The 55,682-nt window shown below is 63.6% G+C and carries 58 protein-coding genes (2 of these 58 cut by a window edge); 32 read left to right on the top strand and 26 right to left on the bottom strand.

What is annotated here, in order from left to right:
• Positions 1-34: the 5' end (the start) of a DNA primase DnaG gene (dnaG, locus tag AV059_RS11905; protein WP_058994660.1), read on the bottom strand. The gene continues 1,304 nt to the left of window position 1, outside the view; the window shows 34 of its 1,338 coding nt (coding positions 1-34); it begins with the start codon at positions 32-34; its stop codon lies beyond the left edge, outside the window.
• 180 nt (positions 35-214) lie between these two features.
• Complete coding sequence (locus tag AV059_RS11900; RefSeq protein WP_058994658.1) at positions 215-925, bottom strand: sugar phosphate isomerase/epimerase; 711 nt, start codon at positions 923-925, stop codon at positions 215-217.
• Positions 926-976: 51 nt separating this feature from the next.
• Here AV059_RS11900 and AV059_RS11895 point away from each other — a divergent pair, with 51 nt between their 5' ends.
• The 7 genes from AV059_RS11895 (at position 977) to AV059_RS22415 (ending at position 7,857) form a co-directional block, all read left to right on the top strand.
• Positions 977-1,321, top strand: coding sequence for a tRNA-binding protein (locus AV059_RS11895; RefSeq protein WP_058994655.1), 345 nt, complete (start codon positions 977-979; stop codon positions 1,319-1,321).
• 103 nt (positions 1,322-1,424) lie between these two features.
• A complete protein-coding gene (locus AV059_RS11890) occupies positions 1,425-1,634 on the top strand; it encodes a DUF3311 domain-containing protein (protein ID WP_058994653.1) in 210 nt (69 codons plus the stop codon).
• Between the two features lies 1 nt (position 1,635).
• Positions 1,636-3,162, top strand: coding sequence for a sodium:solute symporter (locus tag AV059_RS11885; protein ID WP_058994651.1), 1,527 nt, complete (start codon positions 1,636-1,638; stop codon positions 3,160-3,162).
• 102 nt (positions 3,163-3,264) lie between these two features.
• Positions 3,265-3,696, top strand: coding sequence for a DUF2892 domain-containing protein (locus AV059_RS11880; RefSeq protein WP_004957731.1), 432 nt, complete (start codon positions 3,265-3,267; stop codon positions 3,694-3,696).
• Between the two features lie 69 nt (positions 3,697-3,765).
• Positions 3,766-4,683, top strand: a complete 918-nt coding sequence (locus AV059_RS11875; protein ID WP_004957733.1) for a DUF6293 family protein — start codon at positions 3,766-3,768, stop codon at positions 4,681-4,683.
• A 231-nt stretch (positions 4,684-4,914) separates the two neighbouring features.
• Positions 4,915-7,587 (top strand): valine--tRNA ligase, encoded by a 2,673-nt coding sequence (locus AV059_RS11870; RefSeq protein WP_058994649.1) that lies wholly within the window; start codon positions 4,915-4,917, stop codon positions 7,585-7,587.
• A gap of 93 nt (positions 7,588-7,680) precedes the next feature.
• Positions 7,681-7,857: a hypothetical protein gene (locus tag AV059_RS22415; RefSeq protein ID WP_195156653.1), complete on the top strand. Its 177-nt coding sequence runs from the start codon at positions 7,681-7,683 to the stop codon at positions 7,855-7,857.
• 36 nt (positions 7,858-7,893) lie between these two features.
• On the opposite strand, the gene AV059_RS11865 is transcribed toward AV059_RS22415, so the two are convergent.
• Positions 7,894-8,661, bottom strand: coding sequence for a DUF1405 domain-containing protein (locus AV059_RS11865; protein WP_058994647.1), 768 nt, complete (start codon positions 8,659-8,661; stop codon positions 7,894-7,896).
• Between the two features lie 166 nt (positions 8,662-8,827).
• Here AV059_RS11865 and pdxS point away from each other — a divergent pair, with 166 nt between their 5' ends.
• Both pdxS and AV059_RS11855 read left to right on the top strand, forming a co-directional pair.
• A complete protein-coding gene (pdxS, locus tag AV059_RS11860) occupies positions 8,828-9,736 on the top strand; it encodes a pyridoxal 5'-phosphate synthase lyase subunit PdxS (protein WP_058994645.1) in 909 nt (302 codons plus the stop codon).
• Positions 9,737-9,830: 94 nt separating this feature from the next.
• Positions 9,831-11,054: a mechanosensitive ion channel family protein gene (locus AV059_RS11855; RefSeq protein WP_058994643.1), complete on the top strand. Its 1,224-nt coding sequence runs from the start codon at positions 9,831-9,833 to the stop codon at positions 11,052-11,054.
• 1 nt (position 11,055) lies between these two features.
• Here AV059_RS11855 and AV059_RS11850 read toward each other — a convergent pair whose 3' ends face one another.
• Positions 11,056-11,364: a hypothetical protein gene (locus AV059_RS11850; RefSeq protein ID WP_058994641.1), complete on the bottom strand. Its 309-nt coding sequence runs from the start codon at positions 11,362-11,364 to the stop codon at positions 11,056-11,058.
• Between the two features lie 213 nt (positions 11,365-11,577).
• Between AV059_RS11850 and AV059_RS11845 the strand changes: the two genes are divergently transcribed.
• Positions 11,578-12,159 carry a DUF2150 family protein gene (locus AV059_RS11845; RefSeq protein ID WP_058994639.1) on the top strand — a complete coding sequence of 194 codons (582 nt, stop codon included), beginning with the start codon at positions 11,578-11,580 and terminating at the stop codon, positions 12,157-12,159.
• Between the two features lie 46 nt (positions 12,160-12,205).
• Positions 12,206-14,218: a hypothetical protein gene (locus AV059_RS11840; protein WP_058994637.1), complete on the top strand. Its 2,013-nt coding sequence runs from the start codon at positions 12,206-12,208 to the stop codon at positions 14,216-14,218.
• 19 nt (positions 14,219-14,237) lie between these two features.
• Here the strand turns inward: AV059_RS11840 and AV059_RS11835 are convergent, their stop codons facing one another.
• Positions 14,238-14,987, bottom strand: coding sequence for a hypothetical protein (locus AV059_RS11835; RefSeq protein WP_058994635.1), 750 nt, complete (start codon positions 14,985-14,987; stop codon positions 14,238-14,240).
• A 181-nt stretch (positions 14,988-15,168) separates the two neighbouring features.
• Here AV059_RS11835 and AV059_RS11830 point away from each other — a divergent pair, with 181 nt between their 5' ends.
• The 3 genes from AV059_RS11830 to AV059_RS11820 all read left to right on the top strand — a co-directional run bounded on the left by AV059_RS11830 (position 15,169) and on the right by AV059_RS11820 (position 18,134).
• Positions 15,169-15,855 (top strand): hypothetical protein, encoded by a 687-nt coding sequence (locus AV059_RS11830; RefSeq protein ID WP_058994633.1) that lies wholly within the window; start codon positions 15,169-15,171, stop codon positions 15,853-15,855.
• 98 nt (positions 15,856-15,953) lie between these two features.
• Positions 15,954-17,291, top strand: coding sequence for a hydroxymethylglutaryl-CoA synthase (hmgB, locus tag AV059_RS11825; protein ID WP_058994631.1), 1,338 nt, complete (start codon positions 15,954-15,956; stop codon positions 17,289-17,291).
• A 321-nt stretch (positions 17,292-17,612) separates the two neighbouring features.
• Complete coding sequence (locus tag AV059_RS11820) at positions 17,613-18,134, top strand: GrpB family protein (RefSeq protein WP_058994628.1); 522 nt, start codon at positions 17,613-17,615, stop codon at positions 18,132-18,134.
• Between the two features lie 121 nt (positions 18,135-18,255).
• On the opposite strand, the gene AV059_RS11815 is transcribed toward AV059_RS11820, so the two are convergent.
• Together AV059_RS11815 and AV059_RS11810 are read right to left on the bottom strand one after the other, a co-directional pair.
• Entirely contained in the window at positions 18,256-18,963 is a 708-nt protein-coding gene (locus AV059_RS11815; protein WP_058994626.1) for a helix-turn-helix domain-containing protein, read from the bottom strand.
• A gap of 52 nt (positions 18,964-19,015) precedes the next feature.
• Positions 19,016-19,564 carry a type IV pilin gene (locus AV059_RS11810; RefSeq protein WP_079990760.1) on the bottom strand — a complete coding sequence of 183 codons (549 nt, stop codon included), beginning with the start codon at positions 19,562-19,564 and terminating at the stop codon, positions 19,016-19,018.
• Between the two features lie 98 nt (positions 19,565-19,662).
• Here AV059_RS11810 and AV059_RS11805 point away from each other — a divergent pair, with 98 nt between their 5' ends.
• Positions 19,663-21,189 carry a replication factor C large subunit gene (locus AV059_RS11805; RefSeq protein ID WP_058994624.1) on the top strand — a complete coding sequence of 509 codons (1,527 nt, stop codon included), beginning with the start codon at positions 19,663-19,665 and terminating at the stop codon, positions 21,187-21,189.
• Here the strand turns inward: AV059_RS11805 and AV059_RS11800 are convergent, their stop codons facing one another.
• The 5 genes from AV059_RS11800 to AV059_RS11780 all read right to left on the bottom strand — a co-directional run bounded on the left by AV059_RS11800 (position 21,190) and on the right by AV059_RS11780 (position 24,960).
• Entirely contained in the window at positions 21,190-22,170 is a 981-nt protein-coding gene (locus AV059_RS11800; protein ID WP_058994623.1) for an amino acid ABC transporter permease, read from the bottom strand. It abuts the gene before it with no gap.
• A gap of 3 nt (positions 22,171-22,173) precedes the next feature.
• Entirely contained in the window at positions 22,174-22,926 is a 753-nt protein-coding gene (locus tag AV059_RS11795; protein ID WP_058994621.1) for an amino acid ABC transporter ATP-binding protein, read from the bottom strand.
• A complete protein-coding gene (locus tag AV059_RS11790) occupies positions 22,923-23,603 on the bottom strand; it encodes an amino acid ABC transporter permease (RefSeq protein ID WP_058994619.1) in 681 nt (226 codons plus the stop codon). Before AV059_RS11790 ends, AV059_RS11795 begins: the two co-directional genes overlap by 4 nt.
• A 3-nt stretch (positions 23,604-23,606) precedes the next feature.
• Positions 23,607-24,407, bottom strand: a complete 801-nt coding sequence (locus tag AV059_RS11785; protein WP_058994616.1) for a basic amino acid ABC transporter substrate-binding protein — start codon at positions 24,405-24,407, stop codon at positions 23,607-23,609.
• 64 nt (positions 24,408-24,471) lie between these two features.
• The gene (locus tag AV059_RS11780) at positions 24,472-24,960 is read right to left on the bottom strand and encodes a COX15/CtaA family protein (RefSeq protein ID WP_058994614.1); all 489 of its coding nucleotides are present in this window, start codon (positions 24,958-24,960) and stop codon (positions 24,472-24,474) included.
• Positions 24,961-25,088: 128 nt separating this feature from the next.
• Between AV059_RS11780 and AV059_RS11775 the strand changes: the two genes are divergently transcribed.
• Together AV059_RS11775 and AV059_RS11770 are read left to right on the top strand one after the other, a co-directional pair.
• Complete coding sequence (locus AV059_RS11775) at positions 25,089-27,002, top strand: methyl-accepting chemotaxis protein (protein WP_058997586.1); 1,914 nt, start codon at positions 25,089-25,091, stop codon at positions 27,000-27,002.
• A 171-nt stretch (positions 27,003-27,173) separates the two neighbouring features.
• The gene (locus tag AV059_RS11770; RefSeq protein WP_058994612.1) at positions 27,174-29,426 is read left to right on the top strand and encodes an NADP-dependent malic enzyme; all 2,253 of its coding nucleotides are present in this window, start codon (positions 27,174-27,176) and stop codon (positions 29,424-29,426) included.
• Between the two features lie 108 nt (positions 29,427-29,534).
• Here AV059_RS11770 and AV059_RS11765 read toward each other — a convergent pair whose 3' ends face one another.
• The 4 genes from AV059_RS11765 to truD form a co-directional block, all read right to left on the bottom strand.
• The gene (locus AV059_RS11765; protein ID WP_058994610.1) at positions 29,535-29,795 is read right to left on the bottom strand and encodes a hypothetical protein; all 261 of its coding nucleotides are present in this window, start codon (positions 29,793-29,795) and stop codon (positions 29,535-29,537) included.
• Positions 29,796-30,128: 333 nt separating this feature from the next.
• Complete coding sequence (locus AV059_RS11760) at positions 30,129-30,791, bottom strand: hypothetical protein (protein WP_058994608.1); 663 nt, start codon at positions 30,789-30,791, stop codon at positions 30,129-30,131.
• A 410-nt stretch (positions 30,792-31,201) separates the two neighbouring features.
• Positions 31,202-31,897, bottom strand: a complete 696-nt coding sequence (locus AV059_RS11755) for a phosphoribosyltransferase (RefSeq protein WP_058994607.1) — start codon at positions 31,895-31,897, stop codon at positions 31,202-31,204.
• Between the two features lie 70 nt (positions 31,898-31,967).
• A complete protein-coding gene (gene truD / locus AV059_RS11750; RefSeq protein ID WP_058994604.1) occupies positions 31,968-33,350 on the bottom strand; it encodes a tRNA pseudouridine(13) synthase TruD in 1,383 nt (460 codons plus the stop codon).
• A gap of 146 nt (positions 33,351-33,496) precedes the next feature.
• On the opposite strand from truD, the gene AV059_RS22975 reads away from it, so the two are divergent.
• Complete coding sequence (locus tag AV059_RS22975; RefSeq protein WP_255356131.1) at positions 33,497-33,625, top strand: hypothetical protein; 129 nt, start codon at positions 33,497-33,499, stop codon at positions 33,623-33,625.
• 14 nt (positions 33,626-33,639) lie between these two features.
• Here the strand turns inward: AV059_RS22975 and AV059_RS11745 are convergent, their stop codons facing one another.
• Both AV059_RS11745 and AV059_RS11740 read right to left on the bottom strand, forming a co-directional pair.
• Positions 33,640-34,989 (bottom strand): MFS transporter, encoded by a 1,350-nt coding sequence (locus AV059_RS11745; protein WP_058994602.1) that lies wholly within the window; start codon positions 34,987-34,989, stop codon positions 33,640-33,642.
• A gap of 83 nt (positions 34,990-35,072) precedes the next feature.
• Positions 35,073-36,476, bottom strand: a complete 1,404-nt coding sequence (locus tag AV059_RS11740; RefSeq protein WP_058994600.1) for a short-chain fatty acid transporter — start codon at positions 36,474-36,476, stop codon at positions 35,073-35,075.
• Between the two features lie 159 nt (positions 36,477-36,635).
• Between AV059_RS11740 and AV059_RS11735 the strand changes: the two genes are divergently transcribed.
• Positions 36,636-37,607 (top strand): C-terminal binding protein, encoded by a 972-nt coding sequence (locus AV059_RS11735; RefSeq protein WP_058994599.1) that lies wholly within the window; start codon positions 36,636-36,638, stop codon positions 37,605-37,607.
• Between the two features lie 22 nt (positions 37,608-37,629).
• On the opposite strand, the gene AV059_RS11730 is transcribed toward AV059_RS11735, so the two are convergent.
• The gene (locus tag AV059_RS11730; RefSeq protein WP_058994597.1) at positions 37,630-38,553 is read right to left on the bottom strand and encodes a thiamine-phosphate synthase family protein; all 924 of its coding nucleotides are present in this window, start codon (positions 38,551-38,553) and stop codon (positions 37,630-37,632) included.
• Positions 38,554-38,756: 203 nt separating this feature from the next.
• Here AV059_RS11730 and tenA point away from each other — a divergent pair, with 203 nt between their 5' ends.
• From tenA to AV059_RS11710, 5 genes are all read left to right on the top strand, one after another.
• The gene (tenA, locus tag AV059_RS11725) at positions 38,757-39,416 is read left to right on the top strand and encodes a thiaminase II (RefSeq protein WP_058994595.1); all 660 of its coding nucleotides are present in this window, start codon (positions 38,757-38,759) and stop codon (positions 39,414-39,416) included.
• On the top strand, positions 39,413-40,177 hold the full coding sequence (locus AV059_RS11720) for a TenA family protein (protein ID WP_058994593.1): 765 nt from the start codon (positions 39,413-39,415) through the stop codon (positions 40,175-40,177). The genes tenA and AV059_RS11720 overlap by 4 nt, the downstream gene beginning before the upstream one ends.
• The gene (locus AV059_RS11715) at positions 40,178-41,686 is read left to right on the top strand and encodes a sodium:proline symporter (protein ID WP_058994591.1); all 1,509 of its coding nucleotides are present in this window, start codon (positions 40,178-40,180) and stop codon (positions 41,684-41,686) included. It abuts the gene before it with no gap.
• Positions 41,683-41,811, top strand: a complete 129-nt coding sequence (locus tag AV059_RS22970; RefSeq protein ID WP_255356130.1) for a hypothetical protein — start codon at positions 41,683-41,685, stop codon at positions 41,809-41,811. The genes AV059_RS11715 and AV059_RS22970 overlap by 4 nt, the downstream gene beginning before the upstream one ends.
• A gap of 82 nt (positions 41,812-41,893) precedes the next feature.
• The gene (locus AV059_RS11710) at positions 41,894-42,289 is read left to right on the top strand and encodes a universal stress protein (RefSeq protein ID WP_058994589.1); all 396 of its coding nucleotides are present in this window, start codon (positions 41,894-41,896) and stop codon (positions 42,287-42,289) included.
• 57 nt (positions 42,290-42,346) lie between these two features.
• On the opposite strand, the gene psmB is transcribed toward AV059_RS11710, so the two are convergent.
• From psmB to pth2, 3 genes are all read right to left on the bottom strand, one after another.
• Positions 42,347-43,039, bottom strand: coding sequence for an archaeal proteasome endopeptidase complex subunit beta (gene psmB, locus AV059_RS11705; RefSeq protein ID WP_058994587.1), 693 nt, complete (start codon positions 43,037-43,039; stop codon positions 42,347-42,349).
• Positions 43,039-43,773, bottom strand: a complete 735-nt coding sequence (gene psmA, locus AV059_RS11700) for an archaeal proteasome endopeptidase complex subunit alpha (protein WP_058994585.1) — start codon at positions 43,771-43,773, stop codon at positions 43,039-43,041. Before psmA ends, psmB begins: the two co-directional genes overlap by 1 nt.
• Before the next feature lie 69 nt (positions 43,774-43,842).
• Positions 43,843-44,181, bottom strand: a complete 339-nt coding sequence (gene pth2 / locus AV059_RS11695) for a peptidyl-tRNA hydrolase Pth2 (RefSeq protein ID WP_004591375.1) — start codon at positions 44,179-44,181, stop codon at positions 43,843-43,845.
• Between the two features lie 77 nt (positions 44,182-44,258).
• Between pth2 and AV059_RS11690 the strand changes: the two genes are divergently transcribed.
• From AV059_RS11690 to AV059_RS11675, 4 genes are all read left to right on the top strand, one after another.
• Positions 44,259-45,002, top strand: a complete 744-nt coding sequence (locus AV059_RS11690; RefSeq protein ID WP_058994583.1) for a YIP1 family protein — start codon at positions 44,259-44,261, stop codon at positions 45,000-45,002.
• A gap of 113 nt (positions 45,003-45,115) precedes the next feature.
• Positions 45,116-45,703, top strand: coding sequence for a dCTP deaminase (gene dcd, locus AV059_RS11685; RefSeq protein WP_058994581.1), 588 nt, complete (start codon positions 45,116-45,118; stop codon positions 45,701-45,703).
• A gap of 64 nt (positions 45,704-45,767) precedes the next feature.
• A complete protein-coding gene (locus AV059_RS11680) occupies positions 45,768-46,664 on the top strand; it encodes a thiamine-phosphate synthase family protein (RefSeq protein WP_058994578.1) in 897 nt (298 codons plus the stop codon).
• Positions 46,661-47,311 carry a class I SAM-dependent methyltransferase gene (locus AV059_RS11675; protein WP_058994576.1) on the top strand — a complete coding sequence of 217 codons (651 nt, stop codon included), beginning with the start codon at positions 46,661-46,663 and terminating at the stop codon, positions 47,309-47,311. The genes AV059_RS11680 and AV059_RS11675 overlap by 4 nt, the downstream gene beginning before the upstream one ends.
• A gap of 18 nt (positions 47,312-47,329) precedes the next feature.
• Here the strand turns inward: AV059_RS11675 and AV059_RS11670 are convergent, their stop codons facing one another.
• From AV059_RS11670 to AV059_RS11660, 3 genes are all read right to left on the bottom strand, one after another.
• Positions 47,330-48,091 (bottom strand): DUF7001 family protein, encoded by a 762-nt coding sequence (locus AV059_RS11670; RefSeq protein WP_058994574.1) that lies wholly within the window; start codon positions 48,089-48,091, stop codon positions 47,330-47,332.
• A 188-nt stretch (positions 48,092-48,279) separates the two neighbouring features.
• Complete coding sequence (locus tag AV059_RS11665) at positions 48,280-48,768, bottom strand: HTH domain-containing protein (RefSeq protein WP_058994573.1); 489 nt, start codon at positions 48,766-48,768, stop codon at positions 48,280-48,282.
• A 131-nt stretch (positions 48,769-48,899) separates the two neighbouring features.
• Complete coding sequence (locus AV059_RS11660; RefSeq protein WP_058994571.1) at positions 48,900-49,832, bottom strand: sulfide-dependent adenosine diphosphate thiazole synthase; 933 nt, start codon at positions 49,830-49,832, stop codon at positions 48,900-48,902.
• Between the two features lie 153 nt (positions 49,833-49,985).
• On the opposite strand from AV059_RS11660, the gene AV059_RS11655 reads away from it, so the two are divergent.
• Entirely contained in the window at positions 49,986-51,407 is a 1,422-nt protein-coding gene (locus tag AV059_RS11655) for a YjiH family protein (protein ID WP_058994569.1), read from the top strand.
• Here AV059_RS11655 and AV059_RS11650 read toward each other — a convergent pair.
• Positions 51,402-52,046 carry a helix-turn-helix domain-containing protein gene (locus tag AV059_RS11650; RefSeq protein ID WP_058994568.1) on the bottom strand — a complete coding sequence of 215 codons (645 nt, stop codon included), beginning with the start codon at positions 52,044-52,046 and terminating at the stop codon, positions 51,402-51,404. The two genes, AV059_RS11655 and AV059_RS11650, sit on opposite strands and share 6 nt — an antisense overlap.
• A gap of 81 nt (positions 52,047-52,127) precedes the next feature.
• Between AV059_RS11650 and hutU the strand changes: the two genes are divergently transcribed.
• The 3 genes in view from hutU to hutI are tightly spaced (each overlapping or abutting the next) and all read left to right on the top strand, a layout consistent with a single transcriptional unit that may run on beyond the window.
• Positions 52,128-53,876, top strand: coding sequence for a urocanate hydratase (gene hutU, locus AV059_RS11645; RefSeq protein ID WP_058994566.1), 1,749 nt, complete (start codon positions 52,128-52,130; stop codon positions 53,874-53,876).
• A complete protein-coding gene (hutG, locus tag AV059_RS11640) occupies positions 53,873-54,796 on the top strand; it encodes a formimidoylglutamase (RefSeq protein ID WP_058994564.1) in 924 nt (307 codons plus the stop codon). Before hutU ends, hutG begins: the two co-directional genes overlap by 4 nt.
• On the top strand, positions 54,793-55,682 hold the 5' portion of the coding sequence (gene hutI, locus AV059_RS11635) for an imidazolonepropionase (protein WP_058994562.1). Its footprint extends 373 nt past the window's final position; only the first 890 of its 1,263 coding nucleotides appear in the window; its start codon is at positions 54,793-54,795; the stop codon falls past the right edge of the window. Before hutG ends, hutI begins: the two co-directional genes overlap by 4 nt.

Below are 55,682 nucleotides of genomic sequence, written 5' to 3'. Positions count from 1 at the left end.
CGGCATGTATCAGATATTTCGCCGTATCTTGCATGATTGTCCTGTTTTCCAGCCCGTCAACCGGTGTTCCGACGGACTGCTGTCACTATACTGATGTTGGGTAGTACAGCGGAATAACCTTGCGCACGCGAGTCGATGGCGAAAACCCTTCCACAGGTACGCGACGACCCGACACCGCTTCTGTGGACCACTCTATTCCCGAGAGGTCGGCTACTCACTTCAGTAGCGGAGTCATGCCGTCGATACCGACCTGAATGGCGTCAACCGGGTCCTCGGGGTTGTCGTGCTCGAAGACCAGCCACTCAGTCCCCGCCTCGCGGGCCGCATCGACCACCGCTTTGAGCGGAACGACACCATCACCGAGGGCGGTCGGCTCCCCGTCCGCGGTCATGTCTTTGAGGTGGACGACTGGAACGCGCCCGTCGAGTCGCCGAATCAGTGCGACGGGGTCCTGTCCCGCCGCGTGCGCCCAGCCGGCGTCGAATTCGAATCCAATCGTCGTCTGGTCGACGAGCGCGTCGAAGGCGGTACCGTCGCCGAGCGGGACGAACTCGTGGTCGTGGTTGTGGTACAGTAGCGGTCGGTCAAAGTCCGCCGCAAGCATTTCGAGTAGCGTCGCCGTCGACTCGACTGCGCTCTCACTTGCGAAGTGGTCGTCATCGAGATACGGGAGAACCAGAGACGGCGCGTCGAGTGTCCGGGCCTGATTACCAACGGTGCGAGGGTCGGACTGCAAGTCTTCCAGTTGGACGTGGACGCCGGCAATGCCGAGCCCCGCTTCGTCAAGCACGCGCCGGGACGCGCCCGGATCGCCGATGCCAGCGAACTCCACACCGTCGTAACCGGCAGCCGCGATACGGTCGAGTACGTCCGATAGCGGTTCCCGGAGCTCGCGGAGAGTCCAGAGCTGGATCGCTGTCTGCATACCGTTGCTGCGAGCGCTGTGATAAAATAACTGGACGGACTACCGAGGCGCATGGGATTCACTGAAACCAAGATCGATCCCGCACGGTTCCTCGAAGACGTAGAGATGCGTATTGGTGAAATCGTCGACGTCGAGCCGTTCCCCGAAGCCCGTAAAGACGTGTACAAGCTCGACGTGGCGTTTGGCGACGAAACGCGCCAGTCCGCCGCAGGGCTGACAGACGTGTACGACCCCGAGGACCTCCTCGGTTCACAGGTCGTCGCCGTCGTCAACCTCGGGACGGTCTCTATCGCCGGCTTCGAGAGCGAGTGTCTGGTCACCGGCGTCGACAGCGAGGACGGCGTCGTCCACCTGACGCCCGAACGGGAGGTCGAGCCGGGGACGCGGGTGTATTGAAGATGATTCTGTGACGTGGGCGTATTGAAGGAGATTGTTCTTCAACAAGAGATAGTGAAGGTTCGTTACCCATTAGTACCGCCAGCGGCTAGACTGTCGTAATATGAGTACGGTCAGGGCCGCTGGGTGGACAGTCGTCGCGCTCGTGTTGATGGCGTTGGCAGTGCCGTGGTTCCTCTGGGACACCAGCACGATCGCGGCCGGACTGCCCGTCTGGCTGTGGTGGCACGTTGGGTGGATGGCGCTTGCGAGCGTCGTCTTCGCCATCTTCGCGCGCACCGATTGGGGCCTCGGCGTCGAGGAGGTGAACTGACGTGGCCGATACTGCGCTCCAGTTGGGTATCGTCGGCGCGTACATGGTCGTCGCGCTCGCGGTGGGCGCGGTCGCCTACCGGCTCACCGAGCGCACCGCCGAGGACTACTACCTCGCAAGCCGGACGCTCGGCACGGTCGTGCTGTTGTTTACCACCTTTGCGACGCTGCTGTCGGCGTTTACCTTCTTCGGCGGCCCGAACCTCGCGTTCAGCGCCGGCCCCGAATGGATTCTCGTGATGGGACTAATGGATGGCATCATCTTCGCCGTCCTCTGGTACGTGCTGGGATACAAGCAGTGGCTGGTCGGCAAGCGCCACGGCTACGTGACGCTGGGCGAGATGCTTGGCGACCGGTTCGGGTCGACGGCGCTCCGCGTTGTCGTCGCCGCTGTGAGCCTCGTCTGGCTGTTCCCGTACGTGATGCTCCAGCAGAAGGGGGCCGGGCAAGCCATCGTCGGTCTCACGAACGGCGCGGTCCCGTTCTGGGTCGGAGCCGGCGGCATCACGCTGTTCATGATTCTCTACGTCGCGCTCTCGGGAATGCGCGGCGTCGCCTGGACCGACACGCTCCAGGGGCTGTTCATGCTCTCGCTGATCTGGGTCGCTGTCGCCTGGGTCCTCTCCGCCGTCGGCGGTGCGGGCGAGGCGACGGCCCTGCTGGCGTCCGAAGAGCCCGCGTTCGTCGGTCTCGGCGGCGGCCTCTACACGCCGCAGTACATCATCTCCACCGCGGTCAGCATCGCCTTCGGCGTGACGATGTTCCCGCAAATCAATCAGCGCTTCTTCGCCGCCGGCTCGAAGAAGGTGCTCAAGCGCACGTTCGCGCTCTGGCCGGTGCTGGTCCTCCTCCTGTTCGTCCCGGCGTTCATGCTGGGGGCCTGGGCGGCTGGACTCGGCATCACTGTCCCAGAGGGTGGCAACGTCATCCCGGCGCTGCTGGGCGAGTACACGCCGACGTGGTTCACCGCACTGGTCATCGCCGGCGCGATGGCCGCGATGATGTCCTCCAGCGACTCGATGCTACTGTCAGGCTCGTCGTACCTCACGCGAGACCTCTACCGGCCACTGACCGGCCGCGGCGACGCCAGCAACGAAGAGACCGACCGCCGCGAGGCGTTCGTCGCCCGCATCGGCGTCGTCATCTTTGCCACCCTCTCGTTCATTGCGAGCCTCTACACGCCGGGGACGCTGGTCCAGATCGGCGACACAGCCTTCAGCGGCTTCGCACAGCTTACTGTTCCCGTCGCACTCGCGCTGTACTGGCAGGGAACGACGCGCTCGGGGATGTACGCCGGCGTGGTCGGGAGTCAGGTGTTCTACGGCCTGCACGTCTTCCCCGTGCTTGCGACGGTTGGGGGACTGCTCGGTCTCGACGTTGCCCTGCCGACGGCGTACTTCGGCTGGACGCCGGGCATCGTGGGCATCTTGGTCGGTCTCGTGTTGACGGTCACCATCTCGCTGGTGACTGCCCCCGCGGCGACCGAGGACCGCACCGCATACGCCGTCTCCGGCGTCGAAAGCGACTGAGACCCGGTCGGTCCGGTGCTGACCGTTCACCGTGACAACCACCGGACGGCGGCCACCGTCGGACATGTAAACCTACAAAAGCATCCAGACCAATGTGCAGGTATGGACTCCGATAAGAACGTCGGCGGTCGAGACCGCCTGATCCGAGCGGTGCTGGCAGTCGTCCTGACAATCGTCTCCCTGCGCTGGCTTCGCAGTGGGAAGCGCAAGCGCGGCCTGCTCGCCGGAATCGGCGCGCTCGGCCTGGGCTTCAACGCCTCGACGGGCTACTGTGGCTTCAACGACACGCTCGACATCGATACGACGAGTGGGAGCGACGACGACGTGTTTGCACCGAGTGGCGCAGACGACGAGCCGGCAGCCGACGAGTCGACGGACGTGAGCGTGGACTTTACGTCCGCTGACGACACCGAAACCGCGAACGGCCACGCCAGCGGCGAGCTGACCTGCGCCGTCTGCGAGGACCCTATCGTTCCCGGGGAGCGCCGTGGGCCGAACGATGAAGGCGCTATCGTCCACGAGACCTGCGAGTAACGCGCCGGCATAAACGCTCAGCAGCCCGAGTCTGGTTCTTTTTATAATCACCGTCCCAGTCTTTCACATATGCAGACCCACATCGTCCCGGTCGGGTTCGACTACGACCGGCTCATCGCGCCGCTGGTGCGCGAGCAACTCGACGTTGACCGCGTCATCCTGCTTGAGGGGGCGGTCGGCAGCGAGGCCAACGTCGAGTACTCGCGCAACCTCGCTGAGAAGCTGGAAAAGGACTATCAGAATCTGCTCGGGGCCGAAACCGAGCGGTTCGTCGTCGCCGACGTGTACGACTACGACGAGGCCTTCGAGCAGGCCTTCGAACTCATCAACGCGGAACTCGACGCGGGCAGCGAGGTGTGGGTCAACGTCTCCGCGATGCCCCGGACTGTCTCCTTTGCCTTTGCGACCGCGGCCCACTCGATTATGGTCGAGCGCGAGGGTGACCGGGACCGCATCCACACCTACTACACGGTCCCTGAGAAGTATCTGGAGACGGAACTCGCCGAAGAACTGCGCAAGCAGATCGACATGCTGGAGGATATGCGCACGGGCGAAGAAGTCGACGAGCGCATCGACGACCGACTGGAAACCGCGCGGGACCTGCTATCGGAGTTCGACGAGCGGGGGACGACCATCGGCGCGAAGGAGATCGACGGCTCCCACGTGGTCGAGCTTCCCGTCGCCTCCTTCTCGAACGTCAAGCCCTTCGAGGAGGTCATCCTCTTTACGCTGGGCGAACACGGCGAGTTCGAGTCCGTCTCCGAGCTAGCACAGCAGTTGGCCCGGGACCTCGGTGAGGAGTACACCGACTCCTTCCGCTCGAAGGTCATCTACAACGTCGACCGGCTCGGCCCCGGTGGAAAAGGGTACATCGAGCAGGAAGAACACGGGAAGTCCTACCGAACAACGCTCTCGCGCATCGGACAGCTGTGGGTCCGCGCCCACTCCGCCGAGGACCGTGAGCACCGCGAGTCCGACCTGCCGTAAAGAGTGGCGGTGTCCAGAAGCTGCTGGAACGCCAGCGAAAACCGAAGTCATTAATCCTGCCGTTGGCGGAGTATTGTACAGATGGTGCGTCGACTCTCCCGAACGCTGGTTCTCGCGCCCGTCGGTGTAGGGGCCCCCACGCCCCACATCACCGCTCCAAATCGACGCACGCACCGCTGATAACCACGCTGCAGCCAGATGCTACCCGGGTGTTACACCCACCGTTTGAATATGAGTGACACACAGGACCCACCGCAGGACGAATCGACCGCAGACAAATCAGAGAACGCCCTCGACGGGGAGTACGACCCCCGCGAGGTAGAGCCAGAGTGGCAGGACCAGTGGGTCGCCGACGAGACCTACGCCTACGACGAGGACGCCGACACTCGCTTTACCATCGACACGCCGCCGCCGACGGTGTCGGGGAACCTCCACATGGGCCACCTCTACCAGTTCACGCTGCAGGACTTCGTCGCCCGCTTCCACCGGATGCGCGACGACACCGTCTACTTCCCCTTCGGCTACGACGACAACGGTATCGCCTCGGAGCGACTCACCGAGCGCGAACTCGACATTCGACATCAGGATTACCCGCGCCGGGAGTTCCAAGAGAAGTGCCGCGACGTGTGTACGCAGTTCGAGGATGAGTTCACGCAGGACGTGCAGTCGCTTGCGATATCCATCGACTGGGACAACACCTACAAGACCATCGCGCCGGATGTTCAGCGGGTCTCGCAGCTATCCTTCCTCGACCTCTACGAACAGGGTCGGGAGTACCGTCAGCGCGCGCCGACCATCTGGTGTCCGGACTGTGAAACGGCCATCTCACAGGTCGAACAGGAGGACAAAGACAAGTCGACGCTGTTCAACGACATCGCCTTCGACCTCGTCGAGACGGGCGAGGGACCGGCCGACGAGGACGCGAGCTTCACCATTTCGACGACCCGCCCCGAGCTACTGCCGGCGTGTGTCGCCGTCTTCGTCCATCCCGACGACGACGAGAACCAGCACCTCGTCGGTGGCAGTGCGCGAGTGCCCCTTTTCGAGCAGGAGGTTCCCGTCATCGCCGACGAGCGTGTCGACATGGAGACCGGCAGCGGCATCGTCATGTGCTGTACGTTCGGCGACCAGAACGACATCGAGTGGTATCAGGCTCACGACCTGCCGCTCCGGCTCGCCATCGACGAGTCCGCGACGATGACGGATGTGGCCGGCGAGTACGAGGGAATGCACACCACCGAGGCCCGCGATGCCATCATCGAAGACCTACGCGAGGAGGGCTCGCTGCTTGAGAGTCGCGACCACGACCACACTGTGCAGGTCCACGAGCGCTGTGAAGAGGAAGTCGAGTACCTCGTCACCGAGCAGTGGTACATCGAGCTGCTCGATAAGAAAGAGGAGTACATCGAGGCCGGCCGCCAGATGGAGTGGTACCCCGAGAAGATGGCTACCCGCTACGAGCACTGGATCGAAGGGCTCGAATGGGACTGGTGTATCTCCCGCCAGCGCGATTCGGGCATCCCGATTCCGGTGTGGTACTGCGACGACTGCGGCGAGCCTGTGATGGCCGAGCGCGAGCAGCTCCCGGTCGACCCGCTGTCGGACGGCCCGCCGGTCGAGAGCTGCCCCGAGTGTGGCCACGACTCGCTGACGCCCGAGGAAGACGTCTTCGACACGTGGGCGACCTCGTCGCTAACCCCGCTCGTGAATGCTGGCTGGGACTGGGACGCCGACAGCGAGTCGTTCACCATGGAACTGCCGGAGCTGTACCCCTTCGACCTGCGCCCGCAGGGTCACGACATCATCTCATTCTGGCTGTTCCACACCGTCGTCAAGTGCTACGAGCACACCGGCGAGGTGCCATTCGAGAACGTGATGATAAACGGGATGGTGCTGGACGAGAACCGCGAGGCGATGTCCAAGTCCAAGGGCAACGTCATCCCGCCAAGCGAGGTGCTTGAAGAGTTCCCGGTCGACGCCACCCGCTACTGGGCCGCCGGCACCTCCATCGGCGACGACTTCCCGTACAAGGAGGGCGACCTCGAAGCTGGTGAGCGACTCCTCCAGAAGCTCTGGAACGCCTCGCGGCTGGTCGACCAGCTCACGCCTGCGAGTCAGCCAGACGAGCCAGACGACTTCGCCGCAGTCGACGAGTGGCTGCTGGCCGAACTGGACGCAACCGTCGAGTCAGTCACGACGAAGTTCGAGGACTATGAGTTCTCGAAGGCCCGGAACGAACTCCGGTCCTTTTTCTGGAACACGTTCTGTGACGACTACCTCGAAATCGCCAAGCAGCGGCTTTCGGATGGGGAAGATACGTCGACCGAGTTCACGCTCCTGCAGGCTCATCGGACCTTCCTGCAGCTGTTCGCACCGTTCCTCCCGCACATCACGGAGGAACTGTGGGAGCGGTGCTACGAGGACGATAGCTCAATCCACACGACGGACTGGCCGACTTCGGGCGGCTACGAGGCCGACCTCGAAGCAGGCGAGACGGCGATGGAGGTCGTCTCCGCGCTCCGGCGGTACAAGACCGAGAACGGGCTGCCGCTGAACGCCGACCTCGACCACGTCGAGGTGTTCGGCCACATCGCCGGCTTCGAGGACGCCGTCGCCGAGGCGATGCACGTGGCCCAGCTGGACACCTACGACGAGGCCCCGGATATCACGACCGAGGTCAGCGGCATCGACCTCGACTACTCGCTCGTCGGCCCCGAGTTCGGAAGCGAAGTCGGCGCTATCGACGCCGCTATCGAGGACGGCGACTACGAGATCGACGGCGACACGCTGCAGGTCGCCGGTGTCGAACTTGACGACGAGATGTTCGCTGTCGAGGAGTCCCGGACCTACTCCGGCGAGGGCGAGATGACCGAAACCGAAAGCGCCGTCGTCGTGGTTCGGTAGGCTCGCTGCGTTTTTTCTGTCACAGACTCACTGCGTTCGCACCCATCGCCGGGACCAGTAGCATCAAGACCTGCGGGTCCGGTCATTTGAACCATGCGAACAGAGGAGCGGATTCGGGACCGCATCGAGGCGCTGCAGGACGAGTACGACAAGCACGACCCGCCGTCGACCGAGCTAGAAGACGAGGCCGAGGTCGCCATCCTGCGCGCTATCGAGGAACTGGAGTGGGTCCTCGACGAGCGCGAGGCAGAGGACGGGTTTACGACCTGAAACGCTACCGGAACCGCCATCGGAGGACAGCGCCGGTCACGCCTGCCGTTTTACCTTCTCTACGCGCGTCGCCAGTGCGAGAAACGTCGCCAGGAGCGTCAACACGACCGCCCAGCCCGCCGCGAGGTCGTGGGCGAGCACCGTGTGGTCAAACCCGCCCGTGACCAGCGGCTCAGCCCGGAGCCAGGTGTGGTGGGGGCCGTCCAGAATCGGGACGAAGTAATCGACCACGTCGTTGAAGCCGTACCAGAACACCGCGACGGCGACGGACATGACCGAGAAGCTCGCGTAGCGGTGGATGAGAAATGCCTCGGTGGCCATCGCCAGATGGCTCAGAATCAGGAACCAGTAGAGCCACAGCGGAATGCCACCGGGACCGTTGAGAGCGAGCTGAACGTATGGCGTCCACAGGCCGAGCTTGATGCAGCCGAAGAAGCCGAGCATGTGGAGCCACTGCGTGTCCCAGTCGAGCCGCCAGGCAACCAGTGAGAGCCCGATGAACATCGTTGCCACGGGCGAGTCCGGAATCAGCGGGTAGGCAGCCAGCGGAGCCGCACCGAGCTGGCCCTCCACGAGCGGCGGCGCTGTGTTCAGCGGCCGGCCGGCGTAGTACCAGAAGCCGAACAGCGTCCCGACCAGATTGACGAGCGCGATGGGCCAGGCGAGTCTGAGCCCGACGTTCTCCAGCCACGCTGGTAGCGGCGCGACGTACCGCGGGAGTCCCTCGGTATCGGGGAGCCGCCGGCTGAACACCCGCGCGACAGCCGCGTCGATGCGCCCGCCGACACCCTCGTCCGGAGCCATGTCGATGCAGTGGGGAGACGCGATGAAAACGGTAGTGGTCTCAGCCCCGTCCCCGAAAGAATATTGTGGTCACTGGCCAGATATTGGGTCCTCTGCGGGTGGGTCAAACGGCGTTCTGTCCCGCGAAAGGACACGCGTTAAGTAAATCCAGTCCTAAGTCTGGGTAATGACTGAAGAGACCGACCTCGAGGACCTCCGTCGCGGGACTGACCTCGTCAAGCGCGGCTTCGCGAAGATGCAGAAGGGCGGCGTCATCATGGACGTCGTCAACCGTGAGCAAGCCCGAATCGCCGAGGACGCCGGCGCGGTTGCCGTGATGCACCTAGAGTCGGTCCCGGCCGACATCCGCAAGCGGGGCGGTGTCGCCCGAATGGCTGACCCCAGCAAGCTCGAAGAGATCATCGAGGAAGTGTCGATTCCGGTGATGGGCAAGGCCCGCATCGGCCACACTGCCGAGGCCCAGATTCTGGAAGCCGCTGGCGCGGATATGGTCGACGAGTCAGAAGTGCTGACGCAGGCCGACGACCGCTACCACATCGACAAGCGCGAGTTCACTGCACCGTTCGTCTGCGGAGCCCGGAACCTCGCCGAGGCGCTGCGCCGCATCGACGAGGGCGCGGCAATGATTCGCACGAAGGGCGAGGCAGGCACTGGTGATGTGAATCAGGCTGTCACGCACCAGCGGAACATCCAACGCTCCATCGGGATGCTCGAAGGGATGGCCTACGAGGAGCGCGACGAGTGGGCCCGCGAACACGGTGCGCCCCGCCGGCTCGTCCACGAGACGGCGGACCGCGGCCGGCTGCCGGTCGTCAACTTCGCGGCCGGCGGCATCGCGACGCCCGCCGACGCCGCACTGATGATGCAACACGGCTGTGACGGCATCTTCGTCGGTTCTGGTATCTTCGGCGCGGAGAACCCCCAGGCGATGGGCGAGTCCGTCGTCGCGGCGGTCAACAACTACGACGATCCCGAACAGCTCAAGGAGATCGCAAAGAACCCCGGCAAGGGGATGAAAGGCCAGGCGAACGCGGACCTAGACGAAGAAGAGCAGCTGCAGGGTCGCGGCGTCTAACGGGAACCGCGACCAGTCGCTTTTTGTTTCGGTATCAGACACCGTACAGACCGCCGCACAAAGACGAAGACACAAGTTCCTACGGCGGCGATAGGTGGCTGTGCAGGGGACGGCAACGCCCACGCCAGCGGCCAACGATACCGGTGAAGGCCTTCTGGAACTCTTTACCGTGTTACAGCGGTCGCTGGACCAGTTGGTCGCGGCGCAGGGTCGACTCGTCGCGACGCTCATCCTCTTGATCGTCCTGCTTGTCAGTGTCGTCGTCGTTCCAGCAGTCCTCTCCCGACTCCGGGCCGTCGCCGCTGACCGGACCGGCGACTGGGTGCAGGTCATGGCCGACTACACGCCGACGACCATCCGCGGCGTGTTTCTCCGGATCGCCCAGTTCTCGATGGTCGTTCTCGTCGTCGTCTCGTTCCTCATCGTCTGGGGCGTTCTCGATATCGTCCAGACGGTTGGGCCGTACCTCGACGGGAGCGATCAGTCAGTACTGGCGACGATACAGACGATCGTTCTCGTCATGCTGGCCTTTGTCCTGTCCGACCAGATGCAGCGGTGGATCGGCCGGTTCAGTCAGGCTGTTACCGGCTTCACCGAACACCAGGAGGAGATCCTCCTCCGATTGGGGCAGGTCACCGTCTTCGTCACTATCGGTGCGACGGTCTTCGCCGTCTGGGGCATCGATCTCAGTGGCTTGCTCGTCGGGGCTGGGTTCCTCGGTATTGTTGTCGGTCTGGCCGCCAGACAGACGCTCGGTTCGCTCATCGCCGGCTTCGTCCTGATGTTTTCCCGCCCGTTCACCATCGGCGACTGGGTGCTCGTCGGCGACCAGGAAGGGATCGTGACCGATATCACCATCTTCAACACACGGCTGGAGAACTTCGACGGCGAGTTCGTTATCATTCCGAACGACCGCGTGAGCGACCGCGCGGTGACGAACCGCAGTCGCAAGGGGCTGTTGCGCCTCACGGTCGACATTGGTGTGGACTACGACACTGACGTTGACCGGGCGATGGACCTCGCCCGCGAGGCGATGGCCGACATCGAACACGTCGTCGATTCACCGACGCCGGACGTCGTTCCGAAGGACTTCGGGGACTCCGCTGTGGTGATGGAACTCCGGTTCTGGATCGATCACCCGACACCGCCGCGGAAGTGGCGCGCCATCTCGGCAGTCGTCCGGGGTGTGAAAGCTACCTTCGACGAGGAAGACATCTCCATCCCGTTCCCACAGCGGACCCTCTCGAACCGCGTGGACGCGGCGGACGAGGAGGCGCTGGAAGGCGGCGTGGAGATGCGTCCGGACGGCGACGGCTGACCTACAGATCGAGACCGTCGAGAAGGAGCCCCAGTCCGAGAACCCAGCATCCCAGTGCGGTCCCGAGCGTGCTGACGTAGAACAGCCAGGACAGCCCCTGCTCTGTTGTCAGTGGCCCGCTCATCGCGGCGGTCGCAGCATCGCTCGCGGCCGAGAGCGACCCGGCAGTGAGGGCCAACCCGGCGAATGCGCCGACGGCGACCGGCAGCGCCGCAGCTATCAGCACCAGACCGACACGTTCGGCCAGCGCGGCGACTGCGGCCGGGTCGAGGGATCGGCCACGAGTCGGGACCGGCTGCAGCTGTGACATGGTGTTACATAGCACACCCTGCGGTGATAAAAGTACGTTTCTCGAAGGCGACCGTGACACATATCCGGAGTACATAGCCGATCCGATAATCCCACATAACATGTCCCACAGGCTCTGAATCCGTATTTTACTGTTCGCTCTGGATGGTAGACACGCCGCGGCGGAGCGGCCGCCGGTCGAAACTACTATCCCCAACGGGACGAACGGAGTGATATGAGCACTCCGCCGGGGGAGTATTACACCGAAGAACGCTGGCAGAACTGGCTAGACCGTATCGAGGAAGAAGAAGTCGACCCTGAAGACGAGGATTCGGCACGGCTTCTGTTGAACCTTCAGGACGACGCCGCGATCGCGGTCGCGAAGATTCTCACCGATTACGAGGACGGGCCGCTCGACGAAGAGGCGACCATCGACGAGCTTACCGGCGTCCGAGAGATCGTTCTCGACGACATCGACATCGACGACGAGGAGACCGTGATGCTGATCGACGGCGTCCAGACCTCGCTTTTGTGCGTGTTCTACGCGGCCGAGGAGTTCGTTGCTGAAGGTCCCGCGGACGACGCGACCATCACCGACTACATCGAGGCCGCCGCGGACGCGGAAGCGGAGGAGGACCTCGATGCGGCGCTGGGCTACTGTGTGCAAGCCGGTACGCAGATCATCGGCGGGTCGGAGCTCCCGATGGAGGTCGCTGAGAACCTCGAATACGGGCTCGTCTCCGAGTGGGTCAACGGACTTGACAGTCTTCAGACCGCAATGAGCGACCCGGAAGTCGTCGAAGAAGACGAGAGTTGATAATTCGGCAGTCAGGTTTTTATCGCCGTCTCCGCAACTCATCGCCATGACTTTCACGGGCGATGAGCGCGCGCAGTCAGTACAGGTCGGAGCTGTACTGCTGTTCGGCGTGCTTATCATCGCCTTCTCCTCGTATCAGGCGTTTGCCGTCCCGGAGCAAAACCAGGAGGTGGAGTTCAATCATAATCAGGAGGTCCAGACGCAGTTGCAGGACCTGCGAAACGCCATCGTCTCCGTGCCGGGACAGCCGAGCCAGCAAGCCGTCTCGGTCCAGCTGGGGACGCGATACCCGAGTCGGCTGGTGGCGACGAATCCCGGGCCGCCGTCGGGGTTGCTGTACACAGATGGGACCAGCAACGAGTCCCAAAACCTCACGATTCGCAACGCCGAGGCACGCACCCCTGAGACGGCAGATTACTGGGACGGAACCACACCGCGGCACTACAACACGGGGGCCATCGCCTACAAGCCGGAGTACAACGTCTACGGAGAGGCCCCGGAAACGGTCTACGAGCACTCGGTCGTCTACAACCAGTTCCGCGAGGGGAACATCACGCTCTCGGAACAGGCGATGGTCGACGGGCGCGACATCACGCTCGTCGCACTCAACGGGTCGATGAGCCGCTCGGCAAGTGATTCGGTTACGGTCGACGTAGAGCCAAAGTCCCAGTCCTCCCGAACGGTCCGTGTAACAAATACGACGGCGACAGCAAACGTCTCAGTGTCGTTTCTCTCACGACTTCCGGCATCGGAGTGGAGAGTGCTTCTCGACGACGAAATCGACCCGAATCCAGGCAACAAAGGCAATGAACAGTACGTCGCGAGTGTCACTGGAGCCGAGGGACCGGGCTCGCTCTATAACGTCACTCTCGTTTTCGAACGAGGCTCCACGTATCGCCTGAAAATGGCGAAAGCGGGCGTCGGATCGGGCGACACCGACGAAAGTGACGCGTACCTCACGACAGTCGGCAGTGAAGATGTTACTGTCGCGAAGGGCGACGACGAAGAGATTGTACTGGAAGCCCGGGACGCGTACAACAATCCTGTAAGCGATATCGAAATTAACGGCTCAGTCGATGGAAGCAACGCTGGGTCCCTTACCACGGACACACAATCGTCCGACAGCGACGGTCGCGTCAGGTTCGTCTACGAGGCAGGCCAGTCGATGGCAACTGGAACATACACCGTCCAGTTCAGCTTAGATGAGGTCAACGGTTCGTTCGATGGCGAGACGCCTGAAGATGTCACGGTGCAGGTGACGGTGACGGAGGCAAATCAAGGATCCGGGGGCGAGTCCGGCAACACAGGTCTCATCTACAACGAGGACGCTATTGCCCTCAACAGCAATGGGAACACTGATGGGGGCGTTGATGGGGGCGTCCAGTTTAGTGTCACCAATGAATTAGGCGAGGAGATCACAATAACGACGGTGGCAATCGACCCGGTTAACGACGATATAATCCGACTCAGTGACACCTTTAGCAACGACCGTGACCCAGCACCACAAGAGAACGAAGTATATATTCAGGCAGACACTAACGGATATACCGACTTCGGTGGCGGAACAGATGTCCCACGGACTGTTGATGTCGACAGTGATGGCAGCCTGAACGGTCCAAACCCAGTACTGTCCGATACGTCAACGGCGACATTCCACCTGTTCGAGTTCATTCAGGATACCTTCTTTGGCTCTTCCGAGATAGATATGACCGGAGAGAGCGTCACGATAACCGTCACCTACGAGCTATCGAGTGGCGGTACCGATTCGAAGATGTTCACGGTCACCCCCGGCGGCGCGAACACGAACGCGCAACCGAACGCGGACTTCACGATAACCTCCAACGGGGGAGAATCGAACGGGAAATGGGATTTCGATGCCAGCCAGTCCAGTCCGCAGGGAGACATCGCAGCCTACGAGTGGGACCTCGACGGCGACGGTATCTTCGACGATGCGAACGGCCAGATATTAGAGAAGAGAAGTGTGTCGTCTGGCACGAAAGTAGCGCTCCGTGTCGTCGACGCAGAAGGGAACGCCGACACGGTCCGTAAAGTGGTGTAACAGTCTTTGTCGATAGATCTCAGCAGAGATTTACGGTAATGTAGACGACACCGTCGGCAGTCGCCGCGCCGACGCCGATGTGGTTCGCGTTCGCCACGTACAACGTGTCACGGGGGCCGGAGAGGTCGAACCAGTGGTCTGCGACAGTATCGGCGACCCGCGTCGCGTTCGCGCCGTTGGGGTCGACGCTCGTGACCAGTTCGAGGTCGGTCACCGGGCGGATGTACGCGTTCCCTTCGTGGCGGAGGCGGCACTGCTCGGACAGTCCGGCGGCCGCGTACCGGTCTGTCGTGTCTGACCCGTTCGCAATCGGGGAGGCCAATCCCTGTGCAGCCATTCGCTCACTGTGGTTGCCGGCCATGGCTGACAGCGTCTGGCCAGTTTTGGTCTCATCCGAGAGGGAGCCGTCGACGGCGTCGTTGGCAATCGGGTTGCCACGTCGGTCGTTGATTGCCGCCACAAGCCGGTCTTCGAGGCGGGCCGTATCGATAGCCGTCCCCGAATCAGCTGGCGTGGTCTGTGCCGTGTCCGGGGTCGCGGTAGATTCTGCGGACTGCGTCACTCCGGCCGCAGTCTCCTCGCTACTCGGCGTCGCCGGTGACGCACTTTCTGCACTGGGCGTCGCTGCTGGTGATGGTTCCGTGGATTCCACCGGTGCTGACTGGGTCGCGGCTGCACCAAGCGTCCCCTCGACCGCTACTCCTGCGAGTCCCGAGACACTGAGTGCCGCCAGAACTACCAAACCGAGTGTGATGACCGATCTCTTCATATGAAACGTCCCTGTACCGTTCCGAGAACTGATATCTGGGATACATTTATCCCGGAACTGGCTTGAACGGCGTAGATTCGGCTCTCTCTCCACAAATATGTTTGGACAGAATCGGCGCTCCGATTACCAGCGACGAAAACCCGCCCGTAAACATCTTTACTGTGGCTGCGTGTGCTGAGGTATGGGTGACCTGTCGCGGCGCGGCTTTGGGGTCTCGGTACTCGCCGCGCTCTCCGCCGGCTGTCTCGGGAGTCGGCCTGACCAGGAATCCGAGACGACGCCTGTCCCAGAACCGACAGCGTCACAGCGTGCTGCCACAACTGATCACACTGGGGCTGCCACAACGCCAGCGGCGGACAGTGCTGGGACTTCAGCGGATACCCCGACAGCACAGCGCGCCGAGGCGTCACAGACGAATAGTTCTACGGAAACGTCAGCACGGCTGCAGGTCGAGACCGAGACACCGACGCCAACACCCGAGCCGAACCACCGGTCGGTCGATACGACATTCCGTCTGGAAGAAAACGAGCATCAGGATTTCACGGTCAAGGTGACCGGCCAGACGACGCTCACCTACGACCTCATCGTTCGGCGTGGCCCGGCCGTGGATGTCATTCTGTTCACCGAAGAAGAATATCGGGCGTTCCAGAGCCGCTACCGGGCCCGATACGCTGGTGAGGTGTCGCGGTTCCACGAAACGAACATCCGCGACAATCGGATTACCATCTCACCGGGGACGTATCGGCTCGTGGTCAACAACACCGACTGGTCGCGTGCCGTTCCGTCACCGGATGAGCCGTACGACGTTCTCGAAGGCGAATGCATGGTCGATTTCTCTTTTAGTACGGAACCGACGACCAGCGAGTAACTGTCTCACAGAGCGTTCGCGGCCCATCGGCGCAATACTAGTCAACCGTCGAAAGAGAAGTCGACAAGCCCATATACATCCACGCTGACGCTAGACGTATGACTGCAGTCGGTATCGACGCTATGGAGATCTGGACCGGGAAGCTCAAACTCGACCTCGCGCAGACGTTCGCGCCGGCCCAGGGGGACGATCCGGGGAAGTACACGAAGGGGCTCGGCCTGCGTGCCTCGTCGTTCCCGGACGTGTACGAGGACATCGTCACGATGGGGGCGAACGCGGCCCATCGTCTGATGGAGCGCAAGGGGCTGACACCCGAGGACATCGGCCGCATCGACGTGGCGACTGAGAGTGCCTTCGACAACTCGAAGCCCGTCTCGACGTACATCGCGGGTTGTCTCGAACAGGTGTACGACGAGAACTTCCACCACGCCAACAAGGGCGAGCGGAAGTTCGCCTGTATCTCCGGGACACAGAGCCTCGACGACGCATACAACTGGATCCGCGCCGGACGGAACCGCGGTCGGGCCGCGCTCGTCATCGCAACTGACACCGCACTGTACGCCCGCGACGACCCCGGCGAGGCCACGCAGGGAGCCGGCGCGGTGGCGATGCTCGTTGACGAAGACCCGAATCTGGTCGAACTCTCGACCGAACAGGGGTACGGCAGCGCCGACGAAACTGACTTCCTCAAGCCCAATCAGCAGTTCCCGTCCGTCGACGGCAAGCGCTCGGTGAACGTCTACCTCGCTCGCATGCGCGAGGCGCTGGAGGACTTCGCGGAGGTGGCCGGCGATATCCACCCGGGCGACTACAAGATGATTCCGTTCCACACGCCGTTCCCAGGGATGGTCCGGAAGGCCGCGGCACTCGGCTACCGACACATCATCCGCGGCACCGACGTGGGCGACCTGATGGCCGAGGAGATCGGTCACCAGCCCATGCGCGCGGACTTCGAGACTGACGACGAGTTCCACGCGGCTATCAAGGAGTACACCGACGCACTCACGGAAACCGAGCGCTATCAGGACTGGTACGCTAACACCATCGAGCCGACGCTCGAGATCTCCCGGGAGGTCGGGAACTGGTACACCGGTTCCGTCCACATCGCCCGCGCCGCCGGCCTGAAACACGCCCGTGAGAACGGACTAGATCTGGACGAAGCTCAATTGTTAGTTGCCTCCTACGGGTCCGGCGCACAGGCGGAGGTCCACGCCGAAACCATTGTCCCCGGCTGGGAGGAGGAGATCGGCGCGCTCAACATCGACGAGCAGATCCGGAACCGCCACGAGCTCACCTTTGCGGAGTACGAACAGGTCCACGACGTCCATAATCACGATACTGAGGCCGATGTCGAGGAGTTCACCGCACCAGAAAAGGAGTTCGCCTTCGACGGCTGGGGCCGGATGGGTGAGCGGAAATATCGGTACGTGGAATAGCGAGAGCCCGAGCAAAGCGAGGGGTCTCGTACACGACGAGCGGCGTAGCCGCGAGAATAGCGAGATTCGAGGCGAGCAGCGCGAGCGAGAACCTCGAATAGCGAGGGGAGGGGGAACGCAGTGACCCGTGAGCAGCGAGAGGGCGAACGTAGTGAGCGGCCCTCAAAAAAGAGCGACGACGACAGGCATGGGGAGTAGCGAGGAACGTATTATGGGCTGCTGTGAATATACCAGCACTATTTGCGTCGGCAGTGAGCAGTATGCAACAACTATTTATCAGTTCTCCACCAGATGCGTGCTTGAACCGTAACCGAGGAGCCAATGATCGGGTTGGAACGAGGGACAGTCAAACTCGTACAGTATCGAGAGAGGTGGAAAGCCTCCTATGAGGAAGAAGTTGAGCGCCTGAAAACCGTTGCTGGTGAGCGACTGCTCGATTTCGAACACATCGGTAGTACCGCAATTGAAGGCTTGCCAGCGAAACCGATAATCGATATCCTTGCAGTTGTCGAGAGTCTGGAAGAAGCGGGAGCGTTGGTTCCAGTTCTTGAACAGAACGGGTATGAGCACCGACCCGATGAAGACGTATGCGGTCGGCTATTCTTCGCCAAAGGTCCACGTACGAACCGGACGTACTACCTTTCACTCGTGGAATGTGATAGTGATTTCTATCACGAAAAAATCGCCTTCAGGGAGTACCTCAGAGAACATCCAGAGGTTGCTGAACAATATGCGTCGCTAAAGAGGGCGCTAGCGGAGAAATACCCGAAAAGACGAGAGAGATACACTGCTGAAAAAAGTGATTTCATTCGAGATGTACTTGACAGTGCAATGAGTGAGTAGCAGTCCGACGGAGCAGTTATGTCACGCTGTCCGGTGCACAAAGAGATCGCAGTCACGACAGCAGTCGTTTTCCAGAGAGTGCGTCGGCGAGCGCGAAACAGTACGGTCAGAACCGGCTCGCTCAGGGAAGCTCTCGCAGGCCGCCCAGCACGTCCTCGAGATCGGTGTCAGTGATCGCCAGCGAGAAGTCGTCGATGCGGGCCAGATCTTCCGCGTGGTCCCAGACAGCATCCTCGTTGAGCCCGTGGAGGATGACGGCGTTGGGCGTCGGTGAGACGACGCGGAGCGCGACCAGTGGAGATTCGCCGCGGGTCACGTTCGTGAACACGAGCGCGCGGTTCGTCGACTGGCCGTACAGCTGGTAGAACTCGTCCGAGGAGAGGCGCGTGATGGCGGCGATGGAGTTGATGACGGTGTGGCCCGCGACAGTGTCCTGACTACCCCGGAACAGTTCCTCGGCGTCGATGGCGTCGTAGACGCGCTCGACACCCACATTCGCGGAGTATTCGCGGAGGTCGTGGACCACGTCGCTGTCGAACCCAGCCGAAAGCACGCGGGCGTGCTGACGGATGTGGTCGCCACCGCGGTTCTCGTCGATGTCGAGCAGGGCGACGACGAGTCGCCTGACCACGCCGATACCGGGGTTGTCGCGCCGCCCGCTCTCGTAGTCCGAGACCACGGACGGGGAGACGTCGAGTTCGTCGGCGAGTTCGGTCTGTGCAACGTCGAAGTCAGTGCGCCACTTCCGCAGGGTCGCCCCTGGGTCGTCGCTCAGTGCCACCTCACCCGCCATTTTTTCCGCGAGGTCGTCGCGTGCGCCCCCTGCCATTAGTTCACACGCTGGAGGGTCGCGAATAAAAGGGTATCGGAACCACGGGCGCTTACCGGCGGGCGGTCAGTTCGACGGCAGCAAGGACACTGTTTGATGGGGCGTGAACGACGCGTACCTCGATGGTGTCGCCGGGCTCAACGGTCTCGCCGCCGGCGTTCAGTTGGAACGTGATGGCCCGGCCCGCTGACCACCGCTGGCCGCCGTTGGCGATGACACCGCCGACACAGTAATCATAGACGACGTTGTCCGGGTCGTCAATGTTGCTCGCTGACAGCGCCGTCCCGGAGACTGGCAGGTCGACGATGCGAGCGTCGCTGTCGGGGAGTGCAACAGCGATTGTCAGTTCGTCGGCCGGAACCGGGTCGCCGCCGGCGTGTCGAATCGACACCGTGTTGACGCCGCATCCACCCGATGGGCCAGTCACGAAATCTCCGGTCGAGCGGGCGACAGTGGGCGTCCGCTGGTTCAGGTCGCTGCTCGCAGTGACCACAAATCCGCCGACTGCCGCAGCCAGAAAGACAGTAATCGAGAGCATGAGGACGACGCCGATGACTGGGCTGACGCCGCGAGGGTCACGAGAGAGATTTCGTCCGGCCACTGGTGGGACAGGCTGCCCGTTGCTTCCAATAAAAACCTCAGCAGTAGACCGGTACTGCTCCGCAATCACTAAACGCCGGTCGCGCCAACCACAATCAAATGGATTGGACGGAGAAGTACCGCCCGACGACGCTGTCAGAGGTGCGGGGCAACGACAAGGCCCGCGACGCACTCAAAAAGTGGGCGGACACGTGGGACGACCACCGCGAGGCAGTTATCCTCTATGGCTCCCCGGGCATCGGGAAAACCTCGGCCGCCCACGCGCTGGCAAACGACATGGGGTGGCCGACCATCGAACTCAACGCCAGCGACTCCCGGACCAAGGACGTCATCAATCGGGTGGCCGGCGAGGCCGCCAAGTCCGGGACGCTGACCGCTGGCGGTGGCGGCCGCCGGCTCGTCATCATGGACGAGGCAGACAACATCCACGGCAACGCCGACCGCGGGGGCGCACGAGCGATAACAGCCCTCGTGAAGGAGGCCAGCCAGCCGATGATTCTCATCGCCAACGAGTACTACGAGATGTCAAACGGTCTGCGGAACAACTGCCAAGACATCGAGTTCCGGGATGTCTCGCCCCGCTCTATCGTCCCGGTCCTGCGTGACCTCTGTCGTCAGGAGGGCGTCGAGTACGAGTCCGACGCGCTGCAGGAACTCGCCGAGCAAAACAGCGGCGACCTGCGGGGCGCTGTCAAGGACCTCCAGGCCATCGCCGAGACGACGGAACGGCTGACCGCTGACGACGTGGTGACCGGCGAACGGGATACGACCGAGGGCATCTTCGAGTACCTCGACGTGGTGCTCAAGGAGGCCGGCGCGCAGGACGCGCTTGAGGCCAGTTACGATGTGGACGAGACGCCGGACGACCTCATCAACTGGATCGAGGACAACATGCCCAAGGACTACGAGGGGGGCGAACTGGTCCGCGCATACGAGTTCCTCTCGAACGCCGACCAGTGGCTCGGCCGCGTCCGGGAGACACAGAACTACTCCTTCTGGCGGTACGCCGGCGACAACATGACCGCCGGCGTCGCCGCGGCCCGAGACGGAACGAAGGGCGGCTGGACCCGCTACGGCCCGCCGAGCTACTGGTCGAAACTCGGTCGGTCGAAGGGGACCCGGAACACGCGGGACTACGTCGCCCAGCAGATAGCCGCTATCGACGGCGTCTCGATGCGGACCGCTCGCCGGGAGATCATGCCGTTCCTCGCGACGATGACGCACCACTGCCGAAACCGAGACCTAACGGTGGCAATGGCAGCGACCTACGATATGGAGGCCGAACACGTTTCTTTCGTCACCGGGTCGGGCAAGGACACGAACAAGGTGCAGGACATCGTCGCCGACGCCGAGGCACTCAAGGAGGAAGCCGCCGTCGAGCACTCCGGCGGGGTTTTCGAGGGTGCGAGTGCCAACGGCGGCGACGGGGACAGCGATGCAGATGGCGATGCTCCAGATACCGATGCTGGCGAGGAGAGCGGTGACCAGCAGGTGACCCTTGCGGCGGACGATGGCGCTGAATCCGACGCCACCAGTGACAGCACCGCTACCGATGACGAGGCGGAAACAGCGAGTGAAGCCGCCGAAGACGACGACCAGCAGTCCGGCCTTTCTGACTTTATGTAGTCATCGACTGGTCGTGCCGAGGCCCGGAATTGCGACCCGGTCTTCGACGTATTCCATCAGAAGCGACGCCGAGAGGACCAGCGCCAGATACAGCAGCCCGGCGAGGACGAACAGCTCCGTGTACCGGTAGGTCTCGCTAGCGATGGCGTCGGTCCGCTCGAACAGTTCACGGACGGTGATGAAACTCGCGAGCGACGAGTACTTGATGAGGTACACCAGTTCGTTCGACCAGCCCGGAATGGCGTAGCGAAGGCCCTGGGGCAGGACGACGTGGCGTATTCCATCGACCTTCGAGAGCCCGATGGCACGTGCGGCGGTGAGTTGCCCCTCCGGAACGGAGTTCAGCGCCGAGCGGATGTACTCCGACTGGTAGGCGGCGCTGTTGAGCATGAACGCGATAACGGCCACCCAGAACGCCTGCGCGGGGATGAATTCGGTCCCGACCGCGGGCAGTTCGCGGATAATCGTCGTCAGCGGCGTCGCGAAGTAGAGGACGAATAACTGGGCGAGCAGCGGCGTCCCGCGGAACAGTTCGGTGTATCCCAGTGCAAGCGAACGGGTGAGCGTCCCACCGTACACCCGAGCAACACTGAGTGGGACGGCGATAAAGAACCCGAGCGCGATACCCAGCAGCGTTAGCAGTATCGTCGCCCACACGCCGGTCGCCAGTGGCGGCAGATACGGAATCGACGCCGCCAAGAACTCGAAGAAGCCGGCGACCCAGCCGACGGGGACCCCGACCGGACCGAGACTCGCCGCGAGACCGCCGAGCGTCGACGCGGCCGACTCGAACGGTGCAGTCGGGAAGAACGACGTGTTGCGCTCGATGAGCGCGCCGTCTAGCAGGAAGTCGTTCGTCCAGCGCACGACGAGCCACGTCCAGAAAGCCCCGACAGTCAGCAGCGTCAGCGGCTGGTCGGTCAGCCCGGCAGCACGGGCACGGAGCGTTCGCCCGGCGGTCGTGGACTCCGGCGTCCCCATCGGTCACTCCTCCTCGTGGGCCGTTTCGAGGCGGCTGAGGAATTCCCCGGTCCGGGCCGCCTGGGGGTTCTCGAACAGCTGTTCCGGCGGGCCGTGTTCGACAATTTGCCCATCGTCAAGGAAGATGATGTCCGACGCTGCAGACCGCGCGAACCCCATCTCGTGGCTGACGACAAGCATCGTGATGCCCTCCGCTGCGAGGTCGCGCATCACCTCAACGACCTCGCCGACGAGTTCGGGGTCAAGCGCGCTGGTCGGCTCGTCGAACAGGAGGAGCTTCGGGTCCATGGCGAGCGCGCGGGCGATGCCGACGCGCTGCTTCTGGCCGCCTGAGAGTTCGGCGGGATACGAGTCAGCCTGGTCCAGGAGCCCGACCTGTTCGAGGTGTTCGTACCCCTTCTCCTGCGCCGCCGCTTTGTCCATGCCACGGACTTTCCGCAGGCCGAGCGTGATGTTTCCGAGTGCCGTGAGATGGGCAAAGAGGTTGAAATCCTGAAACACCATCCCGACCTGCTTTCGGAGTTCGTTCACGTCGGTGTCGGCGTCGGTAACACAGTCGCCGTCAAGGTAGATATCGCCGCCGTTGATCTCGGTGAGGCGGTTCACACAGCGCAGCATCGTTGACTTGCCGCTTCCGCTGGGACCGATGACTACGTCGACATCCCCGGCGTCCATCTCGAAACTGACGCCGGAGAGCACCTGTTCCTCGCCGTAGGACTTGTACACGTCGTCAAGTTCCAACAGCGGGTCGCTCATGCCCGCTCACCGCCGGGAATGCTGAAATGGTCGTCGACGTAGTCGAGCGAACGGTTCGTCACGAACGTGAGGACGAAGTAGATGAGGCTCACAGTTAGGAAAATCTCAAGCGCAGCGGTGCTCTGACCGCCCTGGTAGAGGTTCTGGCCGACGGTCAGCAGCTCGCCGAGGCCGATGACGATGGCGATACTCGTGTCTTTCAGGACGATCGTGAACTCGTTTTGGAAGCCAGGCACGCTCCGGCGGAGCGCCTGTGGGACAACGACGCTGCGGATCGCCTGTAGCCGGCCCATACCGACAGCACGAGCGGCTTCCAGCTGTCCCTCGTCGACGCTCTGGAGCGCGCCGCGGAATATCTGTGACTGGTAGGCGGCGCTCCGGAGCCCGAGTGCGATGGTCGCGGTCACGAAGGCGCTGCTTGACACCGAGAGGCCGAAGAACAGCAGGATGATGATGACGAGCAGCGGCGTCCCGCGAAGGACGACGCCGGCCGTCTCGACGGCGCGTTTGAGCGGGCCGCGCCCGTAGACCTCAACGGCACCCGCCGGAAACCCGAGCAGAAAGCCAAGCAGGATGCTCGTCGCTGTCAGGGCGACCGTGACACCCGTGCCGACGAGTAGCAGGTCGAGGTTCCCGATGACGAACGCCCAGTCACTCTGCAACGGGAGGGGTGGCATCGGTTACTGCTGGCCGAACCACTTGTTCGTCAGGTCCTGGTAGGTGCTGCCATCCCTGACGGTGGACAGGCCGTCATTGAGCGCCTGCGTGAACTCGTCGTCGCCATCGCGGACGCCAAAGCCGAAGTTCTCGCCCGTCTCGTAGGTGAAGGCGATGGTGACCGGGCGCTGTGCGGCGAACGTCTGTGCGACCGGCTCGTCGATGACGACGGCGTCGATGTTGCCGTTCTGGAGGTCCTCGACAGCCAGCACGTAGTTGCCATAGGAGTTGTAGTTCGACTCATCGAGGTTCCCCGGCGAGATGAGTTCGTCCTGTACCGTCGTCTCGCCAGTTGTTCCCTTCTGTGCGCCGATGGGGCGTCCGGAGAGGTCCGACAGGGACGCCGGCGAGAAGTCGCCGTCCTCACGGACGACAATCGCTTGATTCGAACTGTAGTACGGATCGGTGAAGTCGATGGTCTCGTCGCGCTCGTCGTTGATCGTCATCCCCGCGGCGACTACGTCGATGTTCTCGTTCGTCAGCGCCGGAATCAGTGACTTGAACTCGAACTCTTCCCAGCCGGCCAGGGTGTAGTCGGTCTCGTCGACGACCGCTTCGAGCAGGTCGATGTCGAACCCGACGAGTTCGCCGTCCTGCTTCATCTCGAACGGCGGGAACCCCGGTGCAGTTCCGGCAGTGATTTCGGTACTGCCGTCGCCGCCGTTACCGCCACCGCCGCCGAAACAGCCGGCAAGTGAGACGGTTACTGCGGTTCCACCGACCGTGGAGAGATACTGGCGTCGTGAAAGGCCGTCGTCTGACATAGTCCTCACCACACGACAGACCGGAATATATCTTACGTGTTAACCACGGGGGTGGTACTCGTATTCAATCGTCAGCGCGTGCTGTGTGCTGGGTATCGGCCGATTGCACCGACGGCGGCTCCGCCGTATCGGTGTAGGCCCACGCCGTCGCCGCGACCATCGCGCCGAAGATGAGCTGTGCGGCCCCGTGGTGGAGCACCTGCGCCGTGGCACCGAAGTTGAAGATGGTGTTTGCGCCGAGGAGGACCTGAACCGGGAGCACGACCGTTGCGACGGCAGTTGCGAGCTTGATCCGCCGGCTGTACTCACCGCGCCACGCGGCGATTGTCGAACCGAGAATGCCGAAGCCGGTGATCATCGCGACTAAACGGTGGAACCACTCGACGAAACTCGCCCAGTTTGCGGGGAACAGCCCCATCCAGCCGTCACAGAACGGCCAGCGTGCCTCACAGGTCAGCCCGGCACCGATAGCGCCGGTGTACACGCCGAGCAGGATGAGTGCGAACGTCAGCACCGTCGTCGTCGCCACCAGTCGGCGGAAACGGGTGGTCATACCTAGACCTTCGGTTGCACGTACTTATGCTCTCTTTTCGCGCTTGGCCGCCGAGCACAGTTATCTTTACTGATATTCTCGGAGTCACCTTTACCTACAGGTGTGTTGGAATGGAACATAGCTACCTTATGTTCGAACAGATCCGCACCTACATCTACGGCCAGGGGTCACGTTCTTCGGACGCTGGGGCCCGGCGGGCGGACGGCGGATTCGTCGCGAGTGACGGACGGACTCGCTTTTTGACCGACGCCATTGACCCGGACTCACCGCATCTCGACAATTGCTTCGAGGACCCAGACAAGGCCGCGATTGGGACACAACACGTTGAGCGGCAGTTCGAACTCGGCTCAGACGAACTCCAGGCGCTGATCGACGACTACAAGACCGCTGGGATCAGCCAACGTGAGTTCGTCGCAACACAGGGCTTCGTCACCGAATCGCTCGTCGAAGGTGCGTTCGAGCAGCTTCGGGATGAACTCGGCCCGGATGCCCAAGCCGCCATCGACACTGTCGAGGCGGAGCTTCACGAAGGACTGGAAACGACACGATCCGTCTCCCAGGCCGGCGTCGATGCGTTCAGCGGCTCTGCAGCTAAAAGTGGCGCTAACGAAGGGTTCGACTACCACGACGTACTGCAGCATATCGGGACGCCGCTCTTTGTTCTGGATACGAACGGCGATATCCTCAGCTGGAACAGTTCGATAGAAAACCTTACCGGCGTCTCCGAGGCCGAAGCACAGGAGATGGAGATGGCGAGTATGGCGTTCTATCCGGACGGCCGACGCGGAAAGACACTCGCCGACAAAGTCCTCGATGCCCCGGAGACCACCCACACAGAGTACGACGTGCCGAAGGTCGAAGACGAGGATTTCACGCTGTACCGCGATACGAGCGTGATGGCCGACCAGCACGGGAACGAACGCCACATCTCGTTCAGCGCTGCCCCGATTTACGACGGCGACGGCGAACTCATCGCGGTCGTCGAGATGGTCCAGGACCGAACTGACGAGGCCAACCGCCACGAGGCCGTGACGAGTCTGGTCGATGAAGTCAAATCGACCATGGCCGCACTCAAAAACGGCCGCCTCGACGCCCGGGCGTCGTTCGACCGGACTGACGGCGGCGAGTACGTCGACGACCAGCTGTACGAGGTCGTTGGTTCGCTCAACGACATGGCCGAACAGGTCGAGCAGTTGGCGGACCAAGTGGACGCACAGGCACAGCAACTTGCGACCACTATCGAGCAGGCGAATTCGTCCGCAGCGGCTGTCGAGAGCCGGGTTACCGAACAGACCGACTCCCTCACCCAGGCGGCCGACAATATTCAGGACATCGGGGCCGGGATGGAGGAAGTCGCCGCAACGTCGAGCGAAGTGGCGTCAGCAGCACAGCGCGCGAAGGCGGCTGCGGAAGACGGATCAAATGCCGGTGAAGCGGTCATGGACGTTACCGATGGCCTCACCGAGACGAGCGAAGACCTCGTGGACACCGTCACAGACCTCGACGACCAGATGGACGAAGTGAGCGAGATCGTCGAGATAATCGCCGACGTGGCGGAGCAGACGAATATGCTCGCGCTGAACGCCAACATCGAGGCGGCCAGGGCCGGCGAAAGCGGGAGCGGGTTCGCTGTCGTGGCCGACGAGGTGAAGACGCTCGCAAACGAGACGAGCGAGTACGCCTCCGAGATCTCGACGAGCATCACCACGATTCAGGATCAGGCAACCGAGACGGCCGAAATGGTCGAAACCTCCCACGAACAGGTCGAGCGTGCGGAGACCGAGATCGCAGACGCACTGGATGCGCTGGACGAGATTTCCGACGCCGTCGAGGAAGCGACAAGGGGCATCCAAGAGGTCGCCGACGCCAACGACGACCAGGCGAGCGCTATCGAGAACGTGACTTCGATGGTCGAAGACGCACAGAACCACGCCCAAGAGGCTGAAACGGCAACGAAGGAAATTGTCAAGGCCACCGACAGACAAGAAGATGCGGTCACCGAACTGACCGACCGAGTCGGCGAGCTCACCAACACGAACTGAGGTCCGCGGCCAGTCCATCGGGCAGGTCCCCGGCGGCGGCTGTTTTCCAATTGGTGGGACACAACCGGGGCAAAAACCGCTGCAACAAGCCGCCATTCGACAGCCGTCGTTGTACCGCTCGTCCATTGACGGTAAACTTGTCTTTTTTACAGTTGGGTTCGACATCCGGGTATGGGACTTGACGAGGACGCACTGGAGTATCACCGGAGCAAGCCGCCGGGGAAGATAGAGATTGCGACGACAAAGCCGACGAACACACAGCGGGACCTCTCGCTAGCCTACTCGCCCGGCGTGGCCGCGCCGTGTGAGGAGATCGACAAAGACCCTGAGAAGGCCTTCGAGTACACCGCGAAAGGGAACCTCGTGGGCGTCGTCTCCGACGGGTCCGCCGTGCTCGGCCTCGGCGACATCGGTCCGGAAGCCGGGAAGCCGGTCATGGAAGGAAAGGGCGTGCTGTTCAAGCGGTTTGCCGACATCGACGTGTTCGACGTGGAGCTGGACACGGACAACGCCGACGCCATGATACAGACGGTAGAGGCGATGGAGCCGACCTTCGGCGGCATCAATCTCGAAGATATCGCCGCCCCAGAGTGTTTCGAGGTCGAGCGCCGGCTCAGCGAGAAACTCGACATCCCGGTGTTCCACGATGACCAACACGGGACCGCGATCATCTCCGGCGCGGCGCTGGTCAACGCGGCCGACATCGCCGACAAGGAACTGGCGGACCTGGAGGTCGTCTTCTCCGGGGCCGGAGCGTCCGCGATTGCATCCGCGAAGTTCTACGTCTCCCTTGGCGTCTCGAAGGACAACATCACGATGTGTGACTCTTCGGGTATCATCACCGAGGAACGAGCGACGCACGAGGAACTCAACCGGTTCAAACAGGAGTTCGCACGCGACATCCCGGAGGGTGACCTCGCCGACGCAATGGACGGGGCCGACGTGTTCGTCGGGCTCTCCGTCGGCGGCATCGTCGATCAGGAGATGGTGCGGTCGATGGCCAGCGACCCCATCATCTTCGCGATGGCGAACCCGGACCCGGAGATCGGCTACGAGTCGGCCAAGGCCGCCCGCGACGACACGGTCATCATGGCGACCGGCCGCTCGGACTACCCGAATCAGGTCAACAACGTCCTCGGGTTCCCGTTCATCTTCCGTGGCGCGCTCGACGTGCGGGCGACCGAGATCAACGAGGAGATGAAGGTTGCAGCGGCCCGCGCGCTGGCCGATCTCGCAAGGCAGGACGTTCCCGACGAGGTCGTCAAAGCCTACGGCGACCAGCCCCTGCAGTTCGGCCCGGACTACATCATCCCGAAACCGCTTGACCCGCGGGTCCTGTTCGAGGTGACCCCCGCGGTCGCCGAGGCCGCCATCGAGAGCGGCGCAGCACGGACGGAGATCGATACGGAGGCCTACGTCGAGGAACTCGAAGCGCGGCTGGGCAAGTCCCGCGAGATGATGCGCGTCGTGCTCAACAAGGCCAAGAGCGACCCCCAGCGGGTCGTGCTCGCCGAGGGCCACGACGAGAAGATGATCCGCGCGGCCTACCAGCTGGTCGAACAGGGCATCGCCGAGCCGGTCCTCATCGGTGACGCCGACCGAATCGAGTCCACGCGCCGGAAGTTCGGGCTGGAGTTCGACCCCGTCGTCGTCGACCCCGAGACAGCCGACGTGGCCGACTACGCCGACCGACTGTACGAACTCCGCCGGCGGAAAGGCATTACCCGCCGCGAGGCCGACGAACTCATTCGGGACGGCAACTACCTCGGCAGTGTGATGGTCGAGATGGGCGACGCCGACGCGATGCTGACCGGCCTGACCCACCACTATCCCTCCGCCCTGCGCCCGCCGCTGCAGGTCATCGGCACGGCCGACGACGCCGACTACGCGGCCGGGGTGTACATGCTGACGTTCAAGAACCGTGTCATCTTCTGTGCGGACACCACCGTTAATCAGGACCCCGATACGGACGTGCTGGAGGAGGTCACCCGTCACACCGGGGAACTGGCCCGTCGGTTCAACGTCGAGCCGCGGGCGGCGATGCTGTCGTACTCGAACTTCGGCAGCGTCGACAACCCCGGGACCAAGAAGATCCGTCGGGCGGTCTCCCGTCTGCAGGACGACGACCGCGTCGACTTCCCGGTCGACGGCGAGATGCAGGCCGACACCGCTGTCGTCGAGGACATCCTGCAAGACACCTACGAGTTCTCCGAACTCGACGACCCCGCGAACGTCCTCGTGTTCCCCAACCTCGAAGCCGGGAACATCGGCTACAAGCTCCTTCAGCGGCTGGGCGGCGCTGAGGCCATCGGACCGATGCTCGTCGGCATGGACAAGCCGGTCCACGTTCTCCAGCGTGGTGACGAGGTCAAGGACATCGTGAACCTTGCGGGCGTTGCCGTCGTCGACGCACAGCAAGAGTAACCGATATAACTGTCTTTTTGAGGCGTTTACTGCGGAACGCGCAGAGCGTGCTTCGCACTGAAACCAGTTCGAAAGGCCAGCGTTCGGGCCCGTCGCCGGAACGCGATGTCACGTACCGTCTCGCCGTCGACCACGAGTCGGTGGGTGGATAAAGAGCGCATCGATGACCGCCACAGCGCCAACGAGTGCGCCGCCAGCGATTGCCGCCTGAAGCGAGAGGCCCAGAACAACCGCGGCGGCGAGCGTGAAGATGAACACCACGGGGATGACGGCGAGGACGAGGTCGTGCCGCGTCGGCAACTGACGCGGCAACAGTTGCTCGACGTACTGTCCACTGAAACCGTCCGATCCGTCAGTTCTGGTGCTCAACGTAGCTCACCTCCCACTGTATACTATCCTATTTCTAATATATAAAATTTGGTCTGTGTGACGTTGCCCAAACGTACGTGATAACAGGTGCAACTATTTTCATAACTTATGGAGATTATCAGCTGTGAAAGACGACTGACGGAGAGCCTTGTAGCCCCCGGCTGCAAGTATTTCTATCTGTACTCAAGTATTCTCCCAGAACCGCAGTCGTATGTAATATTTCAAGCATCATAGCCGTGTGCTGAGCGAGGCATTATAACAGCTACGTGCCACTGTCGACAGCGATGTGAAAGAATACGATGTCGCCGGTCGGCAGTTGCCGGCCGGGTCCCGTTAGTCCGACGCCCCGCCACGCTCTGCGCGTGACGGTGGTGGGACGCGTTCGTTTACCGTCGGTGCGTCAGGCAGGACACACCGGTCCGGCTCGCCGTTGACATGTGCGTACTGGTCGGGGGCGTTCGCCAGCGGATGGGCGGGGTTGCGGTCGCCGGAGATCCGCGCGGCACGGACCTCGCCGAACCCATTGATGCGTGCCTGAATCCCGCGCCAGTGCAGCCCTGTCGCCGGTGGGACCGACACAGAGTGTGGTGGGTCGTAGGCGGAGCCGTGGGAGGCTAGCACCTCGGCGTTCACGTTCTCGGCGAGCTGGTCGTGGTCGATGAGTAAGCCGACGCGGGCGTTGGGCGGGGCCCGTCTCGCAAGCACGTCGAGTCCCAGATGGAGCGCCCGATACTCCGCGACGTTGTTGTCGGGGCAGGTGTCTGGGACCGATAGCCTGACGACGCGCTCACCGTCGAGGGTTTCGACGACGACACCCAGCCCGCCTGTCGGGCTGTCCGACTTGCTGTCAGGTGATGTCGCGCCACCGTGGAGTCTGAACGACCCGTCTGTGGCGATGTAGAAGTCTCGATGGTGACTCCGCGGCGGATGCGCGATGTGCGGCGTCGGTGATTCATCGAACAGGTCTCGAAGTGACGGCCGGCCGTAAGCGGCCATAGTTTCCGTTGGGTGAGCAAGGTATAAATATATTCCCTCGACAGGGGGTGTCACCTCGGTACAGCGGTTTGGACGATCTACTGGGCAGCCCGCCGTTCATTTCAGACCCACCCCACACCGAACCTGTTAGCGGGTGAGAAAGAGTTATATCGATGTAGAACAATGTTACCAATACACATGACTCCAACGAAAATTCGTGAACGACTCGAAGAGTCAGAGGACCGGGTCGACAAAGAGCTGTTCGTCAGCGCGTTAGAGTACGTCCGGGACGACGGTCGCCCGCGTCGCTAACCGTACTTTTTATCGTGGCTAGCGGATGAGCGTACTGGGCCTAGCGATGGTGAGCGGCGAGACTAGCGGATCTGAGCGATATCTGAGCGATATCTGTCGAGCTACCGCGGCTGACCTGCTCAGTCGTCGGTGAGTTGCCAGCCGTCGCCGACCGATTCGACGACGCCCCGCCGCTCCATCTCGGTCGTGACCTCGCCCAATCGGTTCGGCTGTGCGATTTCCAAGTTCGTGCGGCTGACGCCGTGGTACTTCCGCAGCAGACGACGGATATCGTCCTCGGTGTGGGTCTGCCGGTCGCTCTTTTCCATCACACCCGCGACGAGTTCGACCATATCCTCGACGAAGTTCCAGGGGTAGACGACCCAGGTCCACTCGTCGAGGGACTCGCCGACGAACTCCGGTTCGTGGTCGCTGGTCTGGAGTAACTGGAGCGTCGCCGTTCGGACGCTGCTGGGGTTTCGGTCGCGCACGCACTCGGCAGCTGTCTCGATAGACTGGCCGGTGTCGGCGATGTCGTCGACAACCAGCACGTCCTTCCCCTCGACCGCGCCGTCAGCCAGCGGGTATTTTACCTGCGCCTCCTCGCCTTTCGCCGCGGTCCCGACGTAGTGTTCGACTTTCAGGCTCGCCAGGTCGTCCAGCCCGAGAAAGTCACAGAGACAGCGCCCGCCGAACCAGCCGCCCCGTGCCAGCGCGACGACCACGTCGGGTTCGAACTCGGCGGCTTTCACGTCGTTGGCCACGTCTCGACAGAGGCCGTAGATGTACTCCCAGTCGGTGATGGTACACGAGAACTCGTCCGGTAGCTCGCCCATACGAGATGGCGTGTGTGGCCGGACTTAACCGTTGCATATTCCGCATCAGTTGCCGAGCACGGTCGAACCGCTACGCGTCCGGGTCGCCTTTCCGGAACTCCCGGAGGAGGACCGTCGCGTAGCTCCCCTTTGGCAGGGAGAACGAGAACGTCAGGTCGGCGCTATCGCGCTCGACACCGAGTTCAGTCCGAAGCAGGATGGCCCGCCGCGTCCCGTCGCTGTCGAACGCGCCGGGAAGGTCGAAGTCACTCTGTTCGAGGCCCACGTCGTCAAGGACTTCACGAGCGATATCGCCCGGTTCGCCACCCCCGAGTTTGGTATCGGTCCCGACCAGCGGCGCGGTGACAAACGCTCGGCCGCGCTCGCAGTGGCGCTCGACTGTCGAGAGCCGCTTGGCAGTGACCTCCTGGGTGCGGTCGGCGTCCGGAATCGGGAAGTCCTCGGGCGCGTCGCTGTCACGGAAACAGACTACGTCGCCCTCGACGGGGCGCTCGAACGGCAGTCCCCGATCCAGCCGCTCGGAAAGGATGCGGTTGAAGACGTACGACTGGGCGGCGTTGACGAACAGCGACTGGAGGTTCGACGGCAGCACCTCCAGTGCCTCCCGGAAGTCCGCCGGCTCGTCGGCCCCGTTCTCGACCAGCCGGTGACAGATGGAGCGCTCGTAGCCCAGCGCGCCGGGCAGCCTGTCCAGCGCGCCGGCCCAGTCGTGGGTTTCGTCGACGTATCCCCGCGCCTCCTGCGTTGACTCCGGTTCGCGCTCGTTCGGGTTTCCGACGTAGGCGAGAACCGCGTCTTTCCACTCGCCACGGGCGATGGCTAGCCCGACCTCGTGGGTGACCGGTCGGCGCGACCCGAACCGCTGCTGGCCGAAGTAGTTGGGAACGCCAACCGTTGTGTCGCCGTCAGGCAGCGTGGTGTCGCTGGACCTGCCTTCGCTCGCCGTCGAGTCCTCCCCGCTGGCGAACGCCTGAAGATCCGCTACCACGCTGGCGGCGTTATCTGTGTTCTCGGTGTCGCGGACGACTATCTCGAAGGCGTTGCCAGCCAGGTCGCCGAAGAGAATCGGGCGGCCAGCGCGACCGATGACCTCGATGTCCGTACCGCCGATTTCCGGCAGGTCCCCGGCTGCGACCCCTTTCACTGAGAACAGTTGGGTCGTGACCGCGCGCTTGTCTTTCGTCCCCGCCCACGACACCCGCTCGCGGGAGATGCCCAGCCGGTCGGAGAGTTTGCTGGCGAAGTCGTTGGTTTCCCAGTTCCGTAGCTCCGCCCGGAAGACGAGATGCGGGTACGCGCCGGTGTCGGCATCGACCGGCTCGGTGTCAAACGCCTCCAGTTCCCGGACGCGGAAGTCCGCGGGCGACGAGCGGAGGCGGCCGTCCACCCCGTCGGCGTCGCTGACGTAGTACTCCATACCGACCGCCTGCTCGATTGGGTGGGCCGCGTGCATTGGTCGACTGTTCGCGGCTCGGCGCTTATGATTGGCGCTTGCGGACTCGGCGTGGGTCCGTCTCTCAGTCGATACCTAGTGTTATCACGGGACATACTCTATCTAGCCACAGGTCGTGGCTATGCGGGCGACCGGAGAGCACCACGATGCCAAAGCTAGCATGTAAGAGCTGCGGACGAGAGATTACGTTCGACAGGGACGGCCAGGAGTCCCGCGCACCGATGCGGTACTGTCCACGCTGTGGCGACGAGTTCCCGCCACGCGAGGAGTGGTAGGCCGGCACAGCGGTTCATTCGTACGCCTCGAACTCCCGGCCGAAGACGATGAAGTAAACGACGCCGACAAGGCCGACCACCGTCGCAACACCGAAGGCCAGTTCCGGGCCAGCCTGTATGACGACATCGCCGATAGCCACCGCCCACTCACTGCCGTAGAGCCAGCCACCGAGCGCGGCGCTAGGGATGACGAGCGTGTTCCGAAGCAGGTAGTACGTCCCGGTGACGCGGCCGCCAGCGTCCTGTTCTGCCGGGCCGACGATGAGTGCCTTGTGGGCGGGCAGGCCGGCAAAGCGCAGGCCGGAGAACGCGAACAGGAGCACCAGCACCCACTGGTTGCCCGGCGCGAAGATGAGCAAGAGCGGGAAGACGGCGTAGACGAGGAAGCCGAGCGCGACGGCAGGCTTGAGGCCGGCCCACTCGGTGAGCTTTGCGACGGGAGCCATCGAAAGGATAGCGACGACCATCTCGACGCCGAGCAGGACGCCGAAGAAGGCGTCAGGCCGCAGTTGCACGCCGAAGCCGGTGAATCCCACAGAGAGGAACTCGGTGACGACGATGACGAAGAAGACGTACACCATGCCATTAGCGAAGCGGACGAACGTATCGGCGACCAGAAGGGGGCGGAGCGTCGCCGGCATCGTCCGAAGGTCGGCGAGTATCTGGTCGATGCCCTCGAAGGACTTTCCGAGCGTGTCCTCGCTGGCGTCGTAGAGGAAGTGCTGGGCGACGGTAGCGACGAGGCCACAGGCCAGCGCGACCAGCAACACGCGCTGGAAGCCGTCGACGAAGGTCGCAGTCGTCGCGAGCAGCGCCGCGGCGGCGAGTGGTCCGAGCAGGAAGCCGATGCGGCGGAACATCTCCGTGCTGGCAAACCCCATCGCCAGTCGCTGTGGCGGGACACTCTGCTTCACGATGGCGAACGTCGCGCCCAGCCCGAAGGACTTCCAGGCCTGTGCGAGAAAGAGGCCGACGAACACAAGCGTCCAGGCCGGCAGCGTCGTCGCGCCGAGTGTGATATCGCCGATGACCGAGGCGAGATACCAGATGCCGAAGCCGACCGTCGCTAGCGTCGCGAAAGCGGTCAGCGCCAGCCGCGAGCCGATGCGGTCCGACACCGCGCCGCCGGGATAGGGGTACACCGCGCTGATGAGGTTCCCGACGCTGCCGTACAGACCGATGACGCCGGCACTGGCACCCAGAATCCGCATATACTCGGGAATATATCGGCTGGTCATCTGGAACGCAAGGCTGAACGCCAGCATGGACAGCGACAGGACGAGCACGTCCCGCTCCAGCGCAAAGAACTGTCGGAAGGAATCGAGCAGGTCTACGTCCTCGTCGGCCCCCGTCTCAGTTGCCATTGTCGGAGTGCAGTTTCCCCACCAACTTAACGCTCGAAGAAGGGGCAATCAGCCGTAGCTGTCTCGCCGGATTACAGCCCTGCTCAGTACGGCAGAACGAACAGCACGACCGCCAGGAACGGCGTGAGCGCGAGCAACATTGCGATGGCGTAGCCGAACATCTCCCGGGCTTTGATGCGGGTGATGGCGAGCAGCGGCAGCGCCCAGAAGGGGTTCAGGAGGTTCGTATGGGCGTCACCGACGGCGTAGGCCATCGTCGCCTGCCCGGCCGGGACGCCGAGGTTCTGCGCGGCTTCGAGAATCGGCGGCCCGAGGATGATCCACTCGCCGCCGCCGGAGGGAGCGAAGATGTTGACCGTCGCGCCGGTGAGCCAGGCGATGACCGGGAACGTCTGGGGCGTCGAGGCCGAGATGAGCGCGTTGGCCATCAACTGCGCCAGCCCGGAGGTTGCCATCATCCCCTGAATGCCGGCGAAGAACGGAAAGAGCAACACGATGCCAGACGCGGCGGTCGCCGCCTCGCCGAACTTCTCTCGGTAGGTCTGTGGGTCCATGTAGATGAAGATGCCAATCGTCAGGAAGCCGAAGTTGACGATGTTCAGCCCGAGCGCGTCGATACCGGACTGGACGAACTGCGAGGCGACGAGTACGATGCCGGTCAGGCCGATAATCCCGCCGAGAACGCGGCTGTGGTTGAGACGCTCGGCCGGGACCTGCTTGGTGGTCGCAGTCGTCTCAACGCCGCCGTCACTCGCGGACTCGAACAAATCGTCTTCGGGGATGTAGTGCGTGATGCCCCGCGCCTGGTCACCAGTCGGTGTGATGACGTAGAGGACGACGAGGGCGTAGGCTATCGACAGGCCGGTCAGAATGAGGCCGTAGGGGTGGAAGATGGTCTCCGAGGCGGAGACGACGACGTCGATGACGCCCTGCTGGATGAACTCGTTGCCCTCTGTCGCAAGCAGGAGCGGCGCGGACCCGGACAGCCCCCAGTGCCAGGTGAGGCCGAGGCCGAGATAGCCCGCCACGCAGAGGACCGGATAGTGGACATCGATGCCGTTCTCGTGGGCGGTCTTGCCCATCTCCCGGGCGAAAATCGCGCCGAGGATGAGGCTCAGTCCCCAGTGGACCCAGCCAAGCAGCATCGTCAACAGGCCGACGAGGACAACCGCCTGTTTTCCGGTGCTGGGAATCTCTGTTAGCCGCCGGATGCCGGCGTTGACACGCGGGTGGTACGCGACGACGAAGCCCGTCATCAGGATGAGGACCATTTGCATCGAGAACGTCAGGAAGGCCCAGAAGCCGTCGTACCAGAACCCGACCATCTCCACGGGACCGGCCCCGGTGAGGCCGACACCGGCCAGAAACACGACGTAGCTGAGAATGAGCGCGAACAGGAACGGGCTCGGCATCCACCGTTCCACCCACGCAGAGAGCCGATAGCCGATACGTTCGAGGGCAGTTTCGCCTGTGTTATTAGCTGACATGCTGTTGCCACCTCCTCGTGAATATGTCATAAAAGTTTGCTACTATTCTGTCAGTTCTCCGCTAGTCACCGCTGTGCGGCCACAGTCCTGTGACGTGATTCCGACGACCGGACCACGCCTGACAGATGATTTTATCTCGTGTCCGGAGCAAGCCAGCGTATGTCATACAAAGTCGTCGTCTCTGACACCAAGATGATCGACGGAGAGACACGGGCGGCGGTGCTTGATGGGGTTGACGCGACCGTCGAAACGATAGCGGCGAAAGAGCCGGCGGCTGTCGCACACGCAGTGGATGGTGCGGACGCACTGATCGTCGATGCCGGCACACAGGTCATGGCCGAGGTCGTCGACGCCGCTGACTCACTCAAAGTGGTGGGCCGAGCCGGCATCGGCGTGGACAACATCGACATCCGGGCGGCAGCCGAGGCTGGCGTGGCGGTCGTCAACGTCCCGGAGTACTCTGTGGAGGAGGTGTCGACCCACACGTTCGCGCTCGTGCTCGCTTGCCTGCGGAAGATACCCACGTTCGACCGCTCGGTCAAGCGCGGCGAGTGGGAGTGGGCTGTCGGACAGCCGATCCGTCGCCTCGCCGGCAGCACCGTCGGCCTCGTCGCCTTCGGCAAGCTCGCCAGCCGGTTCGCCGCGAAGCTCCGGGGGTTCGACGTTGATGTCATCGCCTACGACCCGTACGCGCCCGAGTACCGGATGGGAGACCTCGGCGTTGAGTCGGTCACCTTCGAGACGCTGTTGAGCGATTCCGACATCGTCTCGCTGCACGCCCCCCTGACCGACGAGACGCGTGGGATGATCGACGCGGACGCGCTCGACCGGATGCGCGACGACGCGCTGCTCGTGAACACGGCCAGGGGCGGGCTCGTCGACGAAACGGCGCTGTACGACGCACTCGTCAGCAGTGATCTCGGCGGGGCCGGACTGGACGTTCGCGAGACGGAACCGCCCGGCGATTCGCCGCTGCACGACCTCGACAGCGTCGTCTGTAGCCCCCACGTCGCGTGGTATTCCGAGGCGTCCCGGGTCGAACTGACACAGACGGTGGCCGAAGACGTCATCCGGGTACTGCGCGGCGAGGAACCCGAGAACCCCGTGGACCCCGAAACCGGCTGGTTCTGATGGGCTCGGCGAACGAGACAGCTCAGGTGTCAGCAGCGTCGAGGAGTTCGATCATGAGCTCAGCAGCTTCGACCGCTGACTCACCGAAAACGTAGGTTATCGGCTCGATGCCGAACGCGCCGCCGTGGTAGATAACACGGGGGACATCGCCGCGTTCGCGGAAAGTGGCTTCGAGCCGTTCGTCCCGATCCTCGTAGCCGGCGTCGAACTCCAGCGGCTCGATACCCCGTCTCCGGGCGGCATCGAGGAACGCTTCATCGGTCGTCAGATTGAGCGCCGCTCGACACGAGGGGTCGACCGCCATCGCGGCCAGTATCGTCCCCGCGACGTGTTCTGACGCGCCGAACTCGGGGTTCGATGGGACGTTGACCCGCCCTCGCAGGTCGTGAATCCGGCCGGGGACCGCCGCCACGTCGAGTGCGTCTTCAGCGTCCGGCAGCGCCATGCCGACGTTCATCCCCACGTTCGGGATGGCATCGACGACGACATCGCTGTTCGCCAGCAGTCGCGTGGCTCGCCGGACCGACGACAGGACGGTCCGTTCCGCCTGTACCGCGGTGTCTGTCCCCCGAACACAGAGGTCACAGCCCATCCCCTGTAGCGCCGGCATCTCCTCCTCGTGGACCGCACAGATGGGCCCCCGGTCCTCGAACTCCCGCACCAGAGCGAGCAGTTCGCCCAGCACCGCGAACTCGTCCATCTCGCCCGCGGCCAGCCCATCGGCGATGCGCTCGATGGTCTGTTGCATCCGGGTGTCCTCCCGGAACCGCTCCTCGATGGTGACCGAGCCGCTGCCGTATTTGCTCACTGCGGCCTGTGTCACGCCGAGCTGGTCGGCGATCTCCTGCTGGGTCCAGCCCTCCTCGTCGAGCCTCGTGGCGAGCATCGCCCGAGCCGTCGGGAGAAATCGCTCGACCACAATCTCACTCGGTAACTGCAGTGTCATTACCGGAAGTGAGTGCGTAGTTCGTTTAGCAGTTGGGACTACGAACGCTGCCGGTCGACTACGCCACTGTGGGTGCAAGCAGCCAGAACGGCCCCGAGCCACCCAAGCCCCGCAGTTGGCTGTGTGCATCGTTCTCCCCGGCAGGTACAACTTGGTTGTATTAGCAGGATATAATACGTCGGAGTTTGTTGTATTGGCTACCAATGGCATTCAGCGACCACCTGCTCGACATCGGTGAGGACATCTGGGACGCACAGAAGGACCACCCGTTCGTTCGCGAACTGGCCGACGGGACGCTCGACGAGGCGGCGTTCAAACACTGGGTGAAACAGGACTACCGATACCTGCAAGACTACGCACGGTTGTTCGCGCTCGCTGGGGCGACGGCCGGCGACGAGTCGACGATGACGCACCTGCTCGGGGTCGCACACCAGGTGCTCGGCACCGAGATGGACCTGCATCGGGAGTTCGCGTCGGACTACGACATCTCGGAGCGTGAGCTGGAGTCGACCGAGAAGGCCCCGACGTGTCTGGCGTACACGAACTTCCTCGTTCGGACAGCCTACGAGGGACACGAGGCGGAGATCGCCGCCGCGCTGTACCCCTGTATGCAGGGCTATCTCGACGTGGCCGAACACATGGCTGACCTGGCCGACGGCGAGCACCGGTACACGCCGTTCATCGAGATGTACACCAGCGACGACTTCCGCGAGGCGACGGGCTGGTGTCGGGCGTACGTCGACCGCTGTGGCGAGCGCTATCCCGGCCAACGCGACGCCATGGAGGACGCGTTCCGCACAAGCGCGAAGCTCGAACACCGGTTCTGGGAGATGGCCTACACGCAGGAGGGGTGGGAGCTATGACGGCCAAAACATACTCAGCGTACGCCGAGCACACCGACGAGCCCCGGTTCACCGACTGGCTCCGGGAGCAGAGTCAGCCGGACTGGGACGCCGCCGTCGAGCACCGGTTTGTCGAGGAACTCGGGGCCGGCACGCTCGACGAAGACGCGTTCGCCGAGTATCTGGTGCAGGACTACGCGTTCGTCGACGAACTCGTCGGCACGTTCGGCCACGCGGTCGGCCAGGCGCCGGATATGGCCGCCAAACGACAGTTCGTGGAGTTCCTCGATACCGTGACCGACGAGGAAGACGACTACTTCGAGCGCTCCTTTGCCGCGCTGGGTGTCGCCGATTCGCGCTGGCAAAACCCAGAGCCGACGGATTCGACGGCGGCGTTTATCGACTTGCTCGGTCGCGCCGCCCGAGAAGGCGGGTATGCCGAGACGCTGGCCGTCCTCGTTCCGGCAGAGTGGATATACGAGTCGTGGGCGACGGCGGCTGCCGCGACCCACGGTGACCCTGACAGTGATGGCCTTCCCAGCGCGGGGATGGGCCTGCCGTTCTACTTCGCCGAGTGGGTCGACCTCCACGCTGTCGACTCCTTCGTCGCGTTCGTCGACTGGCTCCGGGGCGAACTTGACGGCGTCGGACCGACGCTTTCGCCCCGCCGGGAGGCCCGCGTCGCGTCGTTGTTTGACCGCACGGTCACACTCGAACGACAGTTCTTCGAGACGGCCTACGAAGGGAGCCCGGCGACGGCCGATAGCGAGGTGAGCCCGTAGATGGCTTCCTCGGCTGTGGTCCTCGGCCTGACCGCGGCGACCGTGCTCGTGTTCACCGGCATTGGCCTCTTCGCCGCGCGCGGTCGCATCGACTCGGTGGAAACGTACATTTCGGCCCGCGACTCGGCCGGCAGCGGGACCCTCGCCGCGACAGTCATCGCGTCGATGATGGGCGTCTGGATTCTGCTGAGCCCCGCCGAGGCCGGGGCCGCGTTCGGCGGACTCCCCGCCGTGCTGGGCTACGCCATCGGCAGCGCGATTCCGCTCGTCCTCTTTATACCGGTCGGGGCTCGCATCCGCGAGGTGATGCCTGCGGGGCACTCGCTGACGGAGTTCGCCTACGCTCGCTTTGGCTCCGGGATGTACCTGCTCGTCCTGCTGGTCTCAGTGTTCTATATGTTCATCTTCCTCGCCGCGGAGATGACCGGCATCGCCGGCGCGCTCGCGCTCGTCGCAGATGTGCCGCTCTGGCAGACCTCGCTGCTCATCGGCGGCTTCGTCCTCGTCTACACGACCTACGGTGGGCTGCTCGCCAGCATCGTCACCGACACCGTCCAGACGCTGGTCATCCTCCCGCTTCTGGCCGTCGGCTTCGGCGGCGCACTCCTTTCGCTTGGAGGCACGAGCGAATTCCACGCGACGGTGGTGTCGGCCGACCCGACACTGCTCGACCCGTCGTTCGGTCCCGGCCTGCAGTTCGGGCTGTACGTCGCGTTCGCTCTCTTGGGAGCAAATATGCTGAACCAAGGCGTCTGGCAGCGGGTGTACGCCGCCGACGGCGAGGGCGCTTTGCGGCGTGGGATGGGCATCGCCGCCCTCGTGGTCGTCCCGATGCTCCTGCTGTCGGGGCTGTTCGGCATCGCCGCCGCGGGGCTGGGACTCACTGAGTCTGGGTCCGCAAGCATCGCCTTCTTCCTCGTGGTGGCAGAGGCGTTCCCGACATGGGTGACCCTCGCCGTCGTCGTCCTCGCCGTCCTGCTGGTGATGAGTTCGGCCGATACCATGTTCAACGCTATCGCCAGCGTCGTCACGGCTGACCTCGCTCGACTGCTCGATGACCCCGACCAGCGAACCCTGTGGCTCGGCGGTCGCGGGCTGACGGTCGCTGTTGCGCTCGCCGCGATGTTCATCGGCGCGCAGGGGTACAGCGTCCTCCAGTTGTTCCTGACGGCAGACCTGCTTGCCGCTGGCGTCTTCGTGCCCTTCCTCGCCGGCCTCTACACTGAGCGGCTCACCGGCCCGGGCGCAGTAGTCTCTGGCATCGTGGGGCTACTTGTCGGGTTCATCTACTTCCCATCACTCCGTGGCCTCGTCAGCGCCATACCAGGCATCGGGAGTATGCTGCCAGCGCCGTCGTTCCTCATTGCCTTCGCCGGTGCAACGCTCGTTTCGGCCGCTCTCACCGTCGCGGCGACCGTTCTCGGTGGAGCCGATGCCGACCTCGACAGCCTCGGCCGAGAGGTCCGCGCGCTTGACGATCCGGTGGCTGACGGGGGGTCCGAGCAATGACGCCGTCAGCCATCGTCCCTCTGGCCGCGCTCGGGTCGACGGCCTTCGCAGCGCTAGCTTGGGGGTCGATTCTGCTCGTGCTCGCCGTCTTCCTCGCTGTCGGCTGGCTGGTCTTGACCGAGTAGCCGACTGCCGTGAGAGTCTGAATATAAATAGGGCTGTGGTAACAAGACACATACTTATCATGATGGGTGTGGAACGTCGCATATGCAGACCTTCGTGCTCGCGACGAACTCCGAGACAGTCAGCCAGACACTGTGTTCGTACCTCGAAGGCGTCCTCGACCCGGAAGACAGTGTGTACGCGGTCAACTCACAGCCGGGTGGAGACAGAACGCCACCGGACGCGGTCGCCGACGGGAAGGCCGCACTAAAGGTGGTCTCGGACCGCCTAGGCGACCAGGTGTCCGTCGAGACCTACCAGATCATCCGGGGCAACAGTCCGGCTGAGGACATTTTCGACATCGCCGCAGACGTCGATGCCGACGAACTCGTCATCGGCGTCCGCAAGCGAAGCCAGACCGACCGGCTCATCTTCGGTAGCGTCGCCCAAGATATCATGCGGCAGTCTGACTACCCGATGCGGGTCGTTCCCCGGGAGTGAGTAGCCACTGGCCGCTGACAACCGACCGCAAAGAAACCGAAAATCGAGACAGCCGGGTTACTCGGCCGACTCGTAGTCGTCGAAAGCGTCGATTTCGACGCCCTCGTCGGTGATTTCAGCGAGCACGACGCCGTTACCGGACCCGGTGTCACGCTCGGCCGCGGCGTTGACCGCGCGGATCGCCAGGTCACGGGCCTCGGAGAGGCTCATCCCGTGGTCGTACTGCCCTTCGATGGTCCCCGTTGCGACCATCGTCCCGGAGCCAGTGACGGTGTAGTCGTCTTCAAGCACACCACCGGCTGGGTCGACGCTGTAGACGTGGCTCCCCTCTTCGTCGACGCCGCCGACGATGGGGTTGATAGCGAAGTACGGGCCGCCGCGGGCGAAGTTGCCCGCAAGCGTCGCCAGCGCGTGAATCGAGAGCGGTTCGTCGCGGCGGACCTCGTAGAGGTCGGCCTCGGCGCGAAGCGAGCGGATGAACGACTGTGCCCCGCCGACGCTGCCGACCAGCGTCATCGCGGCCGTCGGGTGGATCTGCTCGACCTTCTGGACCTGCTTGTTCGAGACGAAGCGGCCACCGAGAGAGGCGCGCCGGTCCGTCGCGATGACAACGCCGTTCTCCGTCGAGAGGCCGACGGTGGTCGTCCCGGTCTTGACGACGTTCTCCTCGTCGCGGCCGCCGTCCTCGTTCGGCAGGTTGCCGACCTCGGGTTCGTAGGCGTCAGTCAGTCGGTTCTCGGGGTCGTGCATTATTCCTCACCTCCGAGTTCGAACTCGTCAAGTCGCTCGGCGATGTCCTCTTCGGCGAGCTTTTCGAACTGCTCGGTTTCCACGTCGATGGTTGCGATGTCGACACCAGTCGCGTCGAGGCCGTCCTCGTTGACCGAGGCCAGCGCACGGAGCGCGAGTTCGATGCCGCCTTCGAGGTCCATCTCCTCGGCGTACTCGTCTTCGAGGAACGACTGAATGTCCTCGCGGGAGCCGCCGATGGCGACAGCCTGCCACTCGTAGGGCGTCCCCGAGGGGTCTGTCTCGAAGAGGCGCGGTTCGCCGTCCTCGATACCGGCGACCAGCAGCGCGACACCGAACGGGCGTGCGCCGCCAGTCTGGGTGTACTGCTGGATGTAATCCGTTATCTCCTTGGTCAGGGACTCGACGGAGGCCGGCTCGTCGTAGCGTAGGCGGTTGACCTGTGACTGCCGGCGCGCCACGTCGATAAGCTGGCGTGCGTCGGCCACGTGGCCCGCGCTAGCGACACCGACATGGGAGTCGATCTCGTGGATCTTCTCGATGCTGTCGCGCTCGATGAGCGGCGACCGGGCGTGGCGGTCGGCGGCGATGACCACGCCGTCCTTGGTTCGAACTCCCACGCTTGCGGTTCCGCGCTTGACAGCTTCTCGTGCGTACTCGACCTGATAGAGGCGTCCGTCCGGGGAGAAGATGGTAATCCCGCGGTCGTAGGCCTGTTGTTCGTTTCCTTGCATAATGTATCGTGTTGTTGTTCACCTGAGGTTAGGGTTGCTCTTATATAACCGTATCGCGGGCCGCTGCCCTCAGAACAGCGGCAGGTCGCCGGTGACGCGGTCCACCAGCTCGTCCTCGGCGGGGCCGACGGCGAGGGCCGTGACGGTTCCCGGGTCGAGCTGTGTGTGGCCGGCGTCTCGGACGACCGCATGCGGCAGGCCTTCGCGCTCGGCCACATCTGCGAGTTCGAACAGCTCGGACTCGCTGGTGGCCTTCAGGACGACTTTCTTCTGCCCCGCACCCTTCCAGGCTTTGCGGGGTTTCGGGCCGGCGTCCTCGTAGGCCGACAGCGAGGCGTGGGCAACCTGGGCGGCGAGTTTGCCCTCGCCCATACCGATGTCGGCCCGCGCGACGATAGCCTGCTTCATACGATTACATGGCCACCCGTACTTAAACTCCCGTCGGACTCCCTCCACGGTTGCACATACCACAGAGTACATACGCCGTGGCCGAGCACACCCCGGAGATGCCCTCCACTATCCGAACGTTTCTCCTGCGACCGGGGGCGTTCTTCGAGCAACGACGCGGCCAGCTAAACGGATTCCGTGGCGGTGGCCTCGCTCTCGGCATCGCCGTCGTCGTCACAGTCGTTCTCGGAGTCGCGCTCCGGCTGTTCGCCGCGCAGTTCACCGGCACTGTTGAGAGAGACAATCCCGCTCGGCCCCCGGAGCTGATGTGCGAAGACGGTGGCGTCGGCGGAATAACCGTTTCCGGCTGTGACGAACCGGCGACGAGAACTGTCGAAGTCGGCTCGCTCGTCTGGGACTATGCGACTGAGGTCCTTCCGGGGCTGTTTGTCGATTTCATCATCGTCTGGATCGGATTGATGCTCGGTCTATATGTCGGTGCAAAGCTAACCGGTGGCTCCGGCCGGTTGGGCGAGACAGCGGAGATCACTGCCTGGGGACTGCTCCCGTCTGTTGTCGGCGTTGCCGCCGGCGGTGCTGCGCTCGTCTTTTTCGCTGCCAATACCGATCTCTCTGCATCTTCGCCGGAACTGCTGCTCGAACAGGTTCAGCGTCTACAGAATGGGCTGTCAGGGTTCGTCTTTCTCGCAATACAGGTCGGAACCGCAGCCTGGCAGGCGTACGTCTGGGCTGGCGGCCTCCGGGTCGTCCACGGGATCAGCAGGTATGCAGCGGTCGCCATCGCTGTCATCGCCGCGACGCTCCCCGTGATAGCCGCCTGATACAGTCGGCTGCACGGCTGTCACGTGTTCGCCACTGCAGATATCGTAAAACAGTTAGAGCCGACAGCACGAGAATCGGGGAGTTTAGGCTTCCGGCCGCACACGCCACTCTCATGATACTCTCAGATGCGGATATTCTCCGACGGCTGGAGCAGGGTGACCTCGTCGTCGAACCGCTCGACGACCCGGACATCCAGATTCAGCCCGCCAGCGTCGACCTCCGCCTCGGACATGAGTTTTTGGAGTTCCAGCACGCCAACATCCCCTGTATCCACCCGAACTCCGAGGACGAAGTCTCCGACTACGTTGAGGAAACGGTCATTGAGGAGGGTGGGGAGTTCATCCTCCATCCCGGCGACTTCGTGCTGGGGACGACCCACGAGCGCGTCGCCATCCCCAACGACCTCATCGCCCACGTCGAAGGCCGCTCGTCGCTGGGCCGCCTGGCAATCGTGGTCCACGCGACGGCCGGCCTGTGTGACCCCGGGTACGAGGGCCAGATCACGCTCGAACTGTCGAACCTCGGCACCGCGCCCGTCGCGCTCACACCCGGAATGCGGATCTCACAGCTCACGTTCACGGAACTCAAGACCCCCGCCGACCGCCCGTACGGGGCCGAGCGCGGCTCGAAGTATCAGGGCCAGTCCGGGCCGCAGGCGAGCAAGATACAGGGAGACCGCGAGTTCGGAGGCGATCAGTGATGCCCGCAACGCGTGGCATCACGGTATCGGTGAGAAACGAGATTGAGTTCGGAGGCGACCAATAGTGCGATTCATCGAGGAAATCGTCGTCGACGACTTCCTGCCGACGTTTCGCTCGCTGCTGGCCGACGCCCTCAGAGAGCGCGGGCTGACCCAGTCCGAGGTCGCCGACCTGCTCGGTATCAGCCAGAGCGCGGTCTCGAAGTACGTCCACGGCGACGTGGCGCGCCACGACGACCTGCTGGCCCATCGCGGGCTGGAGGAACTCGTTGAGCGGTTGGCTGACGGGCTGGCCGATGGCGATATGAGTTCCGTTCAGGCGCTGGTCGAGACAGAGGTGTTCATCCGCGAACTCGAACAGGGCGGCGTGCTGGCACAGATACACGAGGAGGCAGTCCCGGAGCTGGGCGACTACGACGACGAGTTCGCCGTTCATGACCCGGACTCACAGCTCCGGTCGGCCGAGCGGACGCTCGCATCGGTTCGGCGCGGACTCAGCGTGCTGGAAAACACCAGCGGGTTCGCGACGCTTATTCCGGCGGTGGGGTCGAACCTCGTTCAGTGTCTCCCCGAGGCCGACAGCATCGAGGACGTGGCCGCCGTCCCGGGGCGGATTCTCGACGTGAAAGGACGGGCAACGATTCCGGCGGACCCGGAGTTCGGCGTCAGCGAGCACGTCGCGACGCTGCTGCTTGCGGCGCGGGCCGCCGGGAGCGACGCCCGCGCGGTGCTAAACGTCCGGTACGACGACGGCGTCGTGACCGCGCTTCGAGATGCCGGTCGGACCGTGGTCGAGTTCGACGCCGAGGACAGCGTCGAGCCGGCCGTCGCGGCCGCGCTGGCCGACAACCCGGCGGCTGACGTGCTCTACCACACCGGCGCGATGGGGATCGAGCCGGTGGTGTACCTGCTCGGGGACGACGCTGTGTCGGTCGCTGAAACGGCACGCGAAATTCTGTGACCGACGCGCAATCGTTCTACGGCCGGTGGGCGCGGGTGTACGACTGGGTCGCGAATGCGCCCGGCGTGGCGTCCTGGCGCGACCGAACGGCGGACTCGCTGTCGCTTGCACCCGGCGACACCGTCGTCGAGATGGGCTGTGGCACTGGCGCAAATGTGCCGGCGCTCCGCGAGCGAGTCGGCCCGTCGGGTCAAGTCGTCGGTATCGACGTGACACGAGGGATGCTCGACCGCGCACGCGACCGACCCGCCAGAACCGGCGGAGCCGTACACTACGTGCAGGCCGACGCCGCTCGCCCGCCAGTTCGAGCGGCCGATGCCGTCCTGGCGACGTTCGTCGCTGGCATCTTCGAGGACCCTGCAGCGGCGGTCGACGCGTGGTGTGACAGTGTCGCCTCCGGCGGCCGTGTCGCCCTGCTGAACTTCCAGCGGAGTCCCAGCGCCATCGCCGCGCCACTGAACCTTGCGTTCGAGGGGTTCGTCCGTCTGTCCGCGCCGGGGACGCGGCTATCCAGACAGTCACACGCCAGCGCGTTCGAGCGGCGGGTGCGGGCGGCCCGCGAGCGACTCACCGAGCGGACGGTGGACAGACGGTACGAGACCTTCGCCGGGGGGTTTCTCGGCCTGCTGTGTGGAACTGTGCCGTAGCGGACGTAAATCGGGCTGCTATGGCCGGTACCGTTCGGCGTGCTCCGGACAGAATTCAGGCTCTCGTAGCTGTGCGGCGACGACGCCGGGCTGGCGGTGGTGGTTGTGGAGCCGGCAGGTTTCCTCGTCACAGAACGCCTCGCCAGTGTCGAGGTAGTGGTAGGCCTGCAGGACGTATCCCTTGAGCGCGTCGGTCGTCCGCGGGTCGTCCTCGATGAGGAACTCGCCCTCAACTTCGTTTTCCAGCACTTCCCGGGGCGGTGCGCCGCCGCCGAGCAGGGCGTGTTTCTGCTGTTCCTTGTAGTACTGCTCGGGTTTTGCGGGGGCTTCGTAGAGCCCCGGCACCGAGACGATAGCGGGCTGGCCGAGGACGTTCACACGCTTGTGCCAACGGCCGTCGTGGTCACCCCAGGTCCCGATGACGCGGTCCAGCAGCGGAACGTGGAGGTGGTCGAGTGACCGCTCGGACTCGGGGATTCGCTCGTGGAGCGCGCCCTGGACAGCCAGCCCGTCGTAGATGACGCCGCCGGCCCGTTCAGGCGACTCCAGTGCTCGTTCCTCATAGCGGACGATACCCAGCATCGTGTTCCCGGTCTCGCGGTCGTACGGCGAGAGTACCCGCGCCTCGGCGAACGACTCCGCCAGTTCCGAGTCGCCGTGCAGCGTGAGAAACCGGTCCCGGACGGAGACGGTAGCCTCGACCCGCGCGTCGAGCCAGTCGGCGATGGCGTCGGTGTCGGCGACCGCCGTCGGGGTGCGGTACAGCGTCACGGACTCCATTGTATTGGTCAGTGGTATCGGCCGGTAATACCGTTTGTGTATCCGTTATTCTCCTCTGTTGAGTAGTCGCCAGAGTAGAGAACCAGAGCGGACAGGTCAATCTGGCGCTCCAGAATCAGGGACGGGCTCGGCAAAGCAGCGCTATACTGGACGCCATCGGCGACAGAGTGCGTCGTCCCAAGGGGATATCAGGACTCGGACTGGTGGGGAAGCCCGGCCGGTTCCGTCGTGAGTGAGTCAATGCAATCGGTGACAGACCACGTTGTTTCCCCATCAGTACACGGGTACACGCCGACAAGATCGTCGTTCGCGTAGACGGCGACGGCTATCATCGGGAGTCGAAGCACCTCGGTACTGCCGCCGACGAGTAGCGACGAGGTCCGCGTCTCGAACGGCGGTCGGAGACTCAGCCCACGTTCCGTTGCCCACTGTTCGTACCGGTCGACAGTCGCCAGCACCTCGCCGTGTTCGGTCCGCTGGGATACGGGAATTTCCTCGGGCCACGTCTGGATATCGAAGTCATCGACAATTCCCGTTGCGGCGAGTTCTGTGAACCGGTCAATGGCTGTCGTTCGGGGGCCACAGACCGGCCGCCGACTCCAGAGGTGGACCGAGATCTCGCCGCCGACTGACTCGTCAGGCCTGTGGTTGTCGCTCCGCTGCATCTCTTCGGACATTGGTTGATAATCACTAACATAATTGTCGCACGCTTGCATAATTGTTTGTATTAGTGCGATATTATGGCTTGAATAGATAACTAAATCGAGAAAAACTAGTCGTATAAAAACCAGAGGGGCGTGGGAGGATTTCAGTCGTCAGCGGGGGTTGCGTCGCGGCTCGTAACGTCGACCGGCTCGGCGTCGACTTCAAGTTCATCAAGCGCGACCTGCGCGGCACGCTTGCCGGAGACGAGCATGGCACCGAACGTCGGCCCCATGCGCGGGAGGCCGTAGGTGGTCGCGGTGGCCATGCCAGTAACGACGAGGCCGTCGTGGGCGAGACCGGTGTGTTCGACGACAGCGTCCTCGCTCTCGCCGACCCACATCGAGTCGTGGCCGGGCGAGTCGTGGCCGGGCGCGCCGTAGGTGTCGTCGTCGGTCTGATCCATGCCGCTGGCTTCGTCTTCGAGGCCCGGCGCATTGAGAACGCCGCGCTCGTCGAGTTTCTTGACCGCCATCGCGTCGTGGCCCGTCGCGTCGATGACGAGGTCGGCCTCGACGGCAATCGGGTCGACGCAGGTAATCTCTCGGGGGAGCGCGTGGACCGGCGTCCAGTTCATCACGATGCCGCCGACGCGGTGGTCCTCGCGGATGACGATGTCGGTGAACTCCGTCATGTTCTGCATCTTCGCGCCGGCGTCGCAGGCGGCCTTGATGAGGCCGGAACAGGCCTCCGGTCCGTTGGCGACGTAGAGGCCCTCGCTGTCCTTGGACTGCTTGTGGTCGACGTCGAGTTCGTCGAGCACCTGCTGTGCGGGGTCGCGGACAGTGACCTTGTTCATCAGGAAGCCGCCGAGCCAGAAGCCGCCGCCGAGGTAGTTGTTCTTCTCGACGACCATCACCTGCACGCCGCGCTCGGCGAGTTCCTTCGCGGCCATCAGCCCCGACGGGCCGCCACCGACGATGATGACGTCGGAGTCCGAGAAGTCCATGAACTCCTCGGTCCATTCCTGCCCGATTGCGCGTGTGACTTCCGCCTCGCCGACGTCGCTGAACTGTTCGAATGAATCGGAATCGCTCATACCACCTAGTGATATTCATTGGTGATACATAGTCGTTCTGATGGCCTCGTCTGTTTGCTGAATCTCGCGCACGGTCGCTGGCGTAGACACTGATAAAAATGGTTCCACACGGTGGTTTCAGGACTAACTATCAAATGAGAGTATTGTTTGGTAATGTCTACCGAAACAGGCAACACGTACACGGTCGACACTGAACCAGCGGCAAGGGACATTGACGATATCGACCTGCACGAATACGAAGCGTGGCCGGTGCTGAAGTTCCTGATCGCGTTTCTCATCGGTGGAGTGTTCTTCCTCCTGCCGGTCCCGTATCAGGGTGAGATTACAGTCCCGTTCGACATCGTTGTCAGCAACATAACCGGGACGTTCCCGGATGCCGTCGGCGTCTACTCGCTGGGTATCATCCTCGCCGGTGGGATACTGACGACGGTCGCGATGGCCAGTGGCGGCGAGGTCGGGGGGTACGACCTGTCATCATTCGAGACCTCGGGAGTCTTTTGGGCACTCCGAGTCGCCGGCGTACTCATCGCGCCGGTGATGTTCTTCAAACTCGGGCCCGAGTGGCTCCACACGCCCAGTACCGGCGGGCTGATGTGGGGAACGCTGGTGTACAGCGTTGGCGTCATCATCCCCATCGGGGCCATCTTCATCACGATATTCGTCGAACTCGGCGGGCTGGAGTTCGTCGGAACGCTCGCGAGGCCGGTAATGCGCCCGCTGTTCAGAGTCCCGGGGCGGGCTGCACTGGACAGTCTCGCATCGTGGGTCGGCTCCTACAGCGTCGGCCTCTACGTCACCCGCAATGTCTTCGAAGCCGGCGGCTACCACAAGCGCGACGTGTTTACCATCGCGACGTGCTTTTCGACGGTGTCAATCGGCTTCGTCGGCGTCGTCGCCGCCACGCTCGATATGCTCCCGAAATTCCCGCTCATCTTCGGAGCGTACTTCTTCTGTGTCGTCGTCACCGGTGTTATTCTGGTCCGGGTGCCGCCTATCTCCAGAATTCCCGAAGAGTACATCGCTGAACCCGACCCGGAGCTCGCGTTCTCCGGAACGCCAGCAGATTACGTCCGGCTGGCGGTCAGCGAGGCCGTCGGGAAGGCCAAGGAAGGGGAGACGTTCGTGCAAGCAGCCAAGCGGGGCTTCGTCGACGGCCTGAAGCTCACTAGTCTCATCCTGGGAACCATCCTCGCTGTTGGACTCGCCGCAACGCTGCTCTCGGCACACACCCCACTCTTCGACATTCTCGGTCGTCCGCTGACACCGGTCATCGCTGCGCTCGGAATCCCGAACGCAGAGGTGGTGGCGCCGGCGACCATCGTCGGAATCACCGAGATGTACGTCCCCATCCTGCTCGTGACTGAGACGGCAGTGAAGGCAAAGTTCTTTGTCGGCGTGCTGGCCGTCTCGCAGCTCATCTTCTTCTCCAGCGTCGGCCCGATGATGATGGACATGTTTAGTGACGTCCCCATCCGGTTTCGGGACCTCGTGGCGTTGTTCATCATGCGGACGGTGCTGCTCGTGCCGCTCATCGCCGGCATTACTCACGCCCTCGCCGCAATGGGCCTCCTATAGGTATTCGACCAGCGCTTCGGCCAGTTTCTTTTCCGCCCGCCGCAGGTGGTCCTCCGCGGTTCGGCGCTCCACGCCTACCTGCTCCGCAACAGCCGCCGTCGTCGTCTCGCGGGGCAGTTCGTAGTACCCCTGCTCGTAGGCCATCAGGAACACCTCACGCTGCCGCGGCGACAGGTCCGGGAGCATAGCATCGACGGTCAAAAGCGGTGCATCCGGGGTCACAGAGCTGATTTCACGTTTCGATTCGACGGTAACGTCGAACTGTCCTGCCAGGGACTGGTACACCCTGGCCAGTGCGTCGGGGCTGAGACCGAGTGCCCGGACGAGCTTGCCACCACTGGCGTATTTCAGTGGCGGGACGAGCAGACAGCCTTCGTTCGCCAGAAAGCGCTCGACGTTGTTGTCGAGCTGTGCTTTCAGACACTCCTCAGTCACCAGCACCTGCTCGTCGCCGTTTTCCAGGCGCTCCCCGATACCAACGGTGTTGCGGACCTGCTCGATGACGTTCCCGACCTCTCCGCCGCTAACGTGGAGCAGGTCGCTGTGGTCGTTACACCACAGCTCGATTCGCGTGCCGGTGCCGTCGGTTGCCGCCTCGTAGGCCCCGTCACCGTAGACACGGAACAGTACCTCGTACATAGTCATCGGTTCACATAGGTGTATAAAAACAGTTCCGAACGGTGATAACCTGCTAACACGGTTCTCTACTAATGGTGTGGTATGGCACAGCAGTCTACCCCAGATACCGACCACGACGTCGGGACGCCCTCGGAACAGTGGCGCGAGTACCAAGGTGCGCCCACCGGCACCGATATCGAGTGTGAAGGGTGGCGACAGGAGGCCGCGCTGCGGATGCTGAACAACAACCTCGACCCCGACGTCGCCGAGAAGCCGGAAGAGCTGGTCGTGTACGGCGGGACCGGGCGTGCGGCCCGGTCGTGGGACGCCTACGACACCATCGTCGACGGACTCCGCGAACTCGGTGACACCGAAACCCTCCTCGTCCAGAGCGGCAAGCCGGTCGGTCGGTTCGAAACCCACGAGAAAGCCCCGCGCGTCCTCATCGCGAACTCGAACCTCGTCGGCAAGTGGGACAACTGGGAGCACTTCCACGAACTCGAAGCGAAGGGGCAGATCATGTACGGCCAGATGACCGCCGGTTCGTGGGCCTACATCGGCACACAGGGCATCATTCAGGGGACCTACGAAACGCTGGCCGCGCTCGCCCGGGAACACTACCCCGACAACGACGGCCTCCGCGGGAAGATTGTCGTCACCGGCGGCCTCGGGGGAATGGGCGGCGCGCAACCGCTCGCGGTGACGATGAACCACGGCGTCTGCATCGCGGCCGAAGTCGACGAGGAGCGCATCGACCGCCGTATCGAAACGGGGTACTGTCAGGAGAAGACCGACAATCTCGCGGCGGCTATCGAGCGTGCACAGGAGGCCGCGGCGAACGGTGAGCCCTACAGCATCGGTGTCCACATGAACGCCGCGGATATGCTTGCGGAGATGCTTGAGATGGGGTTCGTCCCCGACGTAGTGACCGACCAGACGAGCGCGCACGACGAACTCGAAGGGTACTACCCCGCTGGCTACACCGTCGAGGAAGCCGACCGACTCCGCGAGCGCGACTCCGAAACGTACGTCGCAGAAAGCCTTGATACGATGCAGCGCCACGTCGAAGGCATTCTGGAACTGCAGGACAGGGGTGCTATCGCCTTCGAGTACGGCAACAACATCCGCGGGCAGGTCGAGGACCAGCGCGACCTCGACAGCGCGTTCGATTTCCCGGGGTTCGTTCCCGCCTACATCCGTCCACTGTTCTGTGAAGGCAAGGGGCCGTTCCGCTGGGCTGCGCTCTCAGGCGACCCCGCAGACATCCATCGGACTGACGACGCAGTCAGGGAGCTGTTCCCGGAGAAGGACGACCTCCATCGCTGGATCGACCTCGCCCAAGAGCAGGTGTCCTTCCAGGGGCTTCCCTCGCGGGTGTGCTGGCTGGGGTACGCGACCGAGGACGGGCTGACCGAGCGCGCCCGCCTCGCGCTCCGTATCAACGAACTCGTCGCCGACGGAGAGATTTCCGCGCCGGTCGTCGTCACGCGCGATCATCTGGACGCCGGGAGCGTGGCCTCGCCGAACCGCGAAACCGAGGCGATGAAGGACGGGACCGACGCAGTCGCCGACTGGCCGATTTTGAACGCCCTGCTGAACTGTGCGGCTGGCGCGGATATCGTCAGCGTCCACGACGGCGGCGGCGTCGGCATCGGCAACTCTCTCCACACGAACAATCACGTCGTCCTCGACGGGTCTGATCTCGCAGCCGAGAAGGCTCGCCGTGTGTTCACGACCGACCCCGGGATGGGCGTTATTCGCCACGCCGATGCGGGCTACGAGATTGCACAGGATATCGCCGACGAGAACGACGTCGCGGTCCCGATGCGCGACCGCAACAGCGACCAATGACCGACCTGACAGCACCCTCGCCGTGGACCGCCCCATCCGGCGACCCAAACGACGAGCAGTTCGGTGACATCGTCGAGACTGCCACGCTCACGACTGCTGGCGAGTACGACGCTGTGCTGGTGGGCGAGCCGTACGACGGAGCCGTCATCGGACGGGCGGGCGCGCGTGCCGGCCCGACGGCCCTCCGGCGCGAACTCGGCGGAACGAAGACACACCACATCGAACGCGGGCCGGTCCACGCAGTCGCCGACCTCGGTGACATCGAGATTCCGGCCGGCGGCGTCGCACAGGTCCAGCGTGCCGTCCGTTCGCTAACGGCCCGAATCCATGCAACGAGCGCGGTACCGGTGTTTCTCGGTGGCGACAACTCACTGACGTTCCCGAACGCCGCGCCGCTGGTGGCTGATGACACTGTCGGCGTGGTCAGCTTCGACGCCCATCTCGATTGCCGCGCCGTGCAGGACGAACCGACGAGCGGGACGCCGTACCGTCAGCTCCACGATGCGGGCCTCGACACGCTGGCCGTCGTCGGCGCGCGCCACTTCGAAACCTCGACAGCGTACCACGACTACCTCGCCGAGCAGGGCGGGACAGTCCTGCCGCCGGAGTCGGTGGCCGATGAGCCCGCTGGCGCGGTGGACGACGCGCTCACCGCACTCGGCGACGTAGACGCCGTCTATGTCAGTCTGGACCTCGACGTGCTCGACGCCGCAGCCGCACCGGGCGTGAGCGCACCGACACCGGGCGGCCTCTCGACGCGGGAACTGTTCCGGATGCTGGGCCGCGTGGCGTCCGACGACCGTGTCGCCGGGTTCGAGGTGGTCGAATGCGCGCCGCCGCTTGACGCCGGGAACCGGACCGCGCGTGCCGGGGCCCGTGCCGTCGCGCACTTCCTCAGCGGCTTGGGAGGTGACCGATGACAACCCTCGATGCTGTGGTCTACGGCGCGGACGAACTCGTTGCGGGTCCATCGGCGGACGGTCGGGGCCTGGAGACCTACGAGGATGGCGCGGTCGCCATCGTTGACGGCACGGTCGCCGCTGTCGGTCCGACCGCGGAGGTGACCGCCGAATACCCGCCGGAGAGCGCCAGTCACGCTATCGATGCCAGCGGTCAGGCTGTCGTGCCGGGCTTCGTCGACCCTCACACCCACGGGCTGTTCGCCGGCGACCGCGCTGACGAGTTCGCAGCCAAACTGCGCGGGAAGTCCTATCAAGACATCCTCGCCGAAGGCGGTGGCATCCTCCGAACGGTCCGAGCGGTCAGAGACGCCGACGAGGAAACGCTGCTGTCGAACCTGCTGGCCCATCTCGATACCATGCTCGCCCACGGGACGACGACAGTCGAGGTGAAGTCGGGCTACGGGCTCGATACGGAGACGGAGCTACAGATGCTCCGAGTCATCGACAGCGCCGACGCAGTCCATCCCGTCGACGTAGTCCCGACGTTCATGGGCGCACACGCGGTCCCCGAGGGATGGGACACCGACGACTACACCGCGGCGGTCGTCGACGAGCAGATTCCAGCGGTCGAGTCGCAGGGCATCGCCGAGTTCTGCGACGTGTTCTGCGAGGAGGGCGTCTTTTCGGTCGCGCAGTCCCGGCGAGTCCTCGAAGCAGGCACCGCCGCCGGGCTGACACCGAAGGTTCACGCCGAAGAACTAGCCCACATCGGCGGGACGCAGTTGGCGGCGGACGTGGGCGCGGCCAGTGCCGACCACCTCCTCCACGCGACAGAAGAGGATATCGACGCGCTTGTCGAAGCCGACGTGACGCCGGTGTTGCTCCCCGGAACGGCGTTCGGTCT

Origin of the sequence: Haloarcula sp. CBA1127, assembly GCF_001485575.1 — an archaeon.
Taxonomy (GTDB): domain Archaea; phylum Halobacteriota; class Halobacteria; order Halobacteriales; family Haloarculaceae; genus Haloarcula.
This window is presented reverse-complemented; position numbering and strand designations above follow the sequence as displayed.

What these genes read in the sequence shown, in the direction of transcription:
- AV059_RS11900 (WP_058994658.1), bottom strand. Translation starts at nt 925, where the DNA reads ATGCAGACAGCGATCCAGCTCTGGACTCTCCGCGAGCTCCGGGAACCG.
- AV059_RS11895 (WP_058994655.1), top strand. Translation starts at nt 977, where the DNA reads ATGGGATTCACTGAAACCAAGATCGATCCCGCACGGTTCCTCGAAGAC.
- AV059_RS11890 (WP_058994653.1), top strand. Translation starts at nt 1,425, where the DNA reads ATGAGTACGGTCAGGGCCGCTGGGTGGACAGTCGTCGCGCTCGTGTTG.
- AV059_RS11880 (WP_004957731.1), top strand. Translation starts at nt 3,265, where the DNA reads ATGGACTCCGATAAGAACGTCGGCGGTCGAGACCGCCTGATCCGAGCG.
- AV059_RS11875 (WP_004957733.1), top strand. Translation starts at nt 3,766, where the DNA reads ATGCAGACCCACATCGTCCCGGTCGGGTTCGACTACGACCGGCTCATC.
- AV059_RS11870 (WP_058994649.1), top strand. Translation starts at nt 4,915, where the DNA reads ATGAGTGACACACAGGACCCACCGCAGGACGAATCGACCGCAGACAAA.
- AV059_RS22415 (WP_195156653.1), top strand. Translation starts at nt 7,681, where the DNA reads ATGCGAACAGAGGAGCGGATTCGGGACCGCATCGAGGCGCTGCAGGAC.
- AV059_RS11865 (WP_058994647.1), bottom strand. Translation starts at nt 8,661, where the DNA reads ATGGCTCCGGACGAGGGTGTCGGCGGGCGCATCGACGCGGCTGTCGCG.
- pdxS (WP_058994645.1), top strand. Translation starts at nt 8,828, where the DNA reads ATGACTGAAGAGACCGACCTCGAGGACCTCCGTCGCGGGACTGACCTC.
- AV059_RS11850 (WP_058994641.1), bottom strand. Translation starts at nt 11,364, where the DNA reads ATGTCACAGCTGCAGCCGGTCCCGACTCGTGGCCGATCCCTCGACCCG.
- AV059_RS11845 (WP_058994639.1), top strand. Translation starts at nt 11,578, where the DNA reads ATGAGCACTCCGCCGGGGGAGTATTACACCGAAGAACGCTGGCAGAAC.
- AV059_RS11840 (WP_058994637.1), top strand. Translation starts at nt 12,206, where the DNA reads ATGACTTTCACGGGCGATGAGCGCGCGCAGTCAGTACAGGTCGGAGCT.
- AV059_RS11835 (WP_058994635.1), bottom strand. Translation starts at nt 14,987, where the DNA reads ATGAAGAGATCGGTCATCACACTCGGTTTGGTAGTTCTGGCGGCACTC.
- AV059_RS11830 (WP_058994633.1), top strand. Translation starts at nt 15,169, where the DNA reads ATGGGTGACCTGTCGCGGCGCGGCTTTGGGGTCTCGGTACTCGCCGCG.
- hmgB (WP_058994631.1), top strand. Translation starts at nt 15,954, where the DNA reads ATGACTGCAGTCGGTATCGACGCTATGGAGATCTGGACCGGGAAGCTC.
- AV059_RS11820 (WP_058994628.1), top strand. Translation starts at nt 17,613, where the DNA reads ATGATCGGGTTGGAACGAGGGACAGTCAAACTCGTACAGTATCGAGAG.
- AV059_RS11815 (WP_058994626.1), bottom strand. Translation starts at nt 18,963, where the DNA reads ATGGCAGGGGGCGCACGCGACGACCTCGCGGAAAAAATGGCGGGTGAG.
- AV059_RS11805 (WP_058994624.1), top strand. Translation starts at nt 19,663, where the DNA reads ATGGATTGGACGGAGAAGTACCGCCCGACGACGCTGTCAGAGGTGCGG.
- AV059_RS11800 (WP_058994623.1), bottom strand. Translation starts at nt 22,170, where the DNA reads ATGGGGACGCCGGAGTCCACGACCGCCGGGCGAACGCTCCGTGCCCGT.
- AV059_RS11795 (WP_058994621.1), bottom strand. Translation starts at nt 22,926, where the DNA reads ATGAGCGACCCGCTGTTGGAACTTGACGACGTGTACAAGTCCTACGGC.
- AV059_RS11790 (WP_058994619.1), bottom strand. Translation starts at nt 23,603, where the DNA reads ATGCCACCCCTCCCGTTGCAGAGTGACTGGGCGTTCGTCATCGGGAAC.
- AV059_RS11785 (WP_058994616.1), bottom strand. Translation starts at nt 24,407, where the DNA reads ATGTCAGACGACGGCCTTTCACGACGCCAGTATCTCTCCACGGTCGGT.
- AV059_RS11780 (WP_058994614.1), bottom strand. Translation starts at nt 24,960, where the DNA reads ATGACCACCCGTTTCCGCCGACTGGTGGCGACGACGACGGTGCTGACG.
- AV059_RS11775 (WP_058997586.1), top strand. Translation starts at nt 25,089, where the DNA reads ATGTTCGAACAGATCCGCACCTACATCTACGGCCAGGGGTCACGTTCT.
- AV059_RS11770 (WP_058994612.1), top strand. Translation starts at nt 27,174, where the DNA reads ATGGGACTTGACGAGGACGCACTGGAGTATCACCGGAGCAAGCCGCCG.
- AV059_RS11760 (WP_058994608.1), bottom strand. Translation starts at nt 30,791, where the DNA reads ATGGCCGCTTACGGCCGGCCGTCACTTCGAGACCTGTTCGATGAATCA.
- AV059_RS11755 (WP_058994607.1), bottom strand. Translation starts at nt 31,897, where the DNA reads ATGGGCGAGCTACCGGACGAGTTCTCGTGTACCATCACCGACTGGGAG.
- truD (WP_058994604.1), bottom strand. Translation starts at nt 33,350, where the DNA reads ATGCACGCGGCCCACCCAATCGAGCAGGCGGTCGGTATGGAGTACTAC.
- AV059_RS22975 (WP_255356131.1), top strand. Translation starts at nt 33,497, where the DNA reads ATGCCAAAGCTAGCATGTAAGAGCTGCGGACGAGAGATTACGTTCGAC.
- AV059_RS11745 (WP_058994602.1), bottom strand. Translation starts at nt 34,989, where the DNA reads ATGGCAACTGAGACGGGGGCCGACGAGGACGTAGACCTGCTCGATTCC.
- AV059_RS11740 (WP_058994600.1), bottom strand. Translation starts at nt 36,476, where the DNA reads ATGTCAGCTAATAACACAGGCGAAACTGCCCTCGAACGTATCGGCTAT.
- AV059_RS11735 (WP_058994599.1), top strand. Translation starts at nt 36,636, where the DNA reads ATGTCATACAAAGTCGTCGTCTCTGACACCAAGATGATCGACGGAGAG.
- AV059_RS11730 (WP_058994597.1), bottom strand. Translation starts at nt 38,553, where the DNA reads ATGACACTGCAGTTACCGAGTGAGATTGTGGTCGAGCGATTTCTCCCG.
- tenA (WP_058994595.1), top strand. Translation starts at nt 38,757, where the DNA reads ATGGCATTCAGCGACCACCTGCTCGACATCGGTGAGGACATCTGGGAC.
- AV059_RS11720 (WP_058994593.1), top strand. Translation starts at nt 39,413, where the DNA reads ATGACGGCCAAAACATACTCAGCGTACGCCGAGCACACCGACGAGCCC.
- AV059_RS11715 (WP_058994591.1), top strand. Translation starts at nt 40,178, where the DNA reads ATGGCTTCCTCGGCTGTGGTCCTCGGCCTGACCGCGGCGACCGTGCTC.
- AV059_RS22970 (WP_255356130.1), top strand. Translation starts at nt 41,683, where the DNA reads ATGACGCCGTCAGCCATCGTCCCTCTGGCCGCGCTCGGGTCGACGGCC.
- AV059_RS11710 (WP_058994589.1), top strand. Translation starts at nt 41,894, where the DNA reads ATGCAGACCTTCGTGCTCGCGACGAACTCCGAGACAGTCAGCCAGACA.
- psmB (WP_058994587.1), bottom strand. Translation starts at nt 43,039, where the DNA reads ATGCACGACCCCGAGAACCGACTGACTGACGCCTACGAACCCGAGGTC.
- psmA (WP_058994585.1), bottom strand. Translation starts at nt 43,773, where the DNA reads ATGCAAGGAAACGAACAACAGGCCTACGACCGCGGGATTACCATCTTC.
- pth2 (WP_004591375.1), bottom strand. Translation starts at nt 44,181, where the DNA reads ATGAAGCAGGCTATCGTCGCGCGGGCCGACATCGGTATGGGCGAGGGC.
- dcd (WP_058994581.1), top strand. Translation starts at nt 45,116, where the DNA reads ATGATACTCTCAGATGCGGATATTCTCCGACGGCTGGAGCAGGGTGAC.
- AV059_RS11670 (WP_058994574.1), bottom strand. Translation starts at nt 48,091, where the DNA reads ATGGAGTCCGTGACGCTGTACCGCACCCCGACGGCGGTCGCCGACACC.
- AV059_RS11665 (WP_058994573.1), bottom strand. Translation starts at nt 48,768, where the DNA reads ATGTCCGAAGAGATGCAGCGGAGCGACAACCACAGGCCTGACGAGTCA.
- AV059_RS11660 (WP_058994571.1), bottom strand. Translation starts at nt 49,832, where the DNA reads ATGAGCGATTCCGATTCATTCGAACAGTTCAGCGACGTCGGCGAGGCG.
- AV059_RS11655 (WP_058994569.1), top strand. Translation starts at nt 49,986, where the DNA reads ATGTCTACCGAAACAGGCAACACGTACACGGTCGACACTGAACCAGCG.
- AV059_RS11650 (WP_058994568.1), bottom strand. Translation starts at nt 52,046, where the DNA reads ATGTACGAGGTACTGTTCCGTGTCTACGGTGACGGGGCCTACGAGGCG.
- hutU (WP_058994566.1), top strand. Translation starts at nt 52,128, where the DNA reads ATGGCACAGCAGTCTACCCCAGATACCGACCACGACGTCGGGACGCCC.
- hutG (WP_058994564.1), top strand. Translation starts at nt 53,873, where the DNA reads ATGACCGACCTGACAGCACCCTCGCCGTGGACCGCCCCATCCGGCGAC.